Raw genomic sequence first — 57,671 nt, 5'->3', positions numbered from 1 at the left:
GGCGTATACACACTGGACACGTTTTTCCAGAACGCCTGCTCCTTTTGCAAAAGGTGATGTTTGGAATACGACTTTAATGCAGCAGCAAATTGCTGGTAAGAGACGGTTTTGGGTCCCACATCAAACGGCTTTTGTTCAACCGCTTGCATGTATAACGACTCCAAATCTTCGAGCAAAATTCTCCAGGACACACCATCCATGACCAAATGATGAATAGTGATTAACAGGTGATCGCCTTCATCAAGCCGGAAGAGCCGGAGTTTAACGAGCTGTCCCTCATGAATCCGCATTTTCTTATGCAATAACGATGCCTGCTCTTCAATGAATGCCTCTGCCTCTGGTTGTGCTGCGCCTCTGACATCCACAATATCGAACTCAAACATACCGCTTCTATAGCTCGGGATAGTCTGGATCATTTCTCCAGAAGAGTTATATTCATAAACCATCCTTAACACGTCATGATGCTCCATCAGTTTATCGAAACTAAGCCGAATGGCGTTCTGATCGAACCCATCCTGCCCGAATAACATAAAAGCCTGATTGTAATGGTTGTGATCCGTATCGTTTCTTGCAAAAAAGCGCTGCTGAATGGGCGTTAGGAAAACCTCACCTGTCACCTCAGCATTCCCAGTAGTTGGGGTCTGGGACTGCTTAACATATGGACTAAGCTGCCGGATCGTCGGGTTGGCAAAGAGATCCTTCATCTCTACTTTCAAACCCAGCTTGGACAATCCGGAAATCGTCTGAAGTGCCTTGATGGAATCCCCACCCATAACAAAAAAGTTGTGATGAATCCCAATGGAATCCAGATTCAAGATGTTCTCCCATATCTGAACAAGCTTTTGCTCTTTGTCATTCCTCGGCGATTCATACTTCGAGTCATCCAGTATGCTGTTGCCCGGTTCAGGGAGACGGGAGCGATCCACTTTTCCGCTTACCGTTCTCGGCAAGTGGTCCATTTTGACAAAATGGGCTGGTATCATATATGAAGGAACCTGTAACTCAAGTTTCTCACGCACGTCCATAATGGAGATCCCCGGATCAGTGATCACAATATAAGCACACAGATAATCATTACCACTGTCATCCTGACCTGCATTAACATATGCCTCTTGAATTACCTCCAGGCGGGTTAACTGGTACTCCACTTCCCCCAGTTCAATTCGATAACCACGGATTTTAACCTGATCATCCTGTCTACCAACAAATTCAATGGTTCCATCCGGTAGCCATTTGGCGGTATCGCCTGTACGATACATTTTCCGATCGTTGTCTACAGGTGAGTCCACAAACTTCTCTGCCGTAAGATCCGGTTGATTCAAGTAACCGCGTGCTACACCTTCACCAGAAATACACAGCTCACCGGGTACACCAACCGGCTGAGGACGATTGTAACGATCCATAATCAGAATACTTGTATTCCGGATCGGTCTACCAATCGGAATCGTTCCTGATCGCTCGCCTATCCCATACATGATTCTGTTCCAAGCCGCGTCCACCGTGCATTCCGTCGGTCCATATACGTTTGTAACGTTTGCTCTCATTCCAGGGAGCGTGGTATATACTTCATCGAGAAGATCGAAGGTCAGCACGTCCCCACCAATGATCAGCTCTTGCAGTTCATACTGCTGTTTGCATCCGTTCGAGGCCAGAGTGAGCAATTTCAGATGAGCAGGCGTACCATCGGACACATGAATATGATGATGAGCATAATAATTCAGCAAAAGATCTGCTTCCCAGACTGTGCTCTTAGGCACGATATGCAGTGCATGTCCCAGCAGCAAAGCAGCAAAAATCTGCTTCACCGAGGCATCAAAGATATATGGCGCAATCAATGCAATATTCAAAGGGGTCTCATAGTGCTGATATATCGCTTCCACCAATCCGTCCACCAGATTGTGAACATTGTAATGTTCAACAACGACGCCTTTGGGTTTGCCAGTAGAACCCGAAGTATAAATGACATAAGCCGCATCGCTGGAATGGTTGATCAAGTCCGGTTCACGTACTGGTTCACGTAGCCCTGAACGATCCAATGCATCCAATAAAATAACTGTACCTTCAAACACAAGGTCATCCACCATGGAATGATCTGCTGTACATAATAAACGCGCACCACTGTCAGTCAGCATATAACGCTTACGCTCAGTAGGAAGTTCAGGATCGATCGGCATGTAAGCCGCACCTGATTTGAGCACACCTACAATCGCAACGATCATATTTATGGAGCGCTCAACCATCACAGCTACAATGTGATTTGGTCCTGCTCCTTCCTGACGTAACTCGCAAGCCAGGACATTCGCCCTCTCATTCAACATGCGGTAGGTCAGCTGTTCATTCTCGAAAACTAAAGCGATGTTGTCCGGATTGTGTTCAACCTGCTCCATAAACATCTGGACCAATGTTTTGTCCCGTTCATAGGCCTGTCTCGGCGGGTTGAACCCTGTCAGAACGGTTTTCTCAGGTTGCGTCAGAATATCCAATTGATCCAGTCGTACTTCTGGAGCAGCAGCGACCTGTCTCAATATCTCGACAAAATGTTCAGCAAAGCGCTGAATACGCTCCGCCCGGAACACATCCGTGTTATATTCCAGTTCGAGATTCCAGCTCAGGTTGGTTTTGTTCATTCTGGCCGTCATATCAAATTTGGAACGTTGAATGCCATCTTCAAGCAAACCGGCCTCTACATCGTTCATCTGGAGATCAAGATGATCTGTATTTTGAACAAGCATGACGTCAAACAGTGGATTGCGTGAAGGATCACGCTTCACATCAACCTGTTCCACCAAACGTTCAAATGGATATTCCTGATGCTCATAGGCCTGAAGTGTATTTTCCTTCACCTGTTCCAGATACTGCTGGAAGGTATAATGGCCCAGCGGCGCATTTCTGAGAACTATTGTGTTTACAAACATGCCGACAACACGGTTGAGATCATCATGATTCCGACCTGATACCGGTGTACCAATCAGGATATCTTCCTGTCCGGTATATCTGGAGAGCAGTGTTGTAAATGCCGAGACAAACAGCATATACATGGTGGCTCCCTGATCATTGGCCAGCTGCTCAAGGGAAACCGTCAGTGTTTCATCCAGATGCAAACGAATCTGATCACCATTAAACGTCTTAGTCTTCGGCCGTGGAAAATCCAAAGGCAGGTCAAGAACCGGAACCTCTTCCTTCAATACATCAGCCCAATATTTCTCATGCCGCATCGAGTCACTGTTAGATTGTCGCTCGTGTACCCAGAGTGAATAATCCTTGTACTGTGTAGCGACAGGTGGCAATTTTTTGCCATTGTAGAACTCGGCCAGTTCATGCAATAGAATCCCGATCGAAATTCCATCTGAAATCATATGATGCATGTCAAACAAAAGGACATGTTCATCTGCTTTGGTTTGCACAAGTTCAGCCCGCATCAGCGGAGCTTTTTCTAATGAAAAAGGTTGTACCCACTCGGATAGAACAGGTGGTTCCCCTGCGGTATGGAGGGAACTATACTGAACTTCAAAGTCGACGCTTGGCATAATTCGTTGAGCAGGCTTACCCTGATTCATGACAAATGAAGTTCGAAGCGATTCATGTCTTGCAATCAGGCGGGAGAACGCCTCATTCAATTGTTTTTTATTTATGCTTCCCTTTAATTTCATAGCAAGAGGCATATTATAGGCTGTATCCGTAGGATCCAGATTGCTCAAAATATAAATTCTTTGCTGCGCTGCTGATAAATCATACAAGGACTGCAATGGCGCATGGGGAATAGATGTATATTTGCTTTTTTTATGATCCAGAATGAATTGGGCCATGCCACGGATTGTAGGCGTACGGAAAATCTGTACCAGTGGCATTTCTACCTGCATCTCCTTGTGTAATCTGGAGATTAGTATGGTCGCCAGCAGGGAATGTCCGCCAATATCAAAGAACCGGTCATGGACACCCACATTTCCAATCTTTAGAATGTCCTGCCAAAGAGTGACCAGTGCAATTTCAACCGGATTCCTTGGTGGTTCATACGCGATAGCTGTTCGGTTGTCCGATAGTGTCGGAATCGGCAATGCCTTACGGTTCACTTTACCATTAGCTGTTAAAGGCAAACGATCCATTATGACGAGATGGGCAGGCACCATATACGAAGGCAAACACCGAGTCAATTCTTCTTTAATCTCATCGATGAATCCCACAGGATACCCCTCATGACAAACCACATAGCCGCAAAGAAATGTCGAACCTGCCGGGTCTGTATGCGCGACAACTGTCGCCTCTAACACCCCTGGGTTCTGCAAAAGCAGATGTTCAATCTCTCCAAGCTCAATACGGAATCCCCGTATTTTCACCTGATCGTCCATACGACCCAAATATTCAATATTGCCATTCGAAAGCCAACGAACCCAATCTCCGGTCCGATACATCCGTTGTTCTGGATTAAACGGATGTTGAACAAACTTCTCTGCCGTTAACTGCGGCCTGTTCAAATACCCTTTTGCAAGTCCGGCTCCGCTTATGCACAATTCACCCGGAACCCCTATAGGCGAAAGCTGGTCACTGCCACTCAGAATAAACACGTTGGTATTCGGCAGTGGTCGACCTATAGGAATATTGGAATACATCTGATCTATGGTAAAACTTGTGGTGACGACTGTATTTTCAGTTGGTCCATAATTATTTACAACCTCATAGTTTCGGGATTCAAAATAATTCAGCTTGTCTCCCCCCGTCAGCAATGTTCGAAGGGAACGATTCTCCTGCCGGATAAACTGCTCGCAAATCGCTGTAGGCAGGAACGCAATACTAATCTGATGCTGATGGAAGTAATCATTGATGCGCACCACATCCAGCCTGATTTCATCCTGAATCAGATGTACGGAAGCTCCTGACAACAGGTATGGGAACAATTCCCACACAAAAGCATCAAAGCTCAAGCTTGCATAGCTGGCACTGCGATCAGCATCGGTAATCTGATACCGTTTATGATGCCATGTACACAAATGAACAAGCGATTGGTGTGAAACCATCACTCCCTTGGGCTGACCTGTGGAACCTGATGTGTAAATGACATAAGCCAGATCCCGACTTTGCCCCCGTATTGGTTGCAAGGAAGAGGAGACCAGAAATTCGTCCGTTTGCAAAAGTTCAGTCTGCAAATCAATGAGATGGACAGAGCTTTCTTTTCCCTGAACGACATGTTCAAACCGTTCCTTCGGTGTTAATACCCATTGGGTCTGACTGTCTTCAAGCATGTAATGGATACGATCATTTGGATAGGCTGGGTCAATGGGCAAATATGCTCCGCCTGCTTTTAGAACCGCCAGCATTCCGATCACCGCATCGATTGAACGCTCTGCGAGGACCCCGACGATGTTGTTATCACGCACTCCTTTTTTCCGTAGTAGATCAGCAAGCTGTTCACTTCGTTGGTTCAACTCGCGATAGGTTACATGATTTTCGCCCATCACCAGAGCAACATGATCCGGTGTACGTCTCACTTGCTGTTCAAAGAGCTCATCCACAGTTTGATGCAACGGATACTCCATAGATGGTGAATTAAAGGTATGAATCAACTGATCTCTTTCTCTCGGAGACACACTTTCAATCTCGCTAAGCGGCTGTTCCAGACCGGATATCATGTTGCCTACTAAGGCAATATAGTTTTCACTCATGCGCTGAATGGTTTCCTGACCAAACAAATCGGTGGAGTACTCCACGTTAAGCACGATTTCATTTTCAAACTCAAGGATGTTGAATGTCAGATCAAATTTTGCATTATCCAGATTAAACATGACAGGCGACACCTGCATACCCTCTTTTTCACGAGTAAACAGCGAAGCGTTCTCTAGCGAAAACATCGTGTCAAACAACGGATTACGATTGAACTCACGCTGCGCACCTGTTTTTCGCACCAGTTCATCAAATGCATACTCTGAATGTTCAAAGGCTGCTACGGTTGATTGTTTGATTTGCTCAATAAACTGTCTGACCGTATCCGATTCGTTCATCTGGTTTCGCAATGCAATGGTGTTCACAAATACTCCAAACATATGTTGTAACGGCTCATGCAGACGGCCAGAGGCAGCCGTACCCACAACCAGGTCTTTCTCATGTGTATACCGGTGCAGTAATAGGAAATAGGCACTAAGCATCACCATATACAACGTTGATCCGGTATCCTTGGCAAGCTGCCTGATGTCGCAGGTCAGGCTCTCGCCCAAGTGATTGTAGATGTTGTTTCCTTCATACCTGTTAACTTCAGGTCGTTTGAAGTCGTACGGAAGCTCAGGTGTTGGCGGGGTACTACTATATATATCCAGCCAGTACGCCTCCTGTTTCGCCATCTCATCCGAATGACTGTACTGTTCCTGCCATGCCGTATAATCCTGATAATGCACATCAACGTCTGGCAGAATTGAGCCACTGTAGAGCTCCAGCAATTCGTTCATCAATATGCCTTGAGATGTACCGTCAGCCACAATATGGTGGAAATTTATAATAAACAAATGACGTCCATGGCCAATTCTCACCAGTTTTGCCCTCATTAAAGGAGGCTGGCGGAGATCAAAAGCTTGAGTGGACTGTTTGCACAGGTTGCTTGTCAAACGAACGAGTTCATGGTCATTTGTATCGAGTTCTCCAAGATCATCATATTCAAGTTCAAAGGCTACGTTTGTATGAACCGTCTGAATAAGCTCATCCTCTATCACTTCAAATCCAGTTCTCAGTATTTCATGCCTCTCAATAAACGTTTGAAGCGCTCTCTCAAGCCGTACGAAGTGTACTTCTCCTTCCATAAGCAACGCCATGGGAATGTGATAAGCTCCCCTATTATTTTCAAGCAGCGAGAGGGTGTACATGCTTCTCTGGGCTGCAGAAGCCTTATACCGGTCACGGCGACTTAACTTCTCAATGATCACAGCAGGTTTGACATGTGCTTTGGTAACCAAGTATTGTTCCAAGCTGTATATCGTATCATTTCGGAACATTTCACCAATGGGAACTTCAACATGAAGACGCTTCTTCACTTCAGCCACCATTGCCATAATTTTCAGCGAATCTCCGCCGAGATCAAAACAGCTTACGTTCAGGCCAATCTGCTTCAAGCCAAACACATCACTCCAGATCTGAAGCAGCTGTTCCTGAATGGAATTGACAGGCTCTGTATCCACTACAGCATGTTCACGAACAGTGAGTTGATGCTGCCTTGCCACTTGTTCAAGTGTCGCTTTGTTGACCTTGCCATTGGCAGTAAGCGGAACTTCATCTACATTCAGGAACATGGACGGAACCATGTAATTTGGTAATTTACTTTGCAAAAGGGCTTTCAGTGGCAGTGTGTCCACATCCTGATCTGTAACAACAAAGGCAACAAGGCTCTTGACTCCGTTCTCGTCAGCAACATCAATAACGGCTGACTTTTGCACATCTTCAGCTTGCAAAAGTACGTTCTCAATTTCACCAAGTTCTACCCGATAACCTTTGATTTTGACCTGGCTATCTTTTCTGCCCAGGAACTCCACATAACCTTCGGATCGAAGGACACCAAAATCGCCTGTCTTGTAGATGTACCCGAACTGTGGATGAACAATGAATGACTGTCTTGTTTTTTCCTCGTCATGAAGATAACCGCTTGCTACACCGCTTCCTCCAATGTACAATTCCCCCTCAACATCTACAGGGCATGGTTGAAGTTGTCTGTTCAGCACATGAATTTGTTGATTGGCTAGTGGTCTACCATAAGGGATACTCTTCCATTGCTCAGACACTGCCGTGATTGGGTAATAGATGGACCATATCGATGCTTCAGTGGCTCCTCCCAAACTAACCACCTCAGATTCAGGAAATACGTCTACTATTTTCTGAGGAAGCCGCAGAGATATCCAGTCACCACTAAGCAATACCAGACGAAGGTCGTTGTTCTTCTCTCCCGGTGAATACAGATCAACACACATGTCCATAAGAGCAGGAACCGAATTCCAAATGGTGATTTTTTCTTGTTCCATCACGTTCTTGAGCTGAAACATGTCACGCTGATCATCAATAAGAACCAGGCAAGCCCCGCTGCTGACTGCGCCGAAAATATCATAGACGGATAAGTCAAAACATAATGAAGATATGCCCATCATTCGATCACTGGATGTTACGTTGAATCTTTCATTCATATCCAGGATCGTATTGGCTGCTGCGCCGTGCTTGATCTGCACACCTTTGGGCTTGCCCGTGCTGCCAGAAGTAAAAATAACATAGGCCATATCATCATTCGTCACTCTGCTGTTTATGGATTCCGCAGAGTAGGTTTCTAACGATTCCGTCTCATATAGCTCTGGCATGATGAAAAATTTACAGTTGGCCTTTTCGCGAATATATTGCTTACGCTCCTCCGGATAGTCCGGATCAAGCGGAATATAAGCTGCTCCCGCTTTGAGCACACCGAATATATTCACAATGGTGTCAATGCATCTCTTGCCATACACACCAATATAATCGCCCCGCTGTACTCCGTGATCGATCAAATACCTAGCTATCTGATTCGATCTGCGTTCCAACTCTATGTAACAAATGGAACGTTCATGATGCTGAATCGCCACCCGATCTCCTAATCTGGTCGCTGTTGCAGTTAACAGGTCATGCAAAGGCTTCAGAGTAAACGGTTTGCTCGTATCGTTATACTGTTTGATGAGTTGCCTGCTCGCTTGACTTAACTCAAGCTTGGTAACTTGTGTTGCAGAGATCACTTGGTTCAGAATGTTCAGATACTGCTGGAACATAGATTCAATCACTTCTTGTTCAAACAATTGATCCACAAAGTCCCATGTGATATACAAACCGCCATTGATTTCATAGACCTGATTATCAATATAAACCTGTGAGGTTCTTGTACTGAAATACTTGATCTGGTCAAAGTTAAACAAAGCGTCAAATGAATCTTCCACATTTTCATTTAAGACACTTGTAAATACAATTGGCATGACTGCTCTTTTGTGCATATCATGTTTTTTGCCCAATTGTCTTATAAAATCAACGCCATCATAATGTCTGTGATCCAATGCATCCAGCAATGAATGTTGCACTGACTCTGTAAATGTCCAGAACGAATTCAGAGATTTTTGGGCATCAATATCCAGCAGCATCAGCGTTGTAAAGTCTCCCGCCATCCTCTTCACATCTTCATGAAACGGAATCCGGTTAAATACGGTCAGGTTGACCCCAAATCTCTCCTGGTTTGACCAATGCGCAAGTACATAGGCATAGGCTGAGCATAAAATGGAAGTTGGGGTAACGTTATGCTGCCTTGCCTGCTGTTTAAGCTTGTTCCAATGTTCACCCGTTATAAAGTTCGAGAATTTGCTGAATTGGGGCACGTTTATGTCTGCCGGATTACATTTGAGCGGCAAAGTCGGAGAACCCGGAAAGTCTTCCAGCTTGTCCATCCAGTAGCGCTGATCCTTGAAATAACGTGCAGACTGTTTGAAACGTGCCATTGCCTGAACGTAGTCCCTGAAATTATATTGAAGCTCCGGCAGCTCCTGATCCCCGTTCGCATAGAGCCATTTGAATTCCTTGATGAGCAGTTTCAAGCTGCTGTCATCACAGATAAGCGGGTCCAGATTCAGAAAAAAATAATATTGATTCTCTGACATCCGGTAAGCTTTCATTTCAAATAATGGCCAATCGCTTGGAACAATCACTTTTGTCATCATTCGTTGTCTCTCTGCTTCCATTTGCGAGCTACGATATGCCGTATCCCATTCTGACACGTCTATCACTTCTACCGTGTATAACGGTGGACTTTTCAATATTTGCTGTGTCCCGTTCTCGTACACAACTGTTCGTAATATAGGATGCCTATTGATCAATTTCTGCAAAGTTGCATTAACCAAATCCATATCCGCCTCGGCCTCGAATTCGACCGTAAAATTGGTTGCAGCTCCACCCAGCTCAAATGCAGGGTCACGTCCAATCAAATAAGCCAGCTGAATACCCGTAAGACCAAATGGCTCAAGCATATTGGCAGGATCACCTTGATCCGTAAAGTAAGCCTCCGTGTTATCCTCATCATTATTTTCTTCCAAAAATGTTGCTATATTTTGGATCGTTCCAAGACGGAAAAGCTGGTTTAATGGCAGACTTGCACTTAAATCCTCATTAATCCGTGCAATCACTTCAATGGCATTAAGGGAATGACCGCCCAGATGTGCAAAACTGTCATTTACACTCAATTGCTCGATCTGTAGTACATCCTTCCAAATCATGGACAGGTGTTGTTCCAACTCTGTTGTCGGAGCAACGTATTCCCTGCCTGAATGGATGCTGCTATCCGGCTCAGGTAATTCACTTTTGTTAATCTTGCCATTAGCAGTCAACGGAAGCAGCTCCAGTTTGACATAATAGCTTGGCACCATATACTCCGGTATTCTCTGTTCCAGGAAAAGACGCAGCTCCTCAATCGAGCTTTCTTGGGTCAACACCATATATGCACACAGATAGGCATGGCCTGCATCGTTTGTTCGCATCATGACAAATGCCTCTGCTACCGCATCATGCCGGGACAAATGGGTTTCAATTTCACCCAGCTCGATCCGAAAACCACGAAGCTTCACCTGTTGATCCATTCGATCCAAAAATTCAAGGGTATGCTCAGGCGTCCAGCGAACCAAATCACCCGTGCGGTACATCCGTTCTGATGTAAATAAGGGATGCGGAATGAATTTTTGTTCTGTGAGTTCATCGTTATTCAAATAACCGAGCGCAAGTCCATCACCGGATATGCATAATTCACCGGTTGCTCCAACAGGGACGGGATGATCATGCTCATCCAATACCAGAACGGAGGTATTAGCGACTGGAATGCCAATCGGCACTGTAAGCGCTTCCTTTTCGATTTCATTTACAGGATAATATGTGGCAAAAACCGTGCTTTCCGTAGGTCCATAAACATGAATAAGCTTATCGCTCCCCATATAATCAAGCGCTTTTTTTACATGTGTTAACGAAACTCTTTCCCCGCCAAAGAGCACTTTGCGAACCGATTGGAAGCAGGATATTTCACGTTCCACGATAGCATTAAAAAAAGCAGTTGTGATGAACATAACGGTAATCCCATTTTTTTTAATGGAGCGGGCCAGGCTGGGCATGTGAAGTGCCTCTTCCTTCTGAATAATGACCAATCTTGCTCCGTTCAGTAGGGCTCCAAATATTTCAAACACCGATGCATCAAATGAATAGTTGGACATCTGAAGCATGCGGTCCTGCTCCGTAATGGTGATGTAATTGGTATTACATACAACACGAATGGCTGATCGATGAGAGATCACCACTCCTTTGGGGAGACCCGTTGATCCCGATGTATAAATGATGTAAGCCGGATCTTCTGCCTGATTAATATCCGTCAATGCATCGGATGGAAAGTCACAATAATCCTCAATGGTGGGATGAATAACCTCCAAACCGATACATTCTATGTAATTCTCTTCAGGATGAGATGTCAGCAGCATACATGCCCCACTATCCTTGAGCATATAATTCACTCGTTCCCCAGGTGTTTCGGAATCAATCGGTAAATAAGAAGCCCCTGATTTGAGAACGGCTATTAAAGCAATTATCATTTCAGGGGATCTCTCTAACATAATACCGATTATTTTGTCGCGGTCTGCTCCCTTCTGACGAAGAAGTGCGGCAATCTGGTTTGAATACTGATCTACTTCCTTGTACGTATATTGAATGGTGTCTGAGGCTACCGCAATGGCATCGGGATGCAAGCGGGCCTGTTCTTGAAATAACTGATGGATGGTATGATTGCGGGGATAGTCTGTTCTATTCTCGTTCACTGTCGGATTCTCTCTGATATTGGAATGTCCAGTAATCATAACGATATCCTTCCTTTGCAAGCAGAATACTTTTATTATATTATCCTAAAATTTCCATGTCAATCTATTTACTTATTTGCTTTATTAAGTAAAATGAAAGTAAAATTTGGCGAATATTCTGAGCATAACTCGACAGATTCTAGTATACATGCTACTCTATTTTTGTATAATTTCCTTTATTTTTCAAAAAAGCCGTGATAAAAGGAGGAAACCACTTGTCAATACCTGTCATTGATGTAAATGATCCAACCACATTCTATAATGAGAACTTCTTCGGTAATCCGTATGACGTGTATCGACAGCTGATTCAGCAAGGCGAAATTCACAAAGTGAATCTGTATGGAGGACTTTGGTACATCGGTGGATATGAAACCGTAAACAAGTACATTGCAGACCCACGCATTTCCCATAACACGGCACAACAATATTGGGCAGTCCAGTTTTCGGAGCAACAGCTCTATGGAATTCTGGAGTTTATTCGTCTGTTTTCAATGTGGATGTCCCTTCAGGATGGCACTTCTCACATCAGATATCGCAAAATGTTAACCCAGGCCTTCTCCGTGTCGGTCAAAAATCTGGCTCCCTACATTATGGATCTGATCGACGACTCTCTTGATGAAATGGAAGGAAAAGAAGAGGTGGATTTGATTCGGGATTATGCTTACCCGCTTCCCACCAAAGTCATTATGAAACTACTGGGTCTGCCTGAGGAACAGTATGAACGTGTGGCCGAATGTGCAGATAGTCTCGTTCACTTGTTCGGTTCCATGACGGTTACATATGAGGATGTCACGCGTGCACAAAATCTTTTGGTTCTGTTGACTGCCTATTTGACAGATGTGATTGAAGAACGAAAAATACATCCTCAGGAAGATTTTATTACTTATCTTATAGAAGCAACTGATGATGATGGTGTGCACCTGACAATTGAAGAAATTCATGCGCAATGTGCCATGCTGCTCTTCGCCGGACATGAGACCACACGTAATCTGATTGGGAATGGCATGTTTACACTGATGAAACATCCGGAACAACTTCAGAAATTGAAAGACTCTCCAGGTCTGATTAAAAGCACCATTCAGGAAGTCCTTCGCTATGAAAGCCCTGCACAGATTACCGTAAGAACCGCCCTTGAAGACATGGAAATTCTGGATCAGCAGATTAAAAAGGGAGAATTGATCATGTTCTGCTTCGGTTCAGCCAATCATGATCCGCGAAAATTTACCGATCCTCATCTATTTGATATTGAACGCAATGAAGCGCGAAATCTGGCCTTTGGTGTAGGAATTCATTCTTGCATCGGTGCCCAGTTGGCGATGATGGAAACAGAGATTGCCATGAGCCGCCTAATCGCAAGGTATCCTCATATGGAATGGATTCAGGATGAGCCCGAATGGCTTCCCAATGTAGGCTTTCGTGGTCTTCAACGACTGCTTGTCCGCTTGAACAATAGATGACCATTATGTAAGATCGTAAGATCATCAAAAAAAAGCGTCGCTCATTCATGAGCAACGCTTTTTTTGATGATCTTATTTAATCTGGTTTTTGGAACTCTTGCGTGGGACTCTTACCTTGGTACTTTTTTTGAAGGATTGAATGTCTTTTTCCGTAACCCCTTCACTTGAATACAACTGCTTGCAGAAAGCACCTATTCGATCAGAGCTTGCGGGATTGGACAACAGTAACATATGGTTGGATACATCGATGTCAAACAAATTAAAATTCGGAATGTTCTCCGCCCATATACTCCAATAGGTTGAGTTGTTCAGTTCGATGCAATCTTCCTCCGTGACAAAGTAAGGCTCAAGTTCACCAAAGAAGTGTCCGCTTTGATTGCGGAAATAATAACATGCCACAGCATCTCGATCTGCAAGCGATTGAACTTGGTACTGATCTGCCTGATATGCCTGCTGAACCTTGACACATTGCTCAATGAGCTGCTGTAGATGCTTCTCATTTTTGAAAAGCCCTCTGGATTCCGCAATTTCTGTTAAGTGTTTAAGAAAATCCTCATTACTTAGTTCCATATTGATTTCATCGCGGTGAATTAACGTGTCTGCAATTTTCTCCGGTTGATGAAGAATCGAAGACATTAGCGACATATTCACGGATTGTAAAATATAACCTTTGTCCGACGAAGTCATTTCGTCTTCATCAGAGAGATGGATGGAATCGAGCATCACCACGCTGTTTACCTGGTCACCCTGATTCTGAAGTAACCTGCACACCTCATATGCAATCAGGCCGCCAAGAGAATAACCGCCAAGATCATATGGCCCTTCCGGCTGAACGGTTTTTATGACATGCACATAATACATTGCCATGCCTTCGATCCCATATAACGGAGAGCGGTCAGTCGTCCAGCCTCTTGCCTGGATCCCGTAGAAGGGCCGTGTACACCGGGATGCAATAACCTGATAACCTTCCACCCCACCCATTGCGGCGTGAAACCAGAAGATGGGTCGACCTTCAGAAGCATGATTCAGCCGAACAAGTTCGGGGAATTGTGACCATGACTTAACAATCGAATTCAAAGTACCATTTGTCTTCTCCTCCGGTCCGGTGACGATAAAACTTGTTGGCTTGCCCTGAAGCGTAGGGGTCTGATTTATTCTGTCTGTCAGACTTGCTATGATGTCTGCCAAAGTCAAACAATGTTGCAAATCTGCTGCATTGATTTCAGGATTCAGCTCGGTTTGCAATCGTTGAATCAACTGAATAAACACGATGGAGTCCATTCCATATTGCACAAGAGGTGTTGATTCCTGAATCTCACCGCTTTCCAAGCCAAGCAGATTCAGGATGATGGCTGTGATCCTGTGTTCCAGTGATGTATTCCCGGCTACATCTATACTGGAATCAGGAGCTCCTTCCTCCAGGCTGGAAACGACTACAGATTTAGCATGAGCAAGAGTATGAGTAAGGTCAACCCAGCATCTTCTCTTTTCAAATGGATACCCAGGCAATGAAATGATTTGAGCAGGCTTTCCTTCATACAGACCTTCCCATGAAACGTTGCCTCCTTTGGACCAATACAGTGCAATTTTATCAAGGCTGCCATCAGCCATGAAAGCTCTCAATATTTTTTCGCCAGCTCTTCCTGACAACAGCTCCTTCACTGCCGAATCTTCTTCTGCCCTTCCAGTAAACATCGGACAAGAATCAACCCAGTTTTTATTTGGCTTTTCCGCTTTCAAAAACTTCTTCAGCCCTGTAATGAGCTCTTTTTTATGACTCACAATTAGAGCCAAGCGATCCGGCATCGCTTCTCTGCCCACTTGTAGCGTGTACGCCACATCCCTCAGGCTCATCTCGTTATTTAATATGACTGTATTAAGGAGTTGCTGCGCAGCGGCCTGCAAGCGTTCCTTGTTCAACGCCGATAGAATGACAACTTGGGCCACCGAATCTTCGCTCACTGCATCATTTTGCTCTGTTTCAGCGGCTACGTACTCTTCGATAACCACATGTGCATTTGTCCCGCTGATGCCTGTGGTGCTAATCGCTCCCATTCTTGATACATTCAACGACGTTCTCCACGGTCTGTTTTCTTTATTGATATTGAGGTTGCTGCCCATGCTCATGTTGATATGCCGATTAGGCTCTTCATAGGAATGCAAAGCCGGAATTGTTCTATGCCTCATGGCCATCAACATCGTTATGAGGCTAACCAAACCGGATGCCGCAAAGGTATGTCCGATTAAAGGTTTTACGGAACCAATCGCCACGGATATGTCCTGATCGTTGTAAGAACCATATACGTTGGATAATGCCTGCATCTCAATTGCATCTCCTATCGGTGATCCCACACTTTGCGACATGATGAACTGCACGCTACGTGGATCAATCCGATACCGTTTGTGCACCATTTTCATCAACTCTGCCTGTGACTCAGGATCAGGCGAAGTCAATCCATTGGTTCGTCCGCTGTAATTAACACCACTGCCTCTAATTGTGCCATAAATATGGTCTCCGTCCCGAATGGCCTGTTTCAAAGGTTTGAGCACCAACGCGGTCACAGCCTCACCAGGCACCATTCCGTTAGCATGTTCGTCAAATACGCGGCACTGGCCATCGGGGGATAACATGCCTGCCCGATGGAGAGCTGTGTGCAGCATGGGAGACAGTATCAGACTCACAGCCCCGGCCAAGGCTGTGTCGCACTCTCCGCTCCTTAACGCCTGACACGCCTGATGAAGAGCTACCAGCCCTGAAGAACATGCGGCGGTGATCGCCATATTGGGCCCTTTCAGATCCAGAACATATGCAATACGGGCCGCAAGTGTGGCATTTTGATTACCGTTAATCGATCCTTTCTCTGCTGTCAAATAACCATACTCGCCTTCTTCAACCCCAACGTATACCCCACAATTCTGGCCACGAATACGATCCCCCATATAACCGGCATCCTCCAGAGCATGCCACGCCTCTTCCAGAAACAGACGTTGTCTGGGGTCCATCATCGCTGCTTCGTTCGGTGAAATCTGGAAAAACATCGGATCAAAACGATCGATATCCGCCAAATAACCTCCCCATGCAGGAATATCAGCATCCTTATTGGTTACATCCTTCCCGCCTTCTGAGGTCCAACGACTGCGGGGCAATCTCGATATACATGAAGAACCTGATTCAACATTTGTCCACAAATCCTCGATGTTGCCTGCCTGCGGAAACCTTCCGCTCATGCCGATGATGGCTATAGGTTCTTCCCTGTGAAGTTCAGTAGGTTCAGGGACAGGATGATCCATTGATCCGTCAAGCTGCTCCATTACAGATGGATTGGTGTTTCTGTCTGTATGGGAGTGATCCTGTATTTGTGTTGGATATGCGGTTGACATCATGCTGTACCTTGCTTCCATTTCTTCGGAAAAGGATGTGATCAGATGCTGCGAAAGTCTGTTCAGGGTGCCATGTGCAAAAAAGACGGTCGGTGACAATTCAAGCCGGAATTGCTGGCTCATAAGCTCAGCGAATTCTGCCAGACTGATCGAATCAAAACCATAATCCGCCAGATTCCGGTCTGGGTCCAACTTGGTTGCTTCCATTTTTAACAGTTGGGCAGCCCAGTCTCTCAGTTCTTGCACTACACATTCCTGTAAAGTCTTCCTTAATGGTGAATGTGAATTCCTTATTTGGGCCTGATCCTGCTTTGTCGCTTTTATGCGCAATCCAGGGGAAGACTGCTTGGAAACCGGCATGTCCAAGCCCAAAAAACGATGTATCCGGCTTGCCCTTCCCGCCAGAGCAAGCTGATGTGTACCGGATTGTCTGATCACCTGATCAAAAAAAGCGATCCCCTCATCCTTTTCCAGAAAACGCAATCCACTTGTTCTCAGATACATGTCCGTACCTTCTGACGTTCTGGAGCCCATTCCACCTTCTCTCCAAAGTGGCCATAAAATGGCGATTGTACGAATATTCTGATCCTGCATCTGGGCGTACGCCATCTGAAAACGATTGGCCACAGCGTAGTCACAGGAACCAAAGTCCCCCAGCAGCGCCGACGAGGATGAAAAATAACAACGAAAAGCCAGAGGTTCGTTTTGCAATGCTTCCTCCATCACAAGTAATCCTTTAACCTTGGGACGTAACACTTGATCGAACTCTTTTATGCTTTTGGACAGCAAGGTTCCCTGACTTTCCATTCCGGCGGCATGGACCCATCCGTGGATATCGCCACATTGCATTTTTGCGGATTCCAGAGCCGTTGTTACTTCCGCCGCTTCACTCACATCTGCCTGAACATATATGACCTTATTGCCATTTTTTCCAAGGTCCTTGAGCAATTGCCTGTTCATCTCATCCAGCGGAGATCGCCCCATCAAAACAAGATTGATTCCCTTTGAAGCCCAGACTTTTGCGAAAATAACACCCAATCCGCCAAGTCCACCAGTAATCAATACAGTCTGTCCAGGCTTCGGATAAAGGGTATACTCATCAGCATGTTCCGTTAAATCAACTTGCTTCATTCGACTTACCAAACGACGTCCATGCTCAAAACGAACACTTTGTGGCGATTCCGATAAAAGTTCATCCCACAGCAGGTTCGACAGGTCCGCAAATGCCAACATATCCGAGTTCTGTCGTGCCTGCGAGCTGCATACGGTTAATTTCGTCTTCTTCATACTCAGACTTATTGAACGTTCAAAGCCAATCCATGAGTCGAGGTAACACTGATCCAGCGCAGTGGCATGTTCTCCAGCCAGTAAAATACGTTTGGGTTGTATATTCTCCATAACCATCGCTTGGATCATGTGTACAATCGGACTTGTATCACGTAAATATTGGGCATCATCAAACGGCCACAGATACAGAACCGCATCAATATGATCTCCTTGCTTGGCGATCACGCGAAATTGTTGACAGTATACTTCCCGATCCATTTCCCCTGCCTCCAGGCCTGTTTCTTCAACAAAATAGACCTCGGTATCTGGACTGCGGCGAGCCAACATTTCGCGAATGATGGACTGTTTGTTTTTATCGGATAACAGACATATCAGTCCCCTGACATTTTCTCTGTCCAGCTTGGCCGAATCTGAGTCAAGGTGAGCGGATTCTTCCCAAATTTCCTGGAAAGAAAAAAGTTCCGTTGCTTCTTCCGATGGTACGTGCTGACTCTCAGAAACAAATTGTTGTCTTTCGGCCGGGGAACCCGATTCGAATTTTTGGGCGAACTGATACGGCACCCAATACTTTTCCTTAGCAAATGGATACGTGGGCAAGCTTAACCTGGAAGGTTTATCTTGATCATCTTTATATAAATGCTCCCAACGAACCGGATATCCCTTGGTCCACAGATCCAGCACCTTTCCATAGGAACCGTTTTGCATCCATTGGTTTACGATTTCCTCTGTGCCTTCGTCCATGTTAAATAATAATGCTTCTTTGCCACCTTGCAGACCCGCTTGGTACATTAAACCTTCTGGTAGTTGTTCCATGCCTCCATCCAGTGCAGCGCTCAACTTTTCCTTCAGATCGGCGATGCCGGAAGTCAGCACACCCAACCGCTCCTCCATCGCATTACGTCCTACTTGTAACGTATAGGCCAGATCGCGGAGATCAGTATCCATATATGAATCGTACTGCAATCTCTTCAGCAACAAACGAACCTGCTCCTGAAGCTCACCTTTATTCCGTGCAGACAGAACAATCATTGTCGGATATTCAGGTGCCGCTGAGTGATTCGCCTCTTTTTTATCCAATTTTCCCGTATACTCTTCAAGAATGACGTGAGCATTGGAACCGCCAAAACCAAACGAACTGACCCCCGCTCGTCTTGGCATCGCCTTTCCGTCCGCGTTTGTAATCGGCTTCCATTCTTGCAGATCACGAACAAGGTAGAACGGACTATCCTCCAGTTCCACGTAAGGATTCACTTCATCCAGATGAAGATTTGGAGCCAGTTTTTGATGTTTTAATTGCAGTAGCACTTTGATTACACCTGCAATACCAGCAGCCATCTCCAAATGTCCTATATTGCTTTTTACCGAGCCTAGTCCGCAATGCGCCTCACCCATTTGTCTATCCCCTGTGTGTTCATACAGATTCCTAAACGTCGCTTTAAGCGCATTAACCTCGATCGGATCGCCCAAAGGAGTGCCTGTGCCGTGTGTTTCAATATAACCTACCGTTCTCGGATCAATTCCCGCTTTTTTGTACGCTTCAAATAACAATTCTGTCTGAGCTTTGGGGTTGGGTGCCGTTAATGAATTGGCGCGACCTCCATGGTTTTCGTTTGTTCCACGGATAACGGCATAGATATGATCTCCTGCTTCCTCGGCATCCTTGAGAGGTTTGATCATCAACATGCCGACCCCTTCACTTCGAACATATCCATCAGCCTGAGCGGAGAACGTTTTACACCGACCATCACTGCTCAACATACCTGCCTTAGTTAAGCTTATATATCCTTCGGGTGTCAAAATGGTATTAATACCGCCTACAACGGCTGCATTGCAATCCCCGTTCCTCATCGCCGTGACTGCGCGATGGATCGCAACCAGCGAACTGGAGCATGCGGTTTCAATCGGCTCGCTCGGGCCATGGACGTTAAGAAAATAACTCATCCGGTTCGGTCCAACCGAAGGTACAATTCCCGTGGACGTATAGCTATCCATAGCCATGCCTGAAGACGCGATGAGATTGCTGTATCCCGTACCAGCCGTTCCCACAAATATGCCCAGCTTGCTGCCAGATAGGCTTTGCGGAGCATATCCGGCGTCTTCAATTGCTTTCCACACATACAGCATTAGCAGCCGCTGCTGCGGGTCCATAAGTTCCGCCTCACGGGGAGAAATACCAAAGAATCCGGGATCAAATTGATCCACACCCTCAATAAACCCTCCCCAGATCATGTCGAGCTCCCCAGTCTCGTTAAAAGAATCCTTTTGATAAGCATACTTTTCCCGCCGAGACCGAGGAATTTCCGTAATGCAATCCCGCTGGGCTGCCAGATTGTCCCACAGCTCATCTGGGTCAGCAGCCATCGGGAAAATACCACTCATGCCTACGATTGCAATGCCTTGATCCTCCATGACGTTTGTTGGCTTCACCCTTCCCACGCCCGAGGCATGTTTACTTGTAAATTGTCGGAAAACAAGAGGTTCAGCTCGTTCAGTCCCACTCTTTGCTTGTGTGGGAACCATCTTGGATGAGAATCTCGTCAAAAATTGTTGTTGATAGGTACGTGTTACATATTGCGAGAAGGCTTGCAGCGTCGAATATTCAAAAAACAGTGCCGGGGTAAGACTCATGTTGAAATTCTCGTTAAGTGTGTTGGTCAGTTCCGTCAGCATGATGGAATCAAGTCCATACTCCCCAAGTTCAACCTCGGGATCAATGTGTGTAACCTGCACCTTAAGAAGTGACGAAATCATGGAAGCCATCGTTTCCCTGACCTTATCTTCAAGCCAGGCTGTATCCGTCTGTTCCTCTGGGATTGCTTGCTGTCCCGCATTCCGTGAGTCAAGAGCATCGGGGGAAGACAAAAACTTCTGTCTCAATCGAGTCACTTCACCTGCCGCAACCAGTACCTGACTTCTTCCACTTGCCAACGCCTGATACAGGGCTGCCGTTCCTTCTTCTTCACGCAGAGGATGCATGCCCGTCTGTTTTTTCAAATTGCGTAATTGCTGTTCATTGATCTGCATACCTCCCGATTCCCAAAGAGGCCAGTTCACCGATAACGTTTGTCCGGTCCGCTCTCCTCGGTGGACAAGCGTATTGCGATAAGCAGCAAAACGATCCATGAAAGCATTGGCAGCCGCATAGTCTGCCTGTCCAATGTTTCCTGTCACACCTGTACCGGAAGAAAATAAAATCATGACATCCAGGTCATCCCTCCGTGTTGCTTCATCCAGATAAACCGTCCCTGCAACTTTGGATGCCAGCACCTCTCTGCACTCTGCACCTGTTTTATTTTCAAGCAGACGGTCCCGGGTAATGCCTGCGCCATGCAGAATGCCGTTTACTTTCCCATACGTATGACGGACCATCGCCAGCACTGTCTGAACTTTTTCTTCATCCGCTACATCCATGGTCAAGTATTGAATGTGGGCAGGCAGTTCCTGTATCCTCTGCCTGACGGCAGTTGGCAACGCTGGAGACCTGCCCGTCAAGATGATCGTTGTCCCGGTCGCCTTGAATGCGATCTCCTGTGCAAAAATGGGTCCAAGACCACCGCCTCCTCCAGTAATAACGTATACGCCCCCATCTTGCCACGGATGGGGGGGCAGATGCTCATGGCCTTCTCGATTAGAACGCTCCCTGATGGAACTCACTGCCTCGGTGGATACATCCTGAACCAGTTCCTTCCATGATGCACGGTACAGTTGATTCTCCATATATCGCAAGTGATCCTCATTCGGCAAATTTGCACAGGACTTAAGCCGCTCCACCCATTGTTCCAGTGACGTATCACGCTGCATTTCAATAAGCTGGCAGCGTACCTGCGGATGTTCAAGCTGAACGGTACGGAGCAGGCCAGACAGCCCTGTCCACAGTCTGGATTGTTCTGCATCGTCAGGTATGACAACCTGAATGAATTTGCTTCCTTCATGACGAAGGCTCTCACCATCTTTGAACTGCTCCAGCAGGGCAAGCACATATGCTTCGTAACGTTGTACAAGGGTTCCTGCTGAACCGAGTTGTATCAGGGAAACCCCTGGCATTTCCTGTTTCAACATTTCGGTCATCGTGAAATTTGTCAACTCACCACACAGGATAATCCGGTGTTCGCTGTATGAAACCGGTACGGAAGAAGACATGCGGTTTGGGGCCGTTTCCCAGTGTGGCTCCAGAAGGATTACGCCTTCTACCTCGGGCATACTCACGGTGACTTGTTCCATCCAGATCAGAACCTGACCAGCGTCATTGGCTATGGCTACGTCCAGTCTAAGATCGGATCTAACCGCTCCAGTCGAATCATGATGTGGCGGCGTGCCCAGGCGAATCCATACCCAAACAGGTTGCCCATCCTGCAAAACCTCCAAGGAATGGATTGATTTTATGGTAATGGCTCCCCCGAGGTTCACTTGACCCTGTTGCCCACAGAGTTCACATAATCCAACTTGAATGACGTCTTTCAGCATTTCTGGATCAATGAACATGTTGGTAGATCTTGTAGTTTCTTCGGAACTGGAGATGTGTAGCAGTACTTCTCCATTCCCCTTATAACTTTGTTTCACACGGCCCGTCGTCTGTCCGCCAGACCATACATTGTCTGCGTTCAATGTAGCTGAGTTGAAATCCAACTCACACCGCTTGCGTATAACTTTCAGGTCAAACCTTGTTAGGTCGTAGGCAGAGCTTTCCGGTCTGGAGACTCTTCCCGTCGTTAATAACTGCCGTTCCTTTTTGTCGCCAGCACTGCTGATTTCGAAAAAAAGTTCTTTATGATCTTCTTCAGGGTAAATTTCAATTTGAATCTGTAATGGAAACGCCGTGTTCGGGATGTTTGTGTCATGCTGCACCCACTTCACATCGGATAATCTGAGCTTCATAACCGATTGCCCATCCCCGTCTGACGACTCCATGGCATGCTGCGCCGCCACACGAGCCATTTCCATACAGGCTACATCGGGAAAAGTCCGTTTGCCCGATGTAGCAGAAGTTTGCAAAAATGACTCGGTTCCAGTAAAAATGGAGCTATAGCGCTGTGAGTATAAATTAGAAATGTTACTGTGTAGAAGGGGATGCAGAACCCCTGCCGAGTTCGAATATTCATCTTCGAATGGCCGCGGCATTCGGGAATCAGGGATCGGAACCCAATACTTTTCTTGGGCAAACGGATACGTTGGCAGACTGATTCTGGCTGGTTTCTTCCCATCATACAGAGCTGACCATTGGACAATGAACCCTCTTGTCCAGATCTCTGCGACTTTGCCCAGCTTGCCACGCAGGTACCACTTATGGACCAGATCCTGCATTTCCTCATCTTCTGTTAGTGACAGGAGTGTGTCCTTGCGTTTGGCTTGCCCTCTGTACGTTTCAATCCCGTCATGACCTGTGACTGCTCCTTCATGCATGTAATGAGTCAGGCCAGTCGCCAATTCAGCCATAGTCCTCACAATCAGTGCCAATCGCTCCTCCATAGGCTCGCGTCCGATCTGTAACGTATAGGCCATATTAGCCAAATCGTTCTCTGCATACTTTCCTTCACGCAAGGCCTGAAGCAGTAAATTCACTTGTTCACGCAATCGTGCTTCGTTTCTGGCGGACAACACTACGATCGCAGGGTGTTGTCCGGGGATTTCTGTTGTATTTTTTTCATGATTCTCCCGATTCGGAATATACTCTTCCAAAATGATATGTGCGTTCACGCCGCCAAAACCAAAGGAGCTCACTCCCGCACGTCTAGGCATTTCCCTGCCATCGCTATCTCTCGGGGCAGCCCACTCTCTTGTTTCCCGCACAATATAAAACGGGCTGTTGTCCAATTGGACATAAGGGTTAATATGATCCAGATGCAAGCCTGGCACGAGTTTACGATGCTTCATCTGAAGCAGTACCTTCATGACACCCGCCACACCAGCAGCCATCTCAAGGTGTCCAATATGAGACTTTACAGAACCCAAACCGCAATGCGGTGTTCCAAGCGGTTCATCTCCTGATTGACGAGCCAGCTCTTTAAAAGCGGCCTTCAGCCCATTCACTTCAATTGGGTCACCCAGAGGTGTCCCCGTTCCATGGGTTTCGATATAACCAACGGTTCTTGGATCAATATCGGCTTTGCGATAGGCCTGGATCAATAGGTCAGCCTGTGCTTTCGGATTAGGTGCCGTTAAGGAGTTGGCCCGTCCACCATGGTTCTGGCTTGTACCCCGAATCAGCCCATAGATGTGATCTCCCGCTTGTTCTGCATCTTTCACCCTCTTTAGCATCAGCATGCCGACACCTTCACCGCGAACATACCCATTAGCCTGTTCGGAAAAGGTTTTGCAGCGCCCGTCTTCACTCAGCATCCCTGCACGGTTAAAGCTGATGTGCCCTTCCGGGGTCAGGATGGTATTAATACCGCCAACGATGGCTGCATCACAATCCCCATTTCTCATCGCTGTTACTGCCCGATGGATAGCAACTAGCGAGCTTGAACAAGCCGTCTCTATCGGTTCACTTGGACCATGTACATTCAGAAAATAGCTCATTCGATTGGGTCCTACGGATGGAACAATTCCGGTTGAGCTATACCCCTCAATAGCCATTCCGGAACGGGAAATCAGACTGCTGTATCCCGTTCCGGAGGTGCCCACGAATATACCCAGGTTACTTCCAGACAAGCTTTGGGCAGCATAGCCCGCATCCTCAATGGTCTTCCATACATAGAGCATCAGTAGACGCTGCTGTGGGTCCATAAGTTCCGCTTCCCGCGGGGAGATGCCAAAAAATGAAGGATCAAATTCATCTACACCATCTATAAATCCGCCCCATTTAATGTTGGTTTTATTCGATTCCTTTAGGGGATCACCATAAATGGACTTCCAATCCCAGCGTGACAATGGAATTTCGGTGATACAGTCTCTTCCTTCGATTAAATTTTCCCACAGCGCATCCGTATCCTGTGCCATCGGAAACCTTCCTGTCATGCCTACGATCGCAACAGGTTCAAACGTTGTTATCGCCTTGTCTGCTCGCTGAAAGGTTGGAGAGTTTCTTTTCTGAGCTTGATGAAAGCTTTCATCATTTACGGAAGTTCCAGCATTCTCAGCGTTCTCATACTGGTGAGCCATTTCAAAATTTTCGGATGACTTAAATCTGTTCTTCATTGTGGACTCAGACGAAATATGTGTTTTCTGGACATCTCCTGCCGAGGCAGGAGATGTCCACAGTTCTGCAAATTGATCAACATAAGTTTCCAAAGCATAGTCTGTAAATTGCGCTAACGTTGAATGTTCAAAAAAAACGGCCGGGGTCAGATTCAGTCTGTAGTTCTTGTTCAGGGAGTTACTCAGTTCGGTTAACATAATGGAATCAAATCCATACTCACTGAGCTCCACATCGGCTTCAATTTCCTCCGGTCGTACCTTCAATTGATCAGCCACAGCCTTAGTCAACATTCTGCGTGTCTTTTCATGTAACTCGGTATCAGCCTGAAGCGTGTTCCCGGACTCCTGAGACTCGCCGGAAGTCTGGGTGTGTTGATTTTGCGCCATTAAAGAGGTTAGTTGATTGGCAGCATCTTGCGGATTTAGTTTACGTGTTCTGATATCATTGTATATTTGATACAAGTCGTCTTTCATCCGATCACTCCTATTCCTTCATGAACGCTTCAACAAATTGTGACTCCGTTAGTTCCCCGTCCAGAACACGATTAACCAGTTCCGAATAGCGGTCGTCCCTGGGCTTATCCCCTTTGGGAGAAGCTGTATACATTGGGGAGGAAATACCTAGTGTTTGTGATTTTACAGTTCTGATCTTGCCCCGAATTCGTTCAGGGTTCCCTGCCATGACCATCACTCTGGAAGAAGTGGATGATAGTGCAAGGGTTAATGCCTCAATTCCCTGATTCGAATGCAGGGGTCTCATTCCCATTTGCCGCCACATCATTTGTTTGACAGATGAGTCCACCTTCATGCCGCCATTTTCCCATAGTGGCCAGTTTAAGGACAGTGTCCTGCCGCTTCGTTTGCCCTGACTCACCATCGTTTCCCGGTATGTTGCGAATAGGTCCATGAATGCATTGGCTGTAGCGTAATCACTCTGCCCCATATTGCCGAGCACGGCAGTTCCAGAGGAGAACAGAATGAAGAAATCCAATGCTTCCTTATGTGTAGAACGATCCAGGTGTATAGTGCCCGCCACTTTGGGTTTCATAACCTGACGCCATTCTTCCTCTGTCTTGGCAAGAAACAAACTGTCTCTGATTAATCCTGCTCCATGAATAACGCCGTGGATAGCGCCATAGACTTGTTTGATGCTACCAACAAGGTTCTCCACGGCTTCACCATCCGTTACATCAACCTGCAAATAGTCCACCCGTGCTCCCTGCTCTCGCAATACTTCAAGGGATTGTTCCATCAGACCGTCCATCGGTGATCTGCCCACGAGAACAAGTGTTGGATGCTTGGCTTGTGTGGCGATCTCTTGCGCAAATACAAGTCCAAGCCCTCCCATACCACCTGTAATGAGGTAAACACCATGATCACGCCAAAACCGTTTTTCAAGAACAGTGGACGGTTCAATCTCTTGCCAGTCTGCCAATTCCCGTCGACGACCCGTATAACGAATCCAGTTATCTTTAGGCTCGCAAACGTCCAACTTCAATAGCTGTAAAATATCTGCGTTATCCAACTGTTCGTCCATTTCAATCAACTGTCCCGCAACAGCCGGATATTCGAGTTTAATACTTTGCAACATACCCGACAGCGCAGCATACAAACGCTGCTCTCCATCATTAGGCACAACGGCCTGTATAATTCGCGGTTTATTCGATTCACTGGACAGTATCGTTTGAAGTTTACCAAACACCTGCAAGGCACCATCCTCAAACCACTTTTCGGCTGTGGCCATTCCCTGATCCAACCCAATCGGTATAAACGATGCTGACGGAAATTCAAGCTGCATCTCACTCAACCTGCAAGCGAGTGCACCACATAAAATAACGATATGCTCAGCGTCTGGAGTCTTCCAGCTCCGACCGGCTCCTTCCACCTCCATCTCCCGCCAATACGGCTTTAACAGCAGCATTTCAGACCGAGCGGTTGTGTCAGCACCTGGCGCTGTGGATTCTGGATCGGGAAGCTGTCTAGAGGAAAAGCCAATTAAACGAACACAGACACTTCCTTCTTGATCAAACAAATCAATATCAAACGTCATTCCTTTCCCATCCGAACTGGAATCGGAGCTGTAGCGCACCCATGTCCACATGTCTTGAGCACAAGCTTTATAGATCCGAACTTTCTTTAACGCAAAAGGAACCGAAGGCTGTGGTCCACCTGAACCATGTCCCGCCTTTTTCCCATCCACTTCAGGATGCTCCAGCATCATGCCAATAGAGGCCTGCAACGCGGAGTCCAATATACAGGGATGAAGGACATATGAGTTCATTTCCGGCAACAAATGCTCAGGCAGCTTCAGTTGGGCCAAAACTTCCCTTTCACCGATGAACAATTGCTGTATTCCCTCAAATGCAGGTCCGTACTGGATACCGGCTTGCCTAAATGCGTTGTAACAATCTGCACCCGTCCAGGTCGATCGGCTGCATGCAGCCATGAGTTCGTTCAGGTCATGAATTGGAGGGGATTCAGCTTCTTCATTCCATCCCAGCTGTCCTTGACTGTATACATGACGTTTCCCCTCAACCTGCTGGTCTTGCCGGTATATCTCATAACTTATACGTTGAGGATTTTCTGTGACAGGATGTAATCCGATTTCTACCTGAATGCTGTTAGGGATTGCTGCATCTCCATCCATGACTACGGGACTGATCCACACCACATTTTGCAGAAAAACAGGTCTTGTGCCGGCAACGGTAAGCTGCAATGCAGCCCGAGCCATTTCCAATTGGGCCACCCCGGGAAGTACGGAGATTCCATGAATAATATGATCCTTAAGGAAAAATTCTCTTCCATTGAAGACCGAGCTGAACCTTTGTTCAGTGAAATCAGACGTATTTTGTTGCACCAGGGGGTGAAGAGAAGCCCATGAGCGCTCCCGCGATGGCTGCTCTTCCTCTTGCTCTCTTTCCTTTGACGCCATCCAATATTCCTCTCGGGCAAAAGGATACGTTGGCAGGCTGATGCGTGATGGTGGTACATCGCCATACATCTGTCCCCAGTTCAGATCATAGCCCTGGGCATACAGATCAGCCAGCACATGGAGTATATCCCTCTGTTTCTCCGAGGACAAACTTCTTTCGGTGCTTTTGATAATCCATTCATCCCCATGTTCCTGTAACAGCTTTTGTCCAGTAAACCTTCTTGGCACCACGCCCTCAAACAAAACCCCTGACTTGGATTGCCCCCGCTGTTTCAACATGTATACGGCATCTTCCTTGGACTGCACAACCACCGCACAACGGTGTCGGAAATGCTGTCGTCCCTCCAGCAGAGTGTAGCTCATTGCCGTCAGATCCGGCATCTCTTCCCGTTCCAGTACAGCGATCATGTCCTCTACCTTGCGTTGTAGTGCTGCTTCCGTTTTGGCCGACAGTGCCAGCAAATAATAAGGTGACGCATAACCAGCCGTTCGTTTTTGTCCGCTGCCTTCATAACTTTCCACCACGACATGCACGTTGGTTCCGCTCATGCCAAAGGCACTTACCGCTCCCAGTCTCGCCTGCTCTGTTCGTGGCCAAGGCCGATTGCTTTTGTTCACATAAAACGGCCCCTCCGACCACCGGATATATTCACTTTCCTCTTCACAGTGCAGACTTGCCGGGATCGTCTCATGACGCATCGCCTGTACCAGGCTAATCAGGCTCACCACTCCCGAAGCGGCGAGGGTATGACCCAAATTCGTTTTTACCGACGTCAGCGCACAGGAGCCTGGCTCCATATTTCTTGATTTGTAGGCTTCCTGCAAAGCATTGATTTCAACTGGGTCTCCCAAACGTGTTCCCGTCCCGTGGGTCACAATGTACTGCATGTTCTCTGCCCGAATGCCGTACCGTGTATACACCTCATTCATTAGTGCTGTCTGTGCCACACCACTCGGCGCGGTGATTCCATTCGTTTTGCCATCATAGTTCATGCCACTGCCCCGAATGACCCCGTAGATCGAGTCTCCATCCGCCTCAGCCTGAGATAAGGTCTTTAATACAACAACCGCTATCGCTTCTCCCGGAACCATGCCATTGGCACGCTGGTCAAACGCATAACAGCGCCCATTCTCAGACAGCATGCCCGCCTGGGACATCGCTTCGAGTCCCTGCTCGGTAAGCAGCAGGCTCACCCCTGCCGCAAGAGCCGTGTCGCACTCTCCGGCTCGCAGGCTGGCACAAGCTTGATGAACAGCCGCCAACCCCGAAGAACAAGCCGTATTAATCGCCATGTTGGGACCATTCAGGTCCAGCAGATAGGCTAATCTGGCAGCCAGAATGGCATTGTGGTTGGATGTAAGCGGCCCGTCCAGACCGACAACTTGCAAATACTCGTTATTCTCCACCCCGACAAACATACCTACCCGGCCGGAGGAAAGCTGTCTTTTCCCATAAGCGGCATCTTCAAGCGCTCTCCAGGATTCCTGCAATAGCAATCGCTGACGCGGGTCCATGCTCTCGGCTTCACGCGGAGAAATTTCGAAGAAGCGTGGATCAAACTCCCGTACTCCTGGTACAAGACCGCATTTCCAAGGTTCACGCCCATTGTGGGTGGAAAACCGGTCCTCCGGTGCCATTCTTATCGCTTCCTGACCCTGACTGATCATGGACCACATCTCGTCCACATCTCGTGCTTCGGGGAACCGTCCGCTAATACCAATAATGGCAACAGGTTCCATGAATTGATCCATTTTATCCAGATTACGTGCAGTTGGACGAAGATCGGATGCAGGGAAGGATTTGCCGCCAGCCCATCTTCCGGAACGTCCGGATCGGTAACCTCGGTCCGCGACATTGGATTTCATGTCGGTCACGGCCTTCCTTTCCTCGTACATGCCTACTAGAACATCCCGATGTTCATTTTCCAGATATTCAGCCAATCCTTTCAATGTGGAATGTCCAAAGAAAATGGATGGTGTCAATTCTGCTCCGTAATGACGGCTCAACCGTCCTGCATACTCAGTCAAGCTGATGGAATCAAATCCAAACTCTGCGAGATTGGCTTGAGGGTCCAATTCTTCATGAGGTATCTTTAACAGCTCGCTTGCTATTTCTCCAAGCTCCCACTGCGCGCATTCAGCCACCGTTTTGCCACGCAACTCTACACGCAGCCCTAACGCAGGCGCCGCCTCATTCAAGACTGGATTCCCGACCTCATACGAAGTATGAGATGTGCTGGCCGGCTCCTCAGGTGTGAATTCAACACCCAGAAAACGATGTATGCGTTCCGGTTTCCCCGCCATAACGAGTTGGTGAGCGTAAGGTTCATTTAGAATTTTTGGAAATAATGCCACCCCTTCGTCTTTTTCCAGAAAACGTTGACCGCTGGTTTTGAGATACATAGCCGAAGCATTCTTTTCGCCTGTGCCCATTCCGCCCTCTCTCCAAAGCGGCCAGTTGATAGATACCGTGTGTATAGGACCCGTGCGATGCTGTTCTTGAGCATAGGCCATCTGGAATCGATTCGCCACAGCATAATCACAGGAGCCGAAGTCACCCAAAATAGCCGATGAAGAAGAGAAATAACTGCGGAACTCCAGCGATTCGTTACCCAGTGCTTTGTCCAATGCCAATGTTCCACGAATTTTGGGAGCAAGCACACGTTCAAAATCAGCTGCTGATTTATCCAGCACACTTACCCGACTTTCAATCCCGGCGGCGTGGATCAGTCCGTGAATAGTGCCAAATTTGCTTTTGACAGCCCGCACCGCTTCTTCGACTTGTTCCAGTACGGCAACATCAGCCTGAACATACATAGCCTGACTTCCCGCCTCGATCAATTCATCGAGCCTATGCTGCTTCACGGAATCCAGAGAAGATCGGCCCATCAACACCAGATTTACTCCCAGCGGAGCCCATGCTCTGGCAAAAGCGAGGCCAATTCCTCCCAATCCGCCCGTTATCAAATATGTCTTTCCTGGCAACACGTATTCTGTCCCCTGTTTATAATGCTCGGCAGGCGGGATTGGTCTGATACGGCTTACTTTGCGCAGATCATTCTCATACCGCACGCTACACCGCTGGTTCGACCTTAATTCTTGCCACAGCCGTTCACTCCACCTTTTCCAGTTCACTTCGTTACTGGATGGTTTATCGCTGCTGATCACTTGTAATTTCGTATGGGGCATAACAAGCCCAAGTGAACGCTCAAAACCAATCCATGCATCTAGGTAACAACGTTCGATTCCTGTTCTATATTCCCCGGCGAGCAGAATTCGGCCAGGCTTGATCTTCTCTGCTGCCAATGCCTGAAGCAAAAGTAAAATTGGCTTCGTGTCTTGCAGCAGTAGTGGCTCCTCTAGTGCCGACAAATGTAGTAGCGTATCCACATTCCCATATTGCTGGCTGATCTCCTGAAGCGCTTCCCTGTACTTCGCATGATGATCAAGATCCGTCTCTTTTTCCCACATTCCCGGATCGATGAAGACCAGCTGGATCTCAGGATTGTGATGTTTCATCAGTGAAATGAACCTCTCCTGATTCTCCTGACGGGAAAGTACACATAATATGGTCTGTGGGTTCTCTTCATGATAAAGTTCTGGCTCCGATTCTTCCCAGATTTCCTCAAAAGCCATTAGAAGGCTACCATCAGCGACCTCACGTTCTATCTCCTTTATTTCCATGTCCTCCGGCATATCTTTTGTCATCAAATTCTTTTGGACCTGTAATCCCGCCATGTGTGCAACTACCTGTTCTTTCTCATCACAGAAAGTAACATCCAGCCCGGAATCCAACTCCCTGATCCACATCCACAGCGGATGCTGCAAGTGATCTGCCGTAAACTCCATGGATTCCATAGAGAGCCAAGTATGTTTTTGTTCTTCACTCAGCACTTCATGTACACTCGACTCGCCGGCCTCTTTTGCTGGCATGGCCTTGTTAAGATAATCTGCTGCCTTTACTGATCTTGTCTCAAAGATGTTTGCTGCCAGTGATACAGCTTCAGTCAGTAACTTTGGAGTATATAACAAAGTCCGATCCTGAGCATTAATTTCAGCTGAAAGCTTTATTAACACTTCATTTTCGCCGGTATAACAACAAACAATGGATGATCCTTTAAGTTCTGAAGAAAGTTTTGCAGTCTCCAAATGTGTGCATCTTTCAGTGATGGACTGCATGTCCATAGGCGGACTCACGAATTCCTGTGATTCATATTCAATACGGCCCCTGCTCCACAACTCTTCATCACCGTCAGCTCGTTCACTGAATATTTCATAGATTAAAGATTGATCTGATTCTGGAATAATGGCCAAATGAACTTCCAGCGCCTGCTCTGTCACCACAACCGGATTGACCCATTGATGCTCGGTCAGCTTCATCCGGACCGGGGCCTGGTTCATCTCGCCCGCTCCCTTTAACGCATATTGCGCAGCAGCCCGGGCCATCTCCAAGTGGGCTGAATCTGGCAAACATTGGTAACCCGATTCCATAGGGTCATGTAACAACGGATCTTCCCGTGCAAAAACAGAGCTATAACGCTGATCGCGCAGCGTTGACGTATTCCGGTGTACAAGCGGGTGGAGCTTTGCTGTCAGAAGCTGCTCGTTCAACCGGCTTGCTTCAGGTGATGACTGGGTCACCCAGTATTCTTCCTGGGCAAACGGATATGAAGGCAAATGAATGCGTTCAGGAACAGACTCACCGTACATATTCATCCAATCCAATGCGTAACCCTGACAGTATAAATCCGCCAGCACATGAAGAATGTCACGGTATGCCCCGGTTGCGATCGCTTGAGTTCCATGCTGAAGTTGATGCAAAAGCTCATGACCGTGTTCCCGAACAATGCGCTGTTCAGTGAACTCCCGGCCCACTGTCCCGCGAAACATCTTCCCGTTATTTTCTTTCGTACCGAACTGTTTCCAGACATGCACAGCATCCGCCCGGGACTGTACAACCACCGCACAACGGTGACGGAAATGCTGTCGTCCCTCCAGGAGCGTGTAACTGATTGCCGCCAGATCCGGCTCCTCTTCCCGTTCCAGCACGGCGATCATGTCCTCCACCTTGCGATGTAGTGCCTCTTCCGTTTTGGCGGACAGTGCCAGCAAATAATAAGGCGCTGTATTTCCAGCCATTTGTTTTTGCCCGTTGCCTTCATAACTTTCCACCACGACATGCACGTTGGTTCCACTCATGCCAAAAGCACTTACCGCGCCCAACCTGCCCTGCTCCGTTCGTGGCCAAGGCCGTTTGCTTTTGTTTACATAAAACGGCCCCTCCGACCACTGGATATATTCACTCTCTTCCTCACAGTGCAGACTTGCCGGGATCGTCTCATAACGCATCGCCTGTACCAGACTAATCAGGCTCACCACACCGGATGCAGCGAGGGTATGACCCAAATTCGTTTTTACCGACGTTAACGCACAGGAACCTGGCGCCATATTCCGTCCTTTATAGGCTTCCTGCAAAGCCTTGATTTCGACCGGGTCTCCGAGGCGTGTTCCCGTCCCGTGGGTCACAATGTACTGCATGTTCTCCGCCGGAATGCCATACCGGGCATATACCTCATTCATTAACGCCGTCTGTGCCACACCACTCGGCGCGGTGATTCCATTCGTTTTGCCATCATAGTTCATGCCACTGCCCCGAATGACCCCGTAGATCGAGTCTCCATCCGCCTCAGCCTGAGATAAGGTCTTTAATACAACAACCGCGATCGCTTCTCCCGGCACCATGCCATTAGCACGCTGGTCGAACGCATAACAGCGACCGTCCTCAGACAACATGCCTGCTTGGGACATCGCTTCGAACCCCTGCTCAGTGAGCAGCAGGCTTACTCCTGCCGCAAGAGCTGTGTCGCACTCTCCCGCCCGCAGGCTGGCACAAGCTTGATGAACAGCCGCCAGACCCGAAGAACAAGCCGTATTGATCGCCATATTCGGGCCATTCAGGTCCAACAGATACGCCAACCGGGCGGCCAGAATGGCATTGTGATTGGACGTAAGCGGTCCATCCAGGCCAACAAACTGCAAATATTCATTATTCTCCACTCCTACAAACATGCCGACCCGACCGGAGGAAAGTTGTTTTTTGCCATAAGCGGCATCCTCAAGCGCTCTCCAGGATTCTTGCAATAGCAATCGCTGACGTGGGTCCATGCTCTCGGCCTCGCGTGGAGAGATTTCGAAGAAGCGGGGATCAAACTCTCGTATCCCTGGCACAAGACCGCATTTCCAAGTAGCATCCTTTTTACTGCTGGTGAATCGATCCGAGGGAACGGTCTTAACAGCCGTTTGTCCATTTACGAGAATCGACCACATCTCATCTACATTGCGCGCTTCGGGAAATCGTCCGCTGATACCAATAATGGCAACAGGTTCATCGGCCGCTTGCATTCGCCGTGTATCTCCCAAACGCCAGTACTTGCCAGATGCTTGTCTCTGGGCGTTAGGCTTTCGGGCTTTGGAACGATGCTGTGCCACTTTGCTTTTTAACGGTGCGGCTTGCTCTGTATGTTTTTCTCCCGTTTGAATGTCGTGATCTGCATATTGATCCGTGATGGTCTGCTCGAATTCTCGCTCCAGATAATGAGCCAATTCATGAAGTGTGGTGTGATCGAAAAATATGGATGGTGCCAGGTCCATTCCAAAATGCTGATTAAGAACCGTTGCATATTCAGTCAGGCTAATGGAATCAAATCCATATTCGGCAAGATTTTCATTGCCATCAATCAGTTCCCTTGGAATTTTCAACGTTTGGCCTGCCAGTTCCTTTAACTCCCACCTTACACACTCAGACGTTGTTAGGCCCAAGAGCTCCGGTCTCCGGCGAGAAGCCATGGAAGCAGATGAAGCTTCTTTGGAGAGGATCACAGTTTCTTTCTCGGATTCACCGAATGAAGATTCAAGTACAAATGCACCTGCACTTGTAGTTGCAGCATTCGAATGTACCGCTATTCCGTCGTTTTCTGTCCCCTGCGACATGGCTGTAAAGCCTGCTTCTAATCCCTGAATCTTCAACACTGCGCGTCCTTCTGATGAATACAAACGAATGTCCAACACTTCAAGTCCTGACGCCCCATTCATTCGCTCTCTTCTGTCTACTCTCGCCCAAGAAATATTTGATGCGCCTACTGCATCAAGTCTTTGAAGGGATTGAATGTAAACAGGACTTGAAGCAGAAATATCCAACTGCTGCTTTGCTTCATTTTCAATTTCTGTCCAGCCTAGCCCCCCATAAACGGCAAGGTGAATTGCATCTACTGGCAGTTTGTACACTGGTGGTATAGATAACACATCCGTTGCATCTTCAAACTTGATCAGAATATGGTCTTCCCCCACATATATACGTTCTACCGCATAAGGAGATGAGGACAAGGCTGACTTTGAAGCATGGTTCGCAAAAGCAGTGATTGACGAATCCAGCTCAGCGGTGTAGAGCATATCGATAGAATCAATTTCCAGAGCATCTGATCCTGTGAACTCTGAAGCCACCTTTTTGGCCATTCCGCTACTATATACGGGTTGAAATCCCCCTACATTTTCACCATATATGACGTATCCCACTGTTAAATGTGATTCGGATTGCAATGAGATGTGTAACGGAAGTGGCTGATCAGACACATAAATAGGGTTGTCCCATATCACATCCTGCAATTGGATCGATAATGCTGATTCTGCTGAATCATGATCATCAGGTATGGCCAAATCCAGAGCTGCATAGGCGATTTCCAGATGAAGCAAGTCGGGCAATAATTTTGTTGTTTGCTCTTTATTGATATCCATAAGCATAGGCGAGTCCATTGTAAAGAGTGAAGTGTACCGTTGCTCTTGAAGATCCGAAGTATTGCTATGCAAAAGTGGATGGAGCATGGCTGATCCGTTCGTACCAACCGCGCTGGACGATACCAACTCGGTTTTCTTTGGAGCCCAGTAGCGATTTCGTGCAAACGGATACGCCGGCAGACTGACTGGGCGCGGGTGCTGCTGTCTGTTGTCCCCGTATAGCTCCATCCACTGAATCACTGCCCCTCGTGTCCACGCGTCCAGTACATGCTCATAACGACCTTGGGACAGCCAGCGTTTCACATTCTCTTTCATGTCTTCCTCATCGGTTAACCAACCCGCATGCTCCTGCCCTTGCTTCACATGCCCCTGATAGTACAAGTTTCCTTTGCCTGCTGGTTCCGCCTGTCCCACCTGTTCCACATAGCTGTCCAGCTTGGCAAGCAGCTCCTCCATCGTTTGCGCCAGCACACCCAGCCGTACCTCCATTGCTTCACGTCCGGTTTGCAGTGTATAGGCGATCTCCCTCACTTTCCAGCTGCTCTGCCCGGTACGGAGTGCATCTCGCAGCTGACGGGCCTGCACGACCAGCCGTTCCTCGTTCTTCGCTGACAGCACGATCATCCCTAGCACTTCATTTTGCTCGTTTTGCTCATTCATCTTTTCACGCGTCAGGTCGGGTTCCCGGTATTCCTCCAAAATGAGATGAGCATTCGCTCCACCTGCACCAAACGAGGAAATCCCCGCCCGTCGCGGTACGATCTGACCGTCCACTCTCGGACGTTCCCAAACGTCTAACTCCCGCTGGACCGTGAATGGGGTTTGACTAAAGTCAATATGCGGGTTGGTCTGCTGCACATGCAGGGACGGCGCCAGCTCTCCATGCTGTAATTGCAGCAGCACCTTGGTGACTCCCGCGATGCCTGCTGCGCTCTCTGCATGTCCGATATTGGATTTCGCTGAACCAATCGCACAGTAGGCCTCTTCCGACGGATCTTGCTGAAAAGCTTTACTCAGCCCCGCAATCTCGATGGGATCACCGAGCGACGTACCCGTGCCATGGGCTTCCACATAACTGATCGTCCGCGGGTCAACGCCCGCCTCACGCAAGGCCCGGCCGATGACGTCCGCCTGGGCGTTGGGATTCGGCACGGTATATCCGTTTGTTTTTCCACCGTGATTCAAGGCCGACCCTTTGATCACGCCGTAAATCCGGTCCCCGTCTGCAACGGCTCGTGCAAGCGATTTTAACAGGACCGCGCCCACGCCTTCCCCCGGCACATACCCGTCGCCCCCTTCACCAAAGCTCTCACAGCGACCTTTGCTGGACAGGAATCGTCCTTGAGACAACATGATATATTTGTTCGGGTGGACCGACACATTCACCCCGCCTGCGACCGCAACCTGACACTCATTCTGTCTTAAACTCTGGCACGCCAGATGAATGGAAGTCAGCGAAGATGAACACATCGTATCCACCGCCAGACTCGGTCCGCGGAAATTACAGAAATACGACACTCGGTTGGCGATGGACGCCGGATTACCGGAGAGCGCAATTGAGGACTCGGCCCCGTACAGTTGGTATTCTTCGTACATCACGCCCACGTACACACCCACGATGTCGGTAGCCAAACGCTCCCGCGTATACCCCGCATCCTCAATCGTCTCGTACACACACTGCATGAACAATCGTTCCTGCGGATCCATCATCTCAGCTTCCCGAGGAGAAATCTGGAAGAACAACGGATCGAATTCGTCCACACCGTCCAGAAATCCGCCCCAGCGTCCATAGGTCTTGCCCGGTGTGCCCGGCGCTGAATCATATACCTTCTCCTGGTCCCAGCGTTCAGATGGAATCTCGGTAATACTGTCCGTTCCACTGCGCAGATTCTCCCAAAACTCATGGATGTTCCGCGCTCCCGGGTACCTTCCCGCCACACCAATAATGGCAATATCCTGCTTCTCCTCATCCTCTTGAACCCGATTCGATGATTCAATTGGATTCAAAGATTTCAATGAATCAACGTTCTTCGACTCTGGATTAGTAGCTTGTTGATTCTTTAACGTCCTCTTTTGGCGTAAAATGCCCTTGGATTTAACGTCCTCTATCCCCGGATTCTGTACAGCAACCGAAGCACGAGATATACCATCGGATTCCTCAGGAAGTTCTTCCCCTAAAATGAGTCGCAATGGTTCATGATGGTGCTCAAGAAAATATTCGCTCAGAGCACGAAGGGTCTGATACTCGAAAAAAAGTGTTTTGGGCAAGAGGCCAAACTGTTCTTCCAAATTAGTGGTCATTTGCATAATAAGTAACGAATCTATCCCGTATCGATCCATTGCAGTATCTACGTCAATCCTTGATTTCGGAAGACCGATGACACGGGCTAAACGCTCTTGCAGAAATTGAACTGTTTTCACTCGCAAATCAGCATCATTCTTATGAACAAGGCCAAGGTTCTCTTCTTTTTTATGCAGGTCCATTCGCTCCTTCCCCATCAAGTGGATCTGACCGGTAACTTGCTGGACAGTTTGACTCATGTTCAAGTGTTCCAAGAGTGTCTCTGCAGAAATATCCCATCCATGCCGAGTTAGCAGTCTGCGGGAAAGTTCACTCCATTGCACCGGGTCCAAACCATATTCACTCCAGTCCATGTCCGGGTCCACGTCCTGCTCCCCTACGTTCAACAAAGCGGCCACTTCCAACGTGAGCACAGATACAGCTTCCTGTTGGGTCATGCCTCCCGCCAGTGGGACTCCAAGCTTGATGGATAACGATTCCGGCGAAGGCGCTTGCCTATCTGCGTCTGGTTCTGCGTCTGTGTTTGCTGGCTCGATCGATTCAGTTAACCCCGAATCTACCGGCTCCAGCAGGCTTCTTCGCAGCACCGACAGCTTGCCTTCCGCCACCAATACCTGGCTGCCTCCACTCGCCCAGGCCTGATACAACGCCTTTACTCCCGACGCGGTTCCCAGCGGTCTCAGTCCATGCTGTTTCCACAGACGCTGCTTCCCCTCTTCCTCCAGCTGCATCCCGCCTTCTTCCCACAACGGCCAGTTGATGGATAAGGTTCGCCCTTGACACTCCCCGCGTTTCATCCGCGCATTTCGGTTCACCGCATACGCATCCATATACCCATTGGCGGCGGCATAATCACCCTGCCCTGCATTCCCCGTCACCGCTGCACCCGAGGAGAACAGCAACAGCACATCCAGCGCTTCGGTCCCGATCGCTTCTTCCAGATTCCGTATACCGTTTACTTTCGGGGCCAGCACGGCCTGCCATTCGGATTCCGTTTTGTATCGTATTAGACTGTCCCGGATTTCTCCGGCACAATGCAGCACCCCGTTCACCCGGCCATACTGCTGACGGATACGCCCGAACAGTCCGTGGACCGCCTCCCGATCGGTAACGTCCATTGCTTCATAAAGCACCCGGGCAGGAAGCTGCGCCATCTCTCGCTGTACCTCCTCTGGCATCGCCGGGGATCGACCAGTCAATATAAGCGTACTGCCTTCCGTTTGGGCTGAAATCTCCCGGGCCCAGATCCGTCCCAGGCCACCGGCTCCGCCTGTAATGACGTACACGCCTCCGTCTCTCCAAGGGGACAACCGTGGGACACTGGTCTTCCGCTTTGTCCTCATCTCTGTCTCTGCATTCCCATTCGTCATCTCATTCGTGTCCACGTTCTCATCTCTGTCCACGTCAACCGCCTGCCAGCCCGCTCGCTTCAGCTCACCCGCTTCCCAACGCAGGTGGCTCTCCTCCGCATGGAGCGCACACTGGTGCAACTGCTCGGTCAATATGGCGGCCGATGTCTCTGGCCGGACTTCGACAAGCTGTGCCAGACAGCCCGGATGCTCCAGTCGCACCGTCCGCAGCAGCCCGCTCAGGCCGGCGAAGCGTCTTCCTTGTTCATCTCCCGCCACGACGACCTGCACAGCCATCCGGTGGCTTCGCTGCATCGCAAGCTGCTGCTGCACATGGTGCAGAATGGCCTGAACAGCCTGTCCGTACCGCGCCTCCAACGCCCCCGTTAACACCATCTGCTTCCAGGACACATCCGCAGCCGCGAAGTCTTGCGGGGCCCAATCACACAGCAGCACCGCGGGTTCAACCCCCACAGCTTCAGCCGGTAGGGAGCGCTTCGGCAGCTCCTGCCACTTGGGCTGCACCAGCAGCACACCTCCCCGGCTTTCGGGTACACGCGAGGTCACGCCCCGCAGTCGAATGCAAACCTGTCCCTCCGAATCGCACAGCTCCAGATCCAGTTTACGGACGCTAGCCTCCGCAGCGGAAGATGCCGCAGACTCGGGGCGAACACGCACCACCGCCCACATGTGCGCCTGGCAAGGGGATATCACTTCCGCCTCCTCCAGCGCAAAAGGCAGCGGAGCGGAAGCGGGCGGGTTCCCATGTCGTTCTGTTGTGCTCGCAAGGGCCGTGCTCTCCAAGCTTACTGCCCCCTCCTGAGTAGTGGATCTCAGCACTTCCGCGATCTGATCTCCGGCCAGCAGGGCGATGGATGCTTGCAAGGCCCCATCCACCATACCGGGATGCAGCACAGTGTCCGCTTGCCCTTCGAAGAGCGCTTGTGGCAGACGCAACTGCGCCAAGGCCTCGTTTGCCCCCCATTGCAATTCGGCAATGGTCTGATGGGACGGACCGTACTCCAGACCCAGTTTTCGGAATGCTTCATAACAAACTGCTCCACCGGCCTGTCCCTCTGTACACCGGCTGCGCACAGCCTGCAAATCCAAGGTTTGCACGGCTTCTGCGAGAGGTCTTCCCACACTTACACGCCCTTGACTATACACCCCTTCGCTGGACTCAATTGATGACGCGGCCGATATTTTATAGGACAAGCTCTCATCTGCCTCGGCCTCAAGCACGAGATGGACCTCCAGAGGCTCCTCTCCAACAACGAGCGGCCTGCTCCACATTACATGCCGCAGCAGCAGACTGTGTGTGAGCGGAGGCCAATTTGCTGCATGCGCCGCTGCTGCCCGGGCCATCTCCAGCTGAACAACAGCTGGAAGCAGCTTGTGCCCCTGTACAACATGATCGCTTAGGAAAGGCTCATTGCCATTGAACTGACTACTGTACCACTGGCCCCGCAGCAGATCCGAACGGTTGTGGTGCAGCATGGAGTGCAGTAATATGCTCTCATTTGATGGTTTAACTATTGTTGGTTTTTCTATTAATGGTGAGCAATTCATTTCTTCGTGCTCCACCCAATACCGCTCTCTGGCAAATGGATAGGTGGGTAAGGATATGGTCCAATAGTGACCCTGCTCAAACAACAGATCATAATCAAGTTCATATCCCTGGATATACAGATCCGCTGCAGTACCCAGATGTTCTAAATATTCGCTTGCATGTGTCGTCTTCTGACAACTCCGCAAACATTCATTCCCATATCGTTGTAATGAGGAGTGCTCATGTGAAGTGTCCGGTGTTCCTTGTGAAACCCGAACCTGTGGTGCACTTCCCTTATCCAACCAGCGTTGAAGTATAGTCATCGCTTCATTCAGACTTCGGGTCACACAGGCGAGGCGGAAATCCATATGTTTGCGTCCCAATAACAGCGTGTAGCTCAAGTTACCGCAATCCTGTTCCGGCAATTGTCTTCCGTAGGCGGTGAGTTGTTCAACCTGCTGACGCAATTGTTCGGCGGTACGGGCTGAAAGTGCAATCAAATATCCCGGCATCGGCTCTGACGCTCTGGATTGCAGAGGTCCCTCCTCAATGACCATATGTGCATTCGTACCACTGAAACCAAATGAACTGATTGCAGCACATCTTCTGCCACTTGACCCGGCTTTCCATTCCATCGTGGCTGTAGGGATATAGAACGGGCTGTCATTTAAGGCAATCTGGCTGTTGGCTTGATGAAAATGAATGGAGGGGGCTATTTTTTGATGACGCATCCCCAGCATAATTTTAAACAAACCCGCTACTCCAGCTGCCGTGGCCGTATGACCGATATTGCTTTTTACCGAGCCGATCGCACAGAACTGCTTTTCGTCCGTATGTTTTCTAAACGCCTTCGCCAATGCATTGAACTCAATCGGGTCTCCCAGCCTGGTCCCTGTCCCATGAGCCTCGACCAGCTGGATGTGTTCAGGATTAATATTAAAAGTCTCATATACGTTCTGCTCAAGCCGTTCCTGGGATTTCGCACTGGGAGCCGTAATTCCATTGGTGGACCCATCCTGGTTTATTCCGCTCCCTCGAATGACTCCGTAAATCTGGTCACCGTCATCCAGCGCCTCGCTAAGCCTTTTCAGGATAACAACCCCTGCGCCTTCTCCTGGAACAAAACCATCTGCTGCTTCATCAAAGGTATGACACCGTCCTGTTGGAGACAGCATTCCCGCTCGATTGGAGGCAATGTAGAATCCAGGGGTGGACTGGATGAATACGCCTCCGGCAAGAGCCATATTCGTCTCGCCTGACCATAATCCTTGACATGCCAGATGAATGGCCACCAATGAACTGGAACAGGCTGTATCCACTGTAATGGCCGGACCGTGCAGATTCAGGTAATAGGCTATGCGAGCAGGCACAATAGAATTGGCGTTCCCCCAGAAAGCCTGCGGAGGGCCCTCATGTCCAAATATGCTTTGATAATCCATGCCGCTGCAGCCTACATAGACACCACATTGAAGGCCCTCGGCCTTTTTGCCAGCATAACCGCTATCTTCAAGCGCCTTCCAGGACTCCTCCAAAAAAATGCGCTGCTGCGGGTCCATATAGGTGGCTTCCACGCCGGATATATTAAAAAACAGAGGATCGAAACGATCAAAATCCTCTATAAAGCTGCCATGTCGACAATAAGACTGCTGATCCGCGTAATAAGCGTCCAGATCCCAACGTTTTACCTCTCCAATCAGATCATTCCCGGCTTGCAAATGTTGCCATAACTCCTCAGGATTGCGACTTTGTGCAAATCGGCCACTGATTCCAATAATCGCTATTTCCTCCCTGACTGACGGTGTTTCTTGATTCATTATGGCCTCTTCTACCACAACGTTTTGCTCCCATGGCTTAGCAGAATATGGCTTAAAACGTTGTTCTTCAGGGATATGTACCACAATTTTGCCGATATTACTGCGGTTTCCCATAGCCTTATATGCTTCTTTCACTTGCTGAAAAGGATAAGTGGCATATATCGTTGGACGAACGATGTTCTGGTCAATTAGGATCGCCATTTCCTTCATATAGGTTCGAATTATAGAAGGATCACGGAAGGCCATGCGTCGCAAATCTACCGAATAAAATGCCTGATTGTTTGATAACAAGGATAAATCAATATTTTTGGCTGATTTGAGGGCAGTCATAGCAATTTCAATATATCTGCCACCGGGAGCAAGACAAGCCATCCCCTTTTGAATCGCATCACCCGATAAAGTATTGATAACAATATCTACACCTTGCCCGTTCGTAAGACGGTGGATCTCCTCGGCAAAATCTTGCTCCACATACTGAATGGTATGGTGCACACCCTGTTGTTGCAGATAGTTCAGTTTTACATCTGAACCCGCTGTGGCATAGATTTCCAGACCATAATGCTGCGCCAGCTGTACGGCAATAAGACCTGTCCCTCCGGCCGCCGTCTGAATCAATATTTTTTCACCTGGCTGTGGTTTGGCTTTGTGGAACACATCAAGCATGGTCATAGTGACGGCCGGCAGTGAGCAGGCTTCTTCAAATGTTAACTTTTTCGGTTTGGTTACTACATGAGCTGCCGGACAGATCACCATATTGGCATGACCACCCATCTGCTCACCCATCATGGCCACCACTTCTTCACCACTTCGAAGGTCTGTAACCTCGGAACCTGTTTGAACAACGACCCCGCTGACTTCGAAGCCAGGGGTAAACGGATATGCGGGCATGGTTGGATACAGTCCTCTTACACATAACAGGTCTCCAAAATTAAGTGAAAAAGCATGTACAGCAATTTGCACTTCGTTTGACTGGAGTGAACGCGATTGATCCTGAATCAGTTTAAGTTCATCGGATTCTCCAGGTTTCTCCAACAGCAATCGATAATATGAACCTTCCGAAATGGATCCCAGCTTTTCGTTATTAACCATTGTGCTTGTCCAAGTCGCATTAGGATTACTCCTCTCATCCCGAACTGGCAACCGATCCTCATTCCTATGCACAGCAGGCTTATCAGCCTTACGATTATCGTTGCTCATGTCCAAAATGATGGCTTGTTCGTCTTTCCTCTGTGGAGATGTAGCCGGGTCAGGCAGCATGTACGCCACAATTTCTTGTCGATATTGCTCCAGCATGTGCTTGCTTAAGGCATGGACCGTGTTATGATCGAACAGCACTGTAGTCTGCATCACTATTCCACATTGCTCGTTAATAAGATTGACCAGATTGACGGCAACAATCGAATCGACGCCATATTCAGAGAAACTTTGATGATTATCGATCCGGTTCTGACTCATCTTAAGTGAAGTTTCTATGCTGTCCCGGATGACCGTAATAATATGATCCCGGATCAGGTGGTCAGGAATATCTGCTGTAGGTTGAATGTTTCCAGTCTCCATAACCGGGGATGAATTGGGTCTCCATTCCACGTCAGGAATCGCTCTGGTTTGTGTCAGTACAGGATGAGATACAGGACTCTGTTTTATTTCATGTATAATGATGCCGTCACTTTGAGATACAACGATTTGTTGTCCCCACTCTTCAGCATTTAATGCCGGAAAACGAACATTTCTGAACCCCTCTTTGGCGAGCACCTTTTTCCATGTATTAGGTGTAAGTCCTGGGCAGCCCGGAATACGCAGTGCCTCATCTTCGTATAACCACCAGCCCTCCAACAAACCAAACGTAATATGGGCAAAAAGTGTATTATCGGTTATCTCGTTCAGGAGCAAATACCCCTGTTTTTTGATCGCTGCCTTGATATGTCCGAGGGTTTGACGGATATTGGGTGTAGCATGCAGCACATTGGCCGCGATTGCTATATCATAGACAGCTTCATTAATGGATTGATTCTGCAGTTGTTTGGTCACATCTATTTTTCTATAAGTTAAATATGGGTGTTCATTTCCATAGCGCTGCTCTGCCTGCAATAGAAAAGAGGAAGAGATATCCGTATAACAATATTCCTCAATGTACTGCTCATACGGTCTGAGCTTATCAAGCACAGGGGTACTGGTTCCGCCAGTACCCGCGCCAAATTCAATGATTCTCAACCGAATGGTTGCATTCTTTTTTATTTTTTCTTCAATAATTGTTATAAGTTGCGATCCCATAACCTCATTGAAATAGTCGGCGATGGGATTGTTTTGGTATATGCCTTCGACAAGTGTCATGCTTGAATTGGGGAAAAGAACATCCGTTGCCTGCTTGTATCCCCGAAGAATATCAGGCAGGTGTTTTAATGCCGTTTCTGCCAAAAGGACCTGGGATCGAAGGTGGCCCTTTTGCAGCCATTGCTGTTTAACTTCATCCCATTTCTGCCACACATTCTCGAAGGTAGTAGCGGTTTGCCCGCCCTCAGCGCCATTCCCCTCTTCTTTGGCTAACACAGCAAGTGTCTCTTCCATCCAGCGATGAAACAAAACGGGTATCCCGTTTTTCTCTAACCATTCCCTGGTGTTGGAATAGCTTTTTTCAACTAACCCCATTGCCTTTAATTCCGCTGACAATAATGCGACAAGCCACCCGTGTAACTGATCTGTCTCACTGCGAAGTCCCTCGGGAATATGTTTTGTAATCGGAATATACACCTGATCATCCATTGTTTTAACCTCCCTGTGGTGGCAGATGCCCATTCATTGGAAACATTTATGTTCTGCTGCTCTCCCGTACCGTGCAAAACGGTTCATGCACCCTGTCAACACATCGTTCTGTTAACCATTCAGGGATGCAACTTTGTTCAAGTTCAGCTCTTGCATAAAAAGAGGTCTGGTCGTTCTGACAAGCCCCAGTTGATCCAGTGATCCTGTCAAAAGGATTTCCAGTGCTTTCATCGCTTCAGCTACTTCAATAGAACCGATACCGGCATTGCTCATAAGGGTGTTGTATTCTTCCGAGGCTACACTTCCCACACTTCCCCAATAACCCCAATTGATGACTTTGACATCATAGGAACGCTCCATTGCAAGCTGATGAGCAAACGCATCCTTGAAGGTGCAGCCAGCCGCATAATTGCTTTGCCCAGGAGACCTGGTAAACGAATTAAAGGATGAGAAAAACAGCATGAAATCGAGGTCATCCTGTCCAAATACCTGAGCCATGCGTGCACTTACAGCGACTTTTGCAGATAAGACAGCTTGAAAACGATCCTCCTCCATATTGGCGATACTCTGATCCTGCAATACAATCGCAGAATGAATTACACCATGAATAAGGGGATGTCTTCGCTTGATCTGTTCATAGGCCTTCTGGAGGGAATCTGCATTTGTCGCATCTGCCACAATGTACTCGGGAGCACTGCCCAGGGACTCCAAACGTTCTATACAACGTTGAATGCTTGAATCAGGTTCCCTGCGCCCGATCCAGATAATACGTGCATTGTACTGCCGGATCATGTATTCGCTCCACACCTGTCCAATGCCACCTGCCCCACCAATGACCACATATACTCCCTCTTGGCGATAAGCATCCTTAATTGCATGTTCATTGTGCACATTTACCGGGATCAACTCCTGGCGTAACCACTCGTTATCCCTATACAGATAGGCGTTTCCTTGCCCATTCCAAGGTAGTTCTTGCATTTGGGTCTCCGCCCATTCAACCTCATGCTCCAGATCGAGCAGTTTTATGCTCCACCGGGAGTATTCTTTGGCCAAAGAGCCCGCAAAACCATGAATGCTTGCATGGGTAGGATTAATTTCATCCATTGGAGAGGATGGGATCGCATTTGTCGTAATGAGGGTCAATCTCAAGCTTCGATTACCGTATCCAAGCTCTAGTAGACTCTTGATCATTCTGAACAGCTGAAGAACCCCCTGCTCCTGTCCCTCAACAATCGAATCATCTGCCATGCAAACATTACCGGGGGAAGGAGCGTGCCATATAATGTGATCCAGAATGGCAAACTCCGACAGGCTGTCCTTCCAACCAAGTACGCTGTTATGGGGCAACATATGCATTGCGCCCGGATATAGTTTCAGAGCTTGCTTATGACTTGTATCGTTGTCACTAATGATGAGCACCTTGTTACCAACGGATAGCGGAAGCGCTATCTCCTCCGGCGTAAATACACTCCATATGGGTGTCATCAGAACATGTCCAACAGGAGGTATCCCCCCGGTCGTCAACGGATTTTGAAATAAAAGAAGCTTATCCGCTGTGGGAGCTTTACATGCCAATTCTGTCATCCGAATGCATAACTTTCCGTCCGGACTATACATCTCAATCTGAAACTTGATCAGCCCCTGTGCCCCAGAAGAGTGATCCATCTGTTGGACACGCACCCACATCTCTTCTGTGCAAGGATACAGGAGTTCCAACTGATCTAGTGTAAACGGCAGTGGCACTGAATCAGGACTTCGGCCCCCCTCCACATGTTGCTTCAGCAAAAGACCCATGGAGGCCTGGAACGCCGCATCAAGCAAATATGGATTCATTACATATTGCTCTGTATGTCCGACTGCCGGAGACAACCGCAACTGTGCCCAAACCTGATGATCCTGGATGAACAGCTGTGTAAGTCCCTGAAAGGCGGACCCGTAGGATAGACCCAATCCGTCAAACAAGGAATAACACTCCTTACCTGCTAGGACACGTTCTGCCTTCTCAACCAGCCAAGGTTTGTTTCCGTTTGGTTGAACGGATGCCTGTATTCCCCCCAGCAGAACGGAACCCTTGCAATGTGTTCGTTTGAGTTGCTCAGATCCATGAGTGAAGCTATAGATCTCAAAACCTACGATTCCATCATTCTGCTGTTTAAGTTCGATGAGAACATCAACCGGCTGATCCACCTGTAGAGGTGTCATCCATGTGACTTTCTGAATACACCGTACCTGCAACGAATCATCGAAAAGTCCAACAGCTTGCTGAACCGCCGCTCTGGCCATTTCCAGATAGGCTGTACCCGGAAGCCATTTCTCTCCATGGACCTGATGATGGGCCAAAATCGTTTCCTCGCCCGTAAACGTACTGGCATATCGTTGCAAACCAAAGCTGGATGTATTGCAATGTACGAGCGGATGTAAAATAGGTACGCTTGTATGTTGTATTACTTTGCTCCTCTGTTCTCTTGAGACAAGGGGTTCAGGTACCCAGTAACGTTCAGCTGCAAACGGATACGCCGGCAGACTGACTGGGCGCGGGTGCTGCTGTCTGTTGTCCCCGTATAGCTCCATCCACTGAATCACTGCCCCTCGTGTCCACGCGTCCAGTACATGCTCATAACGACCCTGGGACAGCCAGCGTTTCACATTCTCTTTCATGTCTTCTTCATCGGTTAACCAACCCGGATGCTCCTGCCCTTGCTTCACATGCCCCTGATAGTACAAGCTTCCTTTGCCTGCTGGTTCCCTCTGACCCACCTGTTCCACATAGCTGTCCAGCTTGGCAAGCAGCTCCTCCATCGTTTGCGCCAGCACACCCAGCCGTGCCTCCATTGCTTCACGTCCGGTTTGCAGTGTATAGGCGATCTCCCTCACTTTCCAGCTGCTCTGCCCGGTACGGAGTGCATCTCGCAACTGACGGGCCTGCACGACCAGCCGTTCCTCGTTCTTCGCTGACAGCACGATCATCCCTGGCACTTCATTTTGCTCGTTTTGCTCATTCATCTTTTCACGCGTCAGGTCGGGTTCCCGGTATTCCTCCAAAATGAGATGAGCATTCGCTCCACCTGCACCAAACGAGGAAATCCCCGCCCGTCGCGGCACAATCTGACCGCCCACTCTCGGACGTTCCCAAACGTCTAACTCCCGCTGGACCGTGAATGGGGTTTGGCTAAAGTCAATATGCGGGTTGGTCTGCTGCACATGCAGGGACGGCGCCAGCTCTCCATGCTGTAATTGCAGCAGCACCTTGGTGACTCCCGCGATGCCTGCTGCGCTCTCTGCATGTCCTATATTGGATTTCGCTGAACCAATCGCACAGTAGGCCTCTTCCGACGGATCTTGCTGAAAAGCTTTACTCAGCCCCGCAATCTCGATGGGATCACCGAGCGACGTACCCGTGCCATGGGCTTCCACATAACTGATCGTCCGCGGGTCAACGCCCGCCTCACGCAAGGCCCGGCCGATGACGTCCGCCTGGGCGTTGGGATTCGGCACGGTATATCCGTTTGTTTTTCCACCGTGATTCAAGGCCGACCCTTTGATCACGCCGTAAATCCGGTCCCCGTCTGCAACGGCTCGTGCAAGCGGTTTTAACAGGACCGCGCCCACGCCTTCCCCCGGCACATACCCGTCGCCCCCTTCACCAAAGCTCTCACAGCGACCTTTGCTGGACAGGAATCGTCCTTGAGACAACATGATATATTTGTTCGGGTGGACCGACACATTCACCCCGCCTGCGACCGCAACCTGACACTCATTCTGTCTTAAACTCTGGCACGCCAGATGAATGGAAGTCAGCGAAGATGAACACATCGTATCCACCGCCAGACTCGGTCCGCGGAAATCACAGAAATACGACACTCGGTTGGCGATGGACGCCGGATTACCGGAGAGCGCAATTGAGGACTCGGCCCCGTACAGTTGGTATTCTTCGTACATCACGCCCACGTACACACCCACGATGTCGGTAGCCAAACGCTCCCGCGTATACCCCGCATCCTCAATCGTCTCGTACACACACTGCATGAACAATCGTTCCTGCGGATCCATCATCTCAGCTTCCCGAGGAGAAATCTGGAAGAACAACGGATCGAATTCGTCCACACCGTCCAGAAATCCGCCCCAGCGTCCATAGGTCTTGCCCGGTGTGCCCGGCTCTGAATCATATACCTGCTCCTGATCCCAGCGTTCAGATGGAATCTCGGTAATGCTGTCCGTTCCACTGCGCAGATTCTCCCAAAACTCATGGATGTTCCGTGCTCCCGGGTACCTTCCCGCCACACCAATAATGGCGATATCCTGCTGCGTATCGACAGGTGTGTCCTGTCTGGAGACATTAGTCTGTGATTCATTCATCCGTGGTGCATTCGTTTGAGTCTGTCCAAAAGTTAGATAGGGCGATCTGGTCTCTCCAGGGATGGATAAGACAGATTGCACTAAGGTCTGCTGTACTTTGACATGCTTGGCTTCCAAAGGTATGGATGCTGCATCTGAAGTTGTGTCGGGATCTCCCTCCCTTAGCAACCTGTCCAGTTTTTCGCCTTGCTCCTGTAGAAAGTAACTGCTCAAATCCCCGATCGTCTGGTATTCAAAAAATAATGTTTTGGGCAGTGGTCCAAATAAACTTTCCAGTTTGTTTGTCATCTGCATGATCAGGATTGAATCGATTCCATACTGCTCCAGAGGTGCATTCGCTCGAACGCGAGACTCGGGCAGTCCAATAACTTCGGCAAGAGTTTGGATCAAAAATTGAACCGTTCGTTTGGGTTTGTCAGCTGCCTGTGATCGGTTTGATTCCCCCACAGGAGAATTTATTTCTTTCATCGTTTCCAGTCTTTCGCTCTCACCATTGTAAGCCAGGAATCCCTGTTGGTTTTTGGAATGTAGAAGCCTCCTGATCCGGGTCATATCACCCGACAAAACAGCAATCTGTCCAGCTTCTGTTGCCAAAGCCCGATAGAAGGCCTGTATGCCGCTTGACGTTTCCATTCCCGCCAAACCGTAACGATGGAACATCCTTTGCTGAACGGTTTCAGGTATCGTCATACCCCCTTCAGTCCACAGCGGCCAGTTTATGGACAAGGTCCGCCCGTACCGCTCACCCTTCTGCACTCGCTGGTGCCGTTCAGATGCAAAAGAATCCATAAAAGCGTTGGCTGCCGCATAGTCGGCTTGTCCAGGGTTGCCAAACATCGCGGCAACAGCCGAACAAACGATGAACAGATCCAGTTTCTCCTCCCGAGTGGCTTCGTCCAAATGAACAATACCGGACACCTTCGGTGCAAAAACGTTGCGAAAATCGTCCTCTCTTTTAGCAAAAATGGGGTCATCCTGTATAATTCCTGCACAATGAATGATCCCGTTCAACTTACCAAACTCCATCTTGAATGAACTCACTAATTCTTGCACGGTCTGTCGATCCGAAATATCCCCTTGTCTGTAAAGAAGGTTTATTCCTTTCTCACGTAAAGCATCCAATGGCTTCCGAATGGTAGACAAGGATGCTCTCCCTACAGCAACAATGGTGCAGGAGGGTGCATGAAGCGCTATTTCTTCAGCCATGATAATCCCGAGAGCACCTGCTCCCCCGGTAATAACGTAGACCCCTTCGGGTTTCCATGGGATGTCGAATGCACTTTCAAATGGATCATGTTCAATCATTTTCCAGTCCTGAACATGACGAAGCCCAACACCTGATTGCCCTGGTGTACTCTTATAACGGATTAAACCATGCTCTGGGTAGTCCCGATTATCTACGAGCATGTTTGCCAGCATCTCCGATTCCGTTTCATTCAAAATCTCAATAACCTGACCATGAAAGAATGGATTCTCCAGTTCGGCCGTTCTTAACATAGCGGCAATTCCGCGATACAACGACAACTCGCCAGGAATGACAATTTGCAGCCATTTTTCATCGTTAACATGGGGCACTGCCTGCATCAGAAGAAGCCGGATCTCTTCAAGCACCTGCAAAGCGCCGTTGGTAAATAATTTGTCCCAAGACTGGTTGAAATCCGTTGACGGAATACGTACACTTTGAATGGAAAATCGCTGTAAATATTTCTCGATTCCTGGATAACTGTGATTGCTATCTTCGAATAAAAGCACCACATGATTGTCCACGGTTAAGGTCTCATTCCCGGAAACACCTCCGGCAAATGTGTCAACAGGTGCCACTCTCCAATAGGGTTCAGCCAGCAAAGTCCCTTCATCCCCATGCTGCTCTACCTGTCTAGAAAGCTCGCGGAACGTCAGCCCCTTGATTCGAAGGACAAGCTGTTCCTTATCGTCATATCCATCAATATCAACCTTTTTCGTTTCAACTAGAGCGTCATTCGGAGTACAGACGCGAACATGCGACCACATTAATGATGCACTGTTTCCCCGTATCTCCACTTGCTCCATGGCAAACGGAACCGGTGTTGTAACAGGTGGACCTCCTGCTGCCACCAACAGAAGTCCAATGGATGCCTGTAGGACACTATCTGTAAGACCAGGGTGAAGCTGACCTCCGCCATATTCATGGGAAAACTCTCCTGCAAGGCTCAGTTTGGCAAGCGCCTGATTGGTCCCGATGTACAACTCTTCAATTCCCTGATAATAATCCCCGTATTGCAGATCCATTTGTTTAAACTGGTTGTAACAACCTTCTCTTGTATAAAACCCTTCGGTGCATTGGGCTCTGATCTGTGTCAGATCTGTCTGTCCAACTTCCTGCGGCTCCATCATTGCCGCTTGCCCAAGACAGTGAACAACAGTCTCTTCCGCACCTTGGCTCTGTATCCGAAACTCGATTGCTCCCCGTTCAAGCGGATGAAGCAAGACGTCAACCTGAACAGGCTCTTTGTTCACCTGTAGTGGTCCATACCAGCCGATATGGCTCAGACTTATCCATGTCTGTTCTAGATCATCATGCGTATGAGCCATTTCCACTGCAGCACGAGCCATCTCCAGATAGGCTGCACCCGGAAATACACTTTCCCCTTGCACAATATGATCCTTCAGGAAAAGCTCTTCGCCATCAAAGGTGGAACTGAATTGGAGGGCAGCCCAATTCGAAGTATTACGATGCAGCAAAGGATGAAGCAACTGGTTTGAGTCCTCTATGCTCTGGTTAGCATGTTGTTGGATCGTATGATCATTTGTTGGTGGGTGACCAGCATCAATCCAGTACTTATCCTTGGCAAACGGATACACGGGCAGTGAGATTCGTCCTGCGGGCGCATGCTTAAACAACAATTCAAAATCAAGATGATATCCCTGCATATATAAGCTTGCTGCTGCTGCTAATTTTTCCGTAAATTCAGCCGAATTCGGTGATTCCGAACAATGCTGCAAACATTCATTTCCATAACGCATTAATGAAGACTGCGGGCGAAGTGTATGTGACAGTTCCACCACCTGAACTTCTGCTGCGGCTCCCTTTTCAAGCCACTTCTCCAATATTCTGATCAACTCTTGCTCATTACGGACAACACAGCTCAATCGGGAGTTCAGATGTTTTCGTCCCATGAGCAATGTATAACTCATATCCCAGCAGCTCACATCGGATTGTTCTTTGCAGAAGCTAACCAGTTGCTTGACTTGAACTTCCAATTGTTCCTGTGACTGAGCCGATAAAACAATCAGGTTCCCGGGACGATTGACCTTCTGACTTCCCATAACAGGTGCTTGTTCAATGACCATATGCGCATTCGTTCCACTGAAGCCAAAAGCGCTGATTGCGGCCATCCTTTTAACACCTGGCGGTGTGATCCAATCGATTGTCTCTGTATTGATGTAAAAAGGACTGCTTGCAAACGGAATGTGTTCGTTGCCTTCCTGAAAATGAAGGGAAGCTGGAATTTTTGCATGTTTTAAGGAAAGTAAAATTTTGATCAGTCCAGCCACACCGGCAGCGGCCGCAGCATGTCCAATATTCGTTTTGATTGAACCAAGAGCACAGTAATTTTCCTCCTCGGTGTATGACCGGAACGCTTTCACAAGCGCACTGTATTCAATGGGATCTCCCAATTTAGTTCCCGTTCCATGGGCTTCAACCAGTTGGATATTTCCAGGATGGATGTCAAAACGATTGTAGACCTCACTCATGAGTTGCTCCTGAGACTTCGCACTCGGCGCGGTGAGCCCGTTTGAGGCTCCATCCTGGTTAATGGCTGTACCGCGAATAACCCCATGGATGTTGTCCCTGTCACGCAAAGCGTCACTTAAACGCTTCAGCACTACAACTCCTGCACCTTCTCCAGGCACAAATCCGTCTGCCCGCTGGTCGAAAGTATGACATTTTCCTGTCGTTGAGAGCATGCCGGCCCGGTTGGATGCAATGAAAAAACCTGGGGTGGACTGTATAAAGACTCCTCCGGCAAGCGCCATTTCCGTCTCTCCAGACCATAATCCCTGACAAGCCAGATGAACTGATACGAGTGAGCTTGAACATGCCGTATCCACTGCAATAGCAGGGCCCTGCAAATTCAGATAATATGCAATTCGAGCAGGAATGACTGAACCCGAGTTGCCCCAGAATGCCTGCGGAACAGGATTCGGTCCAAGCAGTGTCCGGTAATCAAGCTCATTAAATCCCGCGTATACACCACACTTCAGCCCGGCAACTGCCTGCCCTGCATATCCAGCATCCTCCAGCGCCTTCCAACATTCCTCAAGAAAAATTCGCTGATGCGGGTCCATATGAGCAGCTTCCGTACCTGAAATGTTAAAAAATTGAGGATCAAATTCATCTATGTTTTCCAAAAATCCACCATGGCTGCAATAGGAAGTATCCTTTTCAAAATAAGATGATAGATCCCAACGCGTAACTCTCTCGACCAGATCCTTTCCTATGACTAAATTCCCCCATAAGGAATGAATATCATCTGACTGCGGAAATCGCCCGCTCATCCCAACAATAGCGATATCTCCCCGCTCCACCTTTAAAGGACTATAAGACTCTGGGAACACAAAATGCTGGTCATGATTGTGTTCGGATGAACCTTCTGTTTTGTATGCATGCGGGGCAGCAGCTTCAGAGCTCAACTCCACCGGATCTACAGATTTGGAAGTCTTTTCGATGGTTTGCACAAGGCCGTCCCTATACTTTTCAACGATATGGTTGGATAACAACTCAATGGAGCTATAATCAAACAGGCTGGAGACCTGCAAAGATATGGATAACGCCTCGTTGATCGACTGAATAAGCCGTACGCCTGTAATGGAGTCCACACCATATTCGGAGAAGGGTTCCTCTGAATCAATCATGGTGGTGTTCACTTTAAGCGAAGCAGACAGCATATCTGTAACGATCTCTCTTACATGTGCTTTCAATGTGGTTGCTGAAGTGCTCTCCAAACCAAGAGATGACTTGCTCGGCTTCTTTTCTTGCAGTTCAGGACGGCTTCCTGGAGAGAACGAATCATTGGACTGTAATTCAGACCGTGCCTGATTGGATGATCCAACTGGAGTAACTTCCGCGTCGATCTGCCTTACTATGCCGTCACTGTATGCCACAATGACCTGCTGCCCTTCCTCGTGCCAATCTTGTGCAGGAAATTCGATAGAATGAAAACCCGCTTCCAGTAACAGCTGTTCCCATACATGAGGTGCTACTCCGGGAGAATCGGTTAGACGAAGCTCGGGGTCCTCATACAGCCACCATCCATCCAACAAACCAAAGGTAAGGTGAGTAAAAAGGGAATTGCTGCTAATCTCGTTAATTAACAGCATTCCGCCTTGTTTTAGCAGAGCCTTCACATTACGCAGTGTTGTCCGCAAATCGGGAGTTGCGTGCAGCACATTGGCTGCGATGACCACATCATAGGCACCGGTGTCTATCTGTTGGGCAGACGGAGCATAACGAACATCAAACATACGATAATTCAGGAATGACCTGCCTGCTCCATACTTCTGTTCACCATGCAAAAGGAATGCTTGGGATACATCCGTATATGCATACTCTTGAATATGTTGTTCCACCGGTTTCAGTCTGTGCAAAACGGCTGCGCTTGTTCCTCCGGTTCCCGCCCCAATCTCCATCATGCGGAGAGCAGAGCTGTCCAACTGGATTTTATGCTGCACATAATGTAGTGCTGTTTCAGCAAGCACTTCGTTATAACGGTTTATTTTCACGTGTATATCCCCCCGACCAATTCCATAGAGGAATCAGGAAACATAATCTCGGTTGCTAGGCATTTTCCGCCGATAATATCTGGCAGCGCCTTCAGCATCGTTTCAACCAATCTGATTTGTGATTCCGCGCCGTGGTGTTTGATCCATCCGGGTTTGTTATGCTCCCATTCCTGCCAAGCCGTTTCGGCTTTCGGCTCGTCGTAATTGCATACCCTGTAACCAAAATCGGTTTTCATCAGATAGCCGTAACGGACTAGCGCGGTCAAACTTCCTCTGATCCAATGCGCATAGGTGTCCGACAAATTCTGTGTTAATTCAGCCAGAGTACCAGAGCTAACATCGGATTCAAACCAACCGGAGGCTTGCAGCTGCACCCACATCAGTTTTGCAAGCAAAGGCTCCATCTCTTGGAGCAAATGGCTTGTATTCTTGTCTGGGTGAGAGGTATGCACGAGGTCACGAGTCACTGGCCTGCTTGCCTTTAGAGGCTGATCCGACATATAGACTTGTACAGATTTTTGCATATTGATTCCAGGAATCAAATTTGTTTTTGTTTTTAACAAGGCAGCCTGTGTAAGATCTATGCTCATGAGCATCTCCAAGGCTTCCATCGCTTCTGGCGCCTCAATTGAACTCACACCCATCCGGTTCATGCGTTCCCTGTATTCCAATGAAGCCACACGGCCTACACTCCCCCAGAAACCCCAGTTCATAATTTTGACCGGACATGTCCAGGATTGTCGCAACCAATGCGCAAACGAATCTTTAAACATACAGCCCGCCGAGTAATTGCTCTGGCCTGGTTGTCTGGTAAAAGAGTTCATAGATGAGAAAAACAGGACAAAGTCCAGATTTTCTTTCGCAAATATGTTTGCCATCACAACACTTACATCCAGTTTGGCGACAAATACATGTTGAAACTGTTCCTCTGTCATCTGCTCCAGACTGCCATCTTGCAAAACAATTGCTGAATGCACAATACCATTTATGGTCTTGAACCGGCTTTTGATCGTTTCATACGCACTCATTAATTCCTCTTCACTGGCTGCATTGGCCGAAATATATTCGGGAGCAGCCCCCAGAGCTGACAAACGATTCTGTTTATTCCGTATCTCGTCGTTGTATTCACTTCTCCCGATCCATATCACTCTCGCCTGATAGGTCCGAATCATATATTCACTCCATACTTCTCCGATCCCGCCTGCCCCGCCAATGACAACATATATTCCACCATAACGATAATTGTTGTTGTTCTGAGGGGCATTGCTCTCCAGGCGAACAAGTTCCTGACTGTACCAGCGGTTGTTTCGATGGACCTGGAGATCCCCTTTACTTTTCGGTTCCAGTGAGAGCGCTCCACGAATGGAACGTTCATTGATGTTACCAGCTTGCAAATCCACAAGACGCACAGACCATTGTGGAAACTCCTGCGCCATTGAGCTGGCAAGACCATGAACTCCGGCATCCGCAGGATTAACCCGGTCGCTAGACCATACGGATTGTGTCTGACAGGTTAAGAATGACCATTCCAACGGACGATGACCATATCCCAATTGAATCATGGCTTTAATGATTCGAAACACATTTTTCACGCCCATATTCTGTGCCAATATCATATGATTCAGTGACGTTGGAGGGAGAGACATATGATTGGATAACCAAATGATATGATCAATCGTATCGACCTTTTTCAAGGCATTCATCAGACTGACGGGATCTACAGCAGTTTCCGCATCCATACGGATTGATTTTGCATGGATCTGATGAACCATCTCCCATTGCTCCGTTGTACCTCCAATGACCAGCCATCGTTTATATCCAGGATTGAATTCGGACTTTTCAGTCTTTTCGACTACTTCCCATATTGGGGTCAGCATAAGATTATGGTCCGATGGCTCCGATGGGGTTGCAAGAGGAGGTTCCTCCTGCTTAACTTTT

At 48.3% G+C, this 57,671-nt stretch carries 6 protein-coding genes (2 of these 6 cut by a window edge); 1 reads left to right on the top strand and 5 read right to left on the bottom strand.

Annotation, left to right across the window (positions count from 1 at the left end):
- On the bottom strand, positions 1-11,855 hold the 5' portion of the coding sequence (locus AC4E8D_RS13470) for an amino acid adenylation domain-containing protein (RefSeq protein WP_490206321.1). The gene continues 3,985 nt to the left of window position 1, outside the view; 11,855 of the gene's 15,840 nt are visible here — the first part of the coding sequence; the start codon lies at positions 11,853-11,855; its stop codon lies off the left edge, out of view.
- 215 nt (positions 11,856-12,070) lie between these two features.
- Here AC4E8D_RS13470 and AC4E8D_RS13465 point away from each other — a divergent pair, with 215 nt between their 5' ends.
- Positions 12,071-13,312 (top strand): cytochrome P450, encoded by a 1,242-nt coding sequence (locus tag AC4E8D_RS13465; protein ID WP_221819614.1) that lies wholly within the window; start codon positions 12,071-12,073, stop codon positions 13,310-13,312.
- Positions 13,313-13,384: 72 nt separating this feature from the next.
- Here AC4E8D_RS13465 and AC4E8D_RS13460 read toward each other — a convergent pair whose 3' ends face one another.
- The 4 genes from AC4E8D_RS13460 to AC4E8D_RS13445 form a co-directional block, all read right to left on the bottom strand.
- Complete coding sequence (locus tag AC4E8D_RS13460; protein ID WP_490206320.1) at positions 13,385-25,591, bottom strand: SDR family NAD(P)-dependent oxidoreductase; 12,207 nt, start codon at positions 25,589-25,591, stop codon at positions 13,385-13,387.
- A gap of 10 nt (positions 25,592-25,601) precedes the next feature.
- Positions 25,602-45,614 (bottom strand): SDR family NAD(P)-dependent oxidoreductase, encoded by a 20,013-nt coding sequence (locus AC4E8D_RS13455; RefSeq protein WP_490206319.1) that lies wholly within the window; start codon positions 45,612-45,614, stop codon positions 25,602-25,604.
- Between the two features lie 111 nt (positions 45,615-45,725).
- Positions 45,726-55,733, bottom strand: coding sequence for an SDR family NAD(P)-dependent oxidoreductase (locus AC4E8D_RS13450; RefSeq protein WP_339308079.1), 10,008 nt, complete (start codon positions 55,731-55,733; stop codon positions 45,726-45,728).
- On the bottom strand, positions 55,730-57,671 hold the 3' portion of the coding sequence (locus AC4E8D_RS13445; RefSeq protein ID WP_490206318.1) for an SDR family NAD(P)-dependent oxidoreductase. The gene runs 9,857 nt beyond the window's last position; only the last 1,942 of its 11,799 coding nucleotides appear in the window; its start codon lies beyond the right edge, outside the window; the stop codon is at positions 55,730-55,732. Before AC4E8D_RS13445 ends, AC4E8D_RS13450 begins: the two co-directional genes overlap by 4 nt.

This window comes from Paenibacillus sp. SRL342 (genome assembly GCF_984798905.1).
Note: the sequence above shows the minus strand (reverse complement) of the source record. Positions and strands in the feature narration are given on the sequence as shown.

What these genes read in the sequence shown, in the direction of transcription:
- AC4E8D_RS13460 (WP_490206320.1), bottom strand. Translation starts at nt 25,591, where the DNA reads ATGAAAGACGACTTGTATCAAATATACAATGATATCAGAACACGTAAA.
- AC4E8D_RS13455 (WP_490206319.1), bottom strand. Translation starts at nt 45,614, where the DNA reads ATGGATGATCAGGTGTATATTCCGATTACAAAACATATTCCCGAGGGA.